The organism is Micromonospora sp. CPCC 206171, assembly GCF_036906755.1.
GTDB lineage: Bacteria > Actinomycetota > Actinomycetes > Mycobacteriales > Micromonosporaceae > Micromonospora > Micromonospora purpureochromogenes.
In genome coordinates this window covers 228914-286584 of sequence record NZ_JBAKHT010000003.1, presented here as the reverse complement: position 1 = coordinate 286584, position 57671 = coordinate 228914, and the positions used below count along the sequence as shown (strand labels likewise).

49 protein-coding genes (2 of these 49 running past the window's edge) are annotated in these 57671 nt (G+C 73.9%); 21 read left to right on the top strand and 28 right to left on the bottom strand.

The window, feature by feature from the left end; genetic code table 11:
- Both V6U89_RS06355 and V6U89_RS06350 read right to left on the bottom strand, forming a co-directional pair.
- Positions 1-512 carry the 5' portion of a hypothetical protein gene (locus V6U89_RS06355; protein WP_334569700.1) on the bottom strand. The gene continues 145 nt to the left of window position 1, outside the view, so the window shows 512 of its 657 coding nt (coding positions 1-512); the start codon lies at positions 510-512; its stop codon lies off the left edge, out of view.
- Positions 445-1077: an RNA polymerase sigma factor gene (locus V6U89_RS06350; protein ID WP_334569699.1), complete on the bottom strand. Its 633-nt coding sequence runs from the start codon at positions 1075-1077 to the stop codon at positions 445-447. The genes V6U89_RS06355 and V6U89_RS06350 overlap by 68 nt, the downstream gene beginning before the upstream one ends.
- A gap of 110 nt (positions 1078-1187) precedes the next feature.
- On the opposite strand from V6U89_RS06350, the gene V6U89_RS06345 reads away from it, so the two are divergent.
- Entirely contained in the window at positions 1188-2264 is a 1077-nt protein-coding gene (locus V6U89_RS06345; protein WP_334569698.1) for an adenosine deaminase, read from the top strand.
- Here the strand turns inward: V6U89_RS06345 and V6U89_RS06340 are convergent, their stop codons facing one another.
- Positions 2265-2867, bottom strand: coding sequence for a uridine kinase family protein (locus V6U89_RS06340; RefSeq protein WP_334569697.1), 603 nt, complete (start codon positions 2865-2867; stop codon positions 2265-2267).
- A 192-nt stretch (positions 2868-3059) separates the two neighbouring features.
- On the opposite strand from V6U89_RS06340, the gene V6U89_RS06335 reads away from it, so the two are divergent.
- The 4 genes from V6U89_RS06335 to V6U89_RS06320 all read left to right on the top strand — a co-directional run bounded on the left by V6U89_RS06335 (position 3060) and on the right by V6U89_RS06320 (position 8180).
- The gene (locus tag V6U89_RS06335) at positions 3060-6704 is read left to right on the top strand and encodes a sensor histidine kinase (RefSeq protein WP_334569695.1); all 3645 of its coding nucleotides are present in this window, start codon (positions 3060-3062) and stop codon (positions 6702-6704) included.
- On the top strand, positions 6701-7105 hold the full coding sequence (locus V6U89_RS06330) for a roadblock/LC7 domain-containing protein (RefSeq protein WP_013283992.1): 405 nt from the start codon (positions 6701-6703) through the stop codon (positions 7103-7105). The genes V6U89_RS06335 and V6U89_RS06330 overlap by 4 nt, the downstream gene beginning before the upstream one ends.
- Before the next feature lie 102 nt (positions 7106-7207).
- Entirely contained in the window at positions 7208-7585 is a 378-nt protein-coding gene (locus tag V6U89_RS06325) for a DUF742 domain-containing protein (RefSeq protein WP_088964879.1), read from the top strand.
- A 1-nt stretch (position 7586) separates the two neighbouring features.
- The gene (locus V6U89_RS06320; protein ID WP_088964027.1) at positions 7587-8180 is read left to right on the top strand and encodes a GTP-binding protein; all 594 of its coding nucleotides are present in this window, start codon (positions 7587-7589) and stop codon (positions 8178-8180) included.
- A 231-nt stretch (positions 8181-8411) separates the two neighbouring features.
- Here the strand turns inward: V6U89_RS06320 and V6U89_RS06315 are convergent, their stop codons facing one another.
- The 3 genes from V6U89_RS06315 to V6U89_RS06305 all read right to left on the bottom strand — a co-directional run bounded on the left by V6U89_RS06315 (position 8412) and on the right by V6U89_RS06305 (position 13351).
- Complete coding sequence (locus V6U89_RS06315; RefSeq protein WP_334569693.1) at positions 8412-9638, bottom strand: ABC transporter substrate-binding protein; 1227 nt, start codon at positions 9636-9638, stop codon at positions 8412-8414.
- 132 nt (positions 9639-9770) lie between these two features.
- A complete protein-coding gene (locus tag V6U89_RS06310) occupies positions 9771-12362 on the bottom strand; it encodes a transposase (RefSeq protein ID WP_334569692.1) in 2592 nt (863 codons plus the stop codon).
- Between the two features lie 41 nt (positions 12363-12403).
- Positions 12404-13351, bottom strand: a complete 948-nt coding sequence (locus tag V6U89_RS06305) for a DNA primase (protein WP_334569690.1) — start codon at positions 13349-13351, stop codon at positions 12404-12406.
- A 118-nt stretch (positions 13352-13469) separates the two neighbouring features.
- Here V6U89_RS06305 and V6U89_RS06300 point away from each other — a divergent pair, with 118 nt between their 5' ends.
- The gene (locus V6U89_RS06300) at positions 13470-13811 is read left to right on the top strand and encodes a PadR family transcriptional regulator (protein ID WP_334569689.1); all 342 of its coding nucleotides are present in this window, start codon (positions 13470-13472) and stop codon (positions 13809-13811) included.
- Between the two features lie 220 nt (positions 13812-14031).
- Here the strand turns inward: V6U89_RS06300 and V6U89_RS06295 are convergent, their stop codons facing one another.
- From V6U89_RS06295 to deoC, 10 genes are all read right to left on the bottom strand, one after another.
- The gene (locus V6U89_RS06295; protein ID WP_334569688.1) at positions 14032-14703 is read right to left on the bottom strand and encodes a permease prefix domain 1-containing protein; all 672 of its coding nucleotides are present in this window, start codon (positions 14701-14703) and stop codon (positions 14032-14034) included.
- A gap of 69 nt (positions 14704-14772) precedes the next feature.
- The gene (gene cydC, locus V6U89_RS06290) at positions 14773-16605 is read right to left on the bottom strand and encodes a thiol reductant ABC exporter subunit CydC (RefSeq protein ID WP_334569687.1); all 1833 of its coding nucleotides are present in this window, start codon (positions 16603-16605) and stop codon (positions 14773-14775) included.
- On the bottom strand, positions 16602-18281 hold the full coding sequence (gene cydD, locus V6U89_RS06285; RefSeq protein ID WP_334569685.1) for a thiol reductant ABC exporter subunit CydD: 1680 nt from the start codon (positions 18279-18281) through the stop codon (positions 16602-16604). The genes cydC and cydD overlap by 4 nt, the downstream gene beginning before the upstream one ends.
- Positions 18278-19285, bottom strand: a complete 1008-nt coding sequence (locus V6U89_RS06280; RefSeq protein ID WP_334569684.1) for a cytochrome d ubiquinol oxidase subunit II — start codon at positions 19283-19285, stop codon at positions 18278-18280. Before V6U89_RS06280 ends, cydD begins: the two co-directional genes overlap by 4 nt.
- Positions 19286-19295: 10 nt before the next feature.
- A complete protein-coding gene (locus V6U89_RS06275; RefSeq protein ID WP_334569683.1) occupies positions 19296-20546 on the bottom strand; it encodes a cytochrome ubiquinol oxidase subunit I in 1251 nt (416 codons plus the stop codon).
- Between the two features lie 161 nt (positions 20547-20707).
- Complete coding sequence (locus V6U89_RS06270; protein WP_334569682.1) at positions 20708-21613, bottom strand: M56 family metallopeptidase; 906 nt, start codon at positions 21611-21613, stop codon at positions 20708-20710.
- 10 nt (positions 21614-21623) lie between these two features.
- On the bottom strand, positions 21624-22055 hold the full coding sequence (locus V6U89_RS06265; protein WP_334569681.1) for a BlaI/MecI/CopY family transcriptional regulator: 432 nt from the start codon (positions 22053-22055) through the stop codon (positions 21624-21626).
- 171 nt (positions 22056-22226) lie between these two features.
- Positions 22227-23051 carry an aldehyde dehydrogenase family protein gene (locus V6U89_RS06260; protein ID WP_334569680.1) on the bottom strand — a complete coding sequence of 275 codons (825 nt, stop codon included), beginning with the start codon at positions 23049-23051 and terminating at the stop codon, positions 22227-22229.
- Positions 23044-24501, bottom strand: a complete 1458-nt coding sequence (locus tag V6U89_RS06255) for an aldehyde dehydrogenase family protein (protein WP_334569679.1) — start codon at positions 24499-24501, stop codon at positions 23044-23046. The genes V6U89_RS06260 and V6U89_RS06255 overlap by 8 nt, the downstream gene beginning before the upstream one ends.
- Before the next feature lie 5 nt (positions 24502-24506).
- Positions 24507-25466, bottom strand: a complete 960-nt coding sequence (deoC, locus tag V6U89_RS06250) for a deoxyribose-phosphate aldolase (RefSeq protein WP_334569677.1) — start codon at positions 25464-25466, stop codon at positions 24507-24509.
- Between the two features lie 135 nt (positions 25467-25601).
- Between deoC and upp the strand changes: the two genes are divergently transcribed.
- Entirely contained in the window at positions 25602-26234 is a 633-nt protein-coding gene (upp, locus tag V6U89_RS06245) for a uracil phosphoribosyltransferase (RefSeq protein WP_154939640.1), read from the top strand.
- A gap of 75 nt (positions 26235-26309) precedes the next feature.
- Complete coding sequence (locus tag V6U89_RS06240; RefSeq protein WP_334569675.1) at positions 26310-26987, top strand: GOLPH3/VPS74 family protein; 678 nt, start codon at positions 26310-26312, stop codon at positions 26985-26987.
- Between the two features lie 123 nt (positions 26988-27110).
- Here V6U89_RS06240 and V6U89_RS06235 read toward each other — a convergent pair whose 3' ends face one another.
- The gene (locus V6U89_RS06235) at positions 27111-28778 is read right to left on the bottom strand and encodes a phospho-sugar mutase (RefSeq protein WP_334569674.1); all 1668 of its coding nucleotides are present in this window, start codon (positions 28776-28778) and stop codon (positions 27111-27113) included.
- A gap of 49 nt (positions 28779-28827) precedes the next feature.
- Positions 28828-30900, bottom strand: coding sequence for a serine/threonine-protein kinase (locus V6U89_RS06230; RefSeq protein ID WP_334569673.1), 2073 nt, complete (start codon positions 30898-30900; stop codon positions 28828-28830).
- Between the two features lie 195 nt (positions 30901-31095).
- Between V6U89_RS06230 and V6U89_RS06225 the strand changes: the two genes are divergently transcribed.
- Together V6U89_RS06225 and V6U89_RS06220 are read left to right on the top strand one after the other, a co-directional pair.
- Positions 31096-32679: an acyl-CoA mutase large subunit family protein gene (locus tag V6U89_RS06225; RefSeq protein ID WP_334569671.1), complete on the top strand. Its 1584-nt coding sequence runs from the start codon at positions 31096-31098 to the stop codon at positions 32677-32679.
- Between the two features lie 617 nt (positions 32680-33296).
- Positions 33297-34556 carry an amidohydrolase gene (locus V6U89_RS06220; RefSeq protein ID WP_334569670.1) on the top strand — a complete coding sequence of 420 codons (1260 nt, stop codon included), beginning with the start codon at positions 33297-33299 and terminating at the stop codon, positions 34554-34556.
- Here V6U89_RS06220 and V6U89_RS06215 read toward each other — a convergent pair.
- Positions 34513-35472, bottom strand: a complete 960-nt coding sequence (locus V6U89_RS06215) for a DUF4349 domain-containing protein (protein WP_334569669.1) — start codon at positions 35470-35472, stop codon at positions 34513-34515. The genes V6U89_RS06220 and V6U89_RS06215 overlap by 44 nt on opposite strands.
- A gap of 120 nt (positions 35473-35592) precedes the next feature.
- Here V6U89_RS06215 and V6U89_RS06210 point away from each other — a divergent pair, with 120 nt between their 5' ends.
- From V6U89_RS06210 to V6U89_RS06195, 4 genes are all read left to right on the top strand, one after another.
- Complete coding sequence (locus V6U89_RS06210) at positions 35593-36222, top strand: MBL fold metallo-hydrolase (RefSeq protein WP_334569668.1); 630 nt, start codon at positions 35593-35595, stop codon at positions 36220-36222.
- A 4-nt stretch (positions 36223-36226) separates the two neighbouring features.
- Positions 36227-37168 carry a hypothetical protein gene (locus V6U89_RS06205; protein WP_334569667.1) on the top strand — a complete coding sequence of 314 codons (942 nt, stop codon included), beginning with the start codon at positions 36227-36229 and terminating at the stop codon, positions 37166-37168.
- 31 nt (positions 37169-37199) lie between these two features.
- Entirely contained in the window at positions 37200-37949 is a 750-nt protein-coding gene (locus V6U89_RS06200) for an SCO6745 family protein (RefSeq protein WP_334569837.1), read from the top strand.
- A 177-nt stretch (positions 37950-38126) separates the two neighbouring features.
- Positions 38127-39089 (top strand): GNAT family N-acetyltransferase, encoded by a 963-nt coding sequence (locus V6U89_RS06195; protein WP_334569666.1) that lies wholly within the window; start codon positions 38127-38129, stop codon positions 39087-39089.
- A 72-nt stretch (positions 39090-39161) separates the two neighbouring features.
- On the opposite strand, the gene V6U89_RS06190 is transcribed toward V6U89_RS06195, so the two are convergent.
- On the bottom strand, positions 39162-39617 hold the full coding sequence (locus V6U89_RS06190; RefSeq protein WP_154939618.1) for a gamma-glutamylcyclotransferase: 456 nt from the start codon (positions 39615-39617) through the stop codon (positions 39162-39164).
- A gap of 106 nt (positions 39618-39723) precedes the next feature.
- Here V6U89_RS06190 and V6U89_RS06185 point away from each other — a divergent pair, with 106 nt between their 5' ends.
- Complete coding sequence (locus V6U89_RS06185) at positions 39724-41127, top strand: NAD(P)H-quinone dehydrogenase (protein ID WP_334569665.1); 1404 nt, start codon at positions 39724-39726, stop codon at positions 41125-41127.
- Here V6U89_RS06185 and V6U89_RS06180 read toward each other — a convergent pair.
- Together V6U89_RS06180 and V6U89_RS06175 are read right to left on the bottom strand one after the other, a co-directional pair.
- Positions 41105-41767, bottom strand: coding sequence for a DUF998 domain-containing protein (locus tag V6U89_RS06180; protein WP_334569664.1), 663 nt, complete (start codon positions 41765-41767; stop codon positions 41105-41107). The two genes, V6U89_RS06185 and V6U89_RS06180, sit on opposite strands and share 23 nt — an antisense overlap.
- A gap of 478 nt (positions 41768-42245) precedes the next feature.
- Positions 42246-42851, bottom strand: a complete 606-nt coding sequence (locus V6U89_RS06175) for a DedA family protein (RefSeq protein ID WP_334569663.1) — start codon at positions 42849-42851, stop codon at positions 42246-42248.
- A 526-nt stretch (positions 42852-43377) separates the two neighbouring features.
- Between V6U89_RS06175 and thrS the strand changes: the two genes are divergently transcribed.
- Entirely contained in the window at positions 43378-44619 is a 1242-nt protein-coding gene (thrS, locus tag V6U89_RS06170; RefSeq protein ID WP_334569662.1) for a threonine--tRNA ligase, read from the top strand.
- A gap of 5 nt (positions 44620-44624) precedes the next feature.
- On the opposite strand, the gene V6U89_RS06165 is transcribed toward thrS, so the two are convergent.
- The 3 genes from V6U89_RS06165 to V6U89_RS06155 all read right to left on the bottom strand — a co-directional run bounded on the left by V6U89_RS06165 (position 44625) and on the right by V6U89_RS06155 (position 48942).
- A complete protein-coding gene (locus tag V6U89_RS06165; RefSeq protein WP_442933878.1) occupies positions 44625-46568 on the bottom strand; it encodes an ABC transporter ATP-binding protein in 1944 nt (647 codons plus the stop codon).
- Positions 46569-46693: 125 nt separating this feature from the next.
- Complete coding sequence (locus V6U89_RS06160) at positions 46694-48427, bottom strand: ABC transporter ATP-binding protein (protein ID WP_334569661.1); 1734 nt, start codon at positions 48425-48427, stop codon at positions 46694-46696.
- Positions 48421-48942 (bottom strand): MarR family winged helix-turn-helix transcriptional regulator, encoded by a 522-nt coding sequence (locus V6U89_RS06155; RefSeq protein ID WP_334569834.1) that lies wholly within the window; start codon positions 48940-48942, stop codon positions 48421-48423. Before V6U89_RS06155 ends, V6U89_RS06160 begins: the two co-directional genes overlap by 7 nt.
- A 91-nt stretch (positions 48943-49033) precedes the next feature.
- Between V6U89_RS06155 and V6U89_RS06150 the strand changes: the two genes are divergently transcribed.
- Positions 49034-49579, top strand: a complete 546-nt coding sequence (locus tag V6U89_RS06150; RefSeq protein ID WP_334569660.1) for a TetR/AcrR family transcriptional regulator — start codon at positions 49034-49036, stop codon at positions 49577-49579.
- Positions 49580-49693: 114 nt separating this feature from the next.
- On the opposite strand, the gene V6U89_RS06145 is transcribed toward V6U89_RS06150, so the two are convergent.
- Together V6U89_RS06145 and V6U89_RS06140 are read right to left on the bottom strand one after the other, a co-directional pair.
- Positions 49694-51133, bottom strand: coding sequence for a GuaB1 family IMP dehydrogenase-related protein (locus V6U89_RS06145; RefSeq protein ID WP_334569659.1), 1440 nt, complete (start codon positions 51131-51133; stop codon positions 49694-49696).
- A 190-nt stretch (positions 51134-51323) separates the two neighbouring features.
- Complete coding sequence (locus V6U89_RS06140) at positions 51324-53075, bottom strand: acetyl/propionyl/methylcrotonyl-CoA carboxylase subunit alpha (RefSeq protein ID WP_334569658.1); 1752 nt, start codon at positions 53073-53075, stop codon at positions 51324-51326.
- 148 nt (positions 53076-53223) lie between these two features.
- Between V6U89_RS06140 and V6U89_RS06135 the strand changes: the two genes are divergently transcribed.
- From V6U89_RS06135 to V6U89_RS06120, 4 genes are all read left to right on the top strand, one after another.
- On the top strand, positions 53224-53835 hold the full coding sequence (locus tag V6U89_RS06135; protein ID WP_334569833.1) for a PadR family transcriptional regulator: 612 nt from the start codon (positions 53224-53226) through the stop codon (positions 53833-53835).
- A 122-nt stretch (positions 53836-53957) separates the two neighbouring features.
- On the top strand, positions 53958-54917 hold the full coding sequence (locus tag V6U89_RS06130) for an ATP-binding cassette domain-containing protein (RefSeq protein ID WP_334569657.1): 960 nt from the start codon (positions 53958-53960) through the stop codon (positions 54915-54917).
- A gap of 23 nt (positions 54918-54940) precedes the next feature.
- Entirely contained in the window at positions 54941-55696 is a 756-nt protein-coding gene (locus V6U89_RS06125; protein ID WP_334569656.1) for an ABC transporter permease, read from the top strand.
- A gap of 58 nt (positions 55697-55754) precedes the next feature.
- Positions 55755-57095 (top strand): MFS transporter, encoded by a 1341-nt coding sequence (locus tag V6U89_RS06120; RefSeq protein ID WP_334569655.1) that lies wholly within the window; start codon positions 55755-55757, stop codon positions 57093-57095.
- Between the two features lie 136 nt (positions 57096-57231).
- On the opposite strand, the gene V6U89_RS06115 is transcribed toward V6U89_RS06120, so the two are convergent.
- Positions 57232-57671: the 3' portion of an O-methyltransferase gene (locus tag V6U89_RS06115; protein WP_334569654.1), read on the bottom strand. It continues 214 nt past the right edge of the window; the window shows 440 of its 654 coding nt (coding positions 215-654); the start codon falls outside the window, past its right edge; its stop codon occupies positions 57232-57234.

Here is a 57671-nt window from a genome sequence, read left to right as displayed (position 1 = left end):
AGCATCAGCCCCGCCGGGATCCGGTCCGGATGGATCACCAGCAGCCCGGCCTCGGGTCTGTTCAAGGTCACGGCGGCGTCCGGCCCGAGCATGACGGAGGGGTCCGATACCGATCGCACCTGGGCGCCCCGGTCCCCAGGCGGGCAGTCGGCCTCCGGCCGGGTCTTGACCAGCGTCGCCCGGGCGCCGATCCGGCGCAGCTCGTCGTTGACCCGGGCCGGGTCGGCGGCGTCGGCCACGGTCACCGTGACGGTGCCGTCGGAGGCCGACGCGCTCGCCGACGGCGGTGCCGCCGTCCCCTGGGGCGCCTGGGGTCGGCCGGCGACCACCGCCGCCGTCCCGGCCGCCGCCAGCGTGGCGAGCCCGACGGCGACGACGGCGAGGCGGCGCCGCGCCGGGGTCACCGGCCGCCGCCGCGCCGGGGCGATCTCGCGCAGCAGCGCGTCACGGCGTACCCGGACCCGCTCGGCGGGCAGGTGCGGCAGGTCCGGGCGGAGTGGACTGTGATCCATCGGGGCGGTCCTCCATCGCGAGATCGGCGAGTACACCGGTGCGCAGCTGACGGTGCGCCCGGGCCAGGCGGGACTTGACGGTGCCCAGGGGGATGCCGAGCGTGACGGCGGCTTCGGCCTGGGTCTGCCCGAGCCAGACGCAGGCCTCAACCACCTCCCGGTCCCGGCCGGCGAGCCCGGCGAGGTGGCGGTGCACGGCCGCGATCCGGCGCTCGGCGTCCACCCGCTCGACCACCGCGTCGGCGTGGTCGGCGGCGGGCTCGGGCGGCGGCACCCGGTCCAGCGCGGCCCGGTGCCGGCGCAGCGACCGGTGGTGGTTGCGGCTGACGCCCAGCGCGATGCCGTAGAGCCAGGGCAGGACGCTCGCGCCGTACGGCACCATCGCCCGTCTTCGCCGCCAGGCCTCCAGGAACACCACCGAGACCAGGTCCTCCGCGGCCGACCACGCCCCGGTACGCCGCAGGCAGTAGCCGAACACCGCGTCCGCGTGCCGCTCGAAGAGCGTGCCGAAGGCCGTGGTGTCACCGTCGAGGCTCCGGGCCCAGAGCTCTCGGTCGTCAGTCATGTCGCCCTCCCTGCCCCTGTCATGTCCGTACGGGGTGGTGCGGTTCACGGCGACGCGCCGGCCCGGCGGTCCCGTCCCGGGGCCGGTCGGGGGCTGACTAGGGTCTGAGCATGGTCGCAATCCGATACGAGGACATCGTCAAGGTCCCCAAGGCGCTGCTGCACGATCATCTCGACGGCGGCCTGCGGCCCGCGACGGTCGTCGAACTCGCCGCCGAGGTCGGTCACGAGCTGCCCACCACCGACGCGGAGGCGCTCGGCCGCTGGTTCGTGGACGCGGCGAACTCGGGTTCGCTGGAGCGCTACCTGGAGACCTTCGCGCACACCGTCGCCGTCATGCAGACCGCGCCGGCGCTGCGCCGGGTGGCCCGGGAGTGCGCGCTCGACCTGGCCGCCGACGGGGTGGTCTACGCCGAGGTGCGGTTCGCCCCGGAGCAGCACCTGGAGCAGCACCTCACCCTGGACGAGGTGGTCGAGGCCGTGGTGGCCGGCTTCGCCGAGGGCAGCGAGCAGGCCGCGGCGGCCGGCATGCCGATCCGGATCGGCACCCTGCTGACCGCGATGCGGCACGCCGCGCGCTCGCAGGAGATCGCCGAATTGGCGGTGCGGCACCGGGACACCGGGGTGGTCGGCTTCGACATCGCCGGCGCCGAGGCGGGTTTCCCGCCCACCCGCCACCTGGACGCCTTCGAATACCTGCAGCGGGAGAACTTCCACTTCACCATCCACGCCGGCGAGGCGTTCGGGCTGCCCTCGATCTGGCAGGCCATCCAGTGGTGCGGCGCGGACCGGCTCGGGCACGGGGTCCGGATCGTCGACGACATCACCCCCGGGCCGCCGCCGGTGCTCGGCCGGCTGGCCGCGTACGTGCGGGACAAGCGCATCCCGCTGGAGCTGTGCCCGTCGTCGAACGTGCAGACCGGCGCCGCCGCGTCGATCGCCGACCACCCGATCGGGCTGCTGCGCGACCTGCGGTTCCGGGTCACCGTCAACACCGACAACCGGCTGATGAGCGGCACCTCGATGTCCCGGGAAATGGCGCTGCTGGTGGACGCCTTCGGCTACGGCTGGAAGGAGCTCCAGTGGTTCACCATCAACGCCATGAAGAGCGCCTTCATCCCGTTCGACGAGCGGCTGCGGATCATCGACGAGGTGATCAAGCCGGCGTACGCGAAGCTGCCTGTGTGATCAGTGGTGCGGGTGGCTGGCGACCAGGCCGGCCACCCGCCGCAGCACGTCGCGCGCGCGGGCTTCCTCGGCGCCCAGCCCGGTCTGCCGGCGCAGCACCGCCGGCTCGGCGCGCAGCAGCGCCACCCCGCGCCGCAGCAGGACCTTCGGCGCCTTGCGCTGCTCGGCGAGATCCCGCGTCAGCCGGCGGACGAAGGTCGTGCCGCGCGGGCGCCGCAGCGCGTACGCCCCGGCCAGCAGCCCTCGACGGCGGCACTCCTCGACGATCTCGGCCGCGAAGATCCCTTCGGCGACGAAAAGTGGCGCTCCGGCCACCTCGAACGGCCGGGTGGCCACCCGCCGGTCGGCACCGATCGCATAAACCGGCACTTCGGCCTTGCCCTCCTGGGCCAGTCGGGCAATTGTTTCCACGGCCGTCCCGGCATCCCACGAGTCGGGCGAGTCCCAGTCCACCTGTCCGTTCTGGCGCGGCAACGTAGGGTCATCGCCGTCCTTGTAGAAGTCGTCCAGACAGAGCACCGGAAGTCCGGTTCGGTGGGCTATATACGACTTTCCGGAGCCGGAGGGGCCAGCGAGCAGGACAACGCGGTGACGGTATTCCATTACGTTCGGTAACTCCGGCCAGACGGATTGCTATCAAATTGCATCAACATCTCATCACACCTTCGGCGACCACCAACCTGGGCTTTCTCTTTCAGGGGCGGCGTGATGGAATCTCGGGGGTCCGACCCGCCGGGTCGGTCGCTGGGCGTTGCCCGTGGCAACGCGGGACGCTGCAATCGCGAGGGCGGTGACGTGAGCAAACGGCCGAAGACGGCGGGCTCCTTCCTGTCGCGTCTACGCCGGCCGGCCGGCCGGCTCCGCGACATGCCGATCTGGTCCAAGCTCGGTCTCATCATGATCGTGCCGACCATCGCCACGGTCGTCGTGGGTACCAGTGGTCTGGTCGACCACCTGCAGACGCTCAACAATGCCAACCGGGCCGGCGACCTGGCCAACCTGGTCGGGTACTCGGGTGACCTGGTCAACAGCCTCCAGGACGAGCGCACCTCCGCCGTCCTGCTGCTGGGCTCGCCCCAGGGCCAGGCCCGGGAGCAGTACCAGGAGGCGTACAACCGAATCAACCAGCGGGTCGACCAGGCCAAGGCGCCGTACTCGCAGCAACGGCTGGAGCTCGATGATCTCCCGGCCAGCCTCGAGACGCTGCTGGACCGGATCGACCAGGAGTTGAGCGACCTGCCCGGCACCCGGAGCCAGGTCTACAACGGCAAGCTCCGGCTCAGCGACGCGGTCGGGTCGTACCAGGGCCTGATCGAACAGCTGATCAGCGTCCGGGACTCGGCCACCCAGCTCGCCGGCGACAACGACCTGAGCGACCGGATGCGCGCCGCCGCCGCCGTCGCGCGGGCCAAGGAGTTCCTGTCGTTGCGCCGCGTGGCGGGGCACCGGGTCCTCCTGCAGAAGGCGTACATCGCGCCACTGCGCGACGACTTCATCGCCAACCAGAAGGGCGAGGAGCTGGCGCGGCAGACCTTCCAGTCGGTCGCCAACCAGTCCGAGCGCGAGCTGTTCAAGCAGACCGTCGCCGGCTCCGACCTGCGCCAGGCGGAGGCCTACAGCGGCTTCATCAAGTCCCGCGACACCGAGAGCATCGCCGGGGTCGAGTTCGGCACGGACCAGTGGGACGCGGCCATGGTCGCCAACGCCGCGCTGATCCGCAACGTCGAGGTCCAGCTCGACGGCAAGGTGGTCCGGCAGGCTGACGAGCTCCGCTCCGACGTGCAGCGCCAGGTCTTCCTGGAGACCGGCCTGCTGCTGAGCATGCTGCTGCTGGCGATTCTCTTCGCGTACCTGGTCGCCCGGTCGATGGCCCGCTCCCTGCGCGACCTGCGCCAGGGCGCCCTGTCCATCGCCCAGTACGGCCTGCCGCAGGCGGTGGCCCGACTGCGCGACCCGCAGCTCAGCGGCCAGCTCTCCCCGGCACAGCTGGCCAACCAGATCGCCGAGCCGCTGCCGGTGCGCAGCAAGGACGAGTTCGGTCAGGTGACCGAGGCGTTCAACGCGGTCCACCTGGAGGCGGTCCGCACCGCCGCCGAGCAGGCCGCGCTGCGCTCCTCCGTCGCGACGATGTTCGTCAACCTCGCCCGCCGTTCGCAGATCCTGGTCGACCGGCTGATCGGTCACCTGGACCGGCTGGAGCGCGGCGAGGAGGACCCGGACCGCCTGGCCGAGCTGTTCCAGCTCGACCACCTGGCCACCCGGATGCGCCGCAACGACGAGAACCTGCTGGTCCTCGCCGGTGCCGACTCCACCCGGGTGCAGCGCGAGCCGGCCGCCCTGATCGACGTGCTGCGCGCCGCGCAGTCCGAGGTCGAGCACTACACCCGGATCGAGTTCGGGATCATCGACCGGGACATCGAGGTCGCCGCCCACGCGGTCAACGACATGGTGCACCTCGTCGCCGAGCTGTTCGACAACGCGACCGCGTTCTCGCCGCCGGACTCGCAGGTCATGGTCGAGGCGCGCCGCATCGGCGACCGGGCCACCCTCTACGTCGAGGACCGCGGCATCGGCATCAGCCTGGAGCAGCTGGGCGACCTCAACGAGCGGCTCGCCACGCCGCCCCAGGTCGACGTCGCCGTCTCCCGGATGATGGGCCTGGTCGTGGTCGCCCGGCTGGCCTCGCGGCACGGCGTCAAGGTCGAGCTGCGTCCCGGCTCGGACCGGGGCACGGTGGCCGAGGTCACCATGCCCACCTCCGTGCTGGTTCCTCGGGCGCTCACCGGTCGTGGCCAGCCCACCCCGGCGCTGCCCGCGGCCACGCCCGGCCCGCAGCAGTTCGGTGCGGCCCCGGCCTTCGGCGCGCTGCCCGCGCTGGGCAACGGTCCGGCGCCGACGCCGCGTACCGGCGAGTCCGGCAACCAGGTCACCCTCGGCGGTCGGGCGTTCGACCCGGCCCCGCACAACGGCTCGCCGGCCAACGCCGGCGGGGGGCGCTCCATGCCGGCCTGGTCGGACCTGACCGGTGCCAGCGCGCTCAACGGCAACGACGGCTTCACGCCCCGCTCCACCAACGGGCAGCAGATCGACCCGCTGCCGCAGCGGCGGTCCGGCGACGTCGACCCGGTCACCGGCCAGCAGCCGGTGATCCCGCGGCAGCTGCCGAGCAGCCCGGAGGCCCGCCCCTACAGCGCGCCGCCGGTCCCGCCGGTGTCCGCGCCGCCGCTCCCGCCGGTCTCCGGCGCCCCGGTCTCCGGTCACCCGGTCTCGTCCTCGCCGTACTCGGGCCCGCCGGTGTCGGCCTCGCCGTACTCCGGTCACCCGGTGTCGGCCTCGCCGTACTCGGCGCCGCCGGCCTCGCCGTACTCCGCTCCGCCGGCCTCGCCGTACTCGGGGCACCCGGTCTCCGCCCAGCCGTACTCGGGTCAGCCCGTGTCGGCCGCCCCGGTCTCCGCCCAGCCGGCGTCCGCGCCGCCCCGGCAGAGCCCGCCGAGCCCGGCCGCCCCGCCGGCCTGGCCGCCGGTGCCGAATCAGGAGCAGGCCGCCCCGCCGGTGCCCGAGCGGCTCGCCGCCGCGCTGGACATGACCACGGAGCTGCCCCGGGTGGCGCGCCCCGAGCCGACCCAGCAGACCGCGCAGCCGTCCGCGCCGGCCACGCCGCCGGCCGTGCGGCAGCCGACCGCACAGCCCGCCGCGCCGCAGGTCCGCGCGGCGCAGCCAGCCCCGGTGAACCGGCCGCCGACTCCGCAGGAGACGGCGAACCGGCAGCGGTACGCGGACGAGACGATGGAGCTGCCGATCTTCCGGGAGCTCGAGTCGGCCTGGTTCCGTACCTCCCGCAAGCCGGGTCCGGAGGAGGCCGCCGCGGCCGGTGCGGCCGCCAGGCCGGCGGCCAACGGCGCCGCGACCCAGCAGATGCCCGCCGTCGACGCCGGTCGCTCCGTCCCGAACACCGCACCACGGACGACAGGTAACGCACCGATGGCAAACACTCCGATGGCCGGAGGGACGCCGCGCGACAACGGCTCGGCGACCAACGGTGGTGGCCGCCCCGGTCAGGCCGAGGCTCTGCCCAACCGCCGGCCCGCCGCACCGCAGTCGGCCGGCTGGCAGACCGCGGCCGACGACGGCTGGCGTGCCGCCGTGGCGGCCGCCGAGGTGCCGGTGGCGGCCACCACCGAGACCGGTCTGCCGAAGCGGACGCCGATGGCCCAGCTCGTCCCGGGCGCGGTGGAGAAGCCGACCATCTCGGCGCAGCGGCGTACGCCCGAGGCGGTGCGTGGTCTGCTGTCGGCCTACCACCGCGGCGTGCAGCGCGGGCGCAGCAACCCCTCGGACAGCAACCCCACCAGCTCGGAGGCGACTCCGGGAGGGCAGCAATCCTCGCAGTCTGGCTCCGGCCCGGCGGCCGGTAGCGGGCAGAAGGAGCAAGAAGGATGACAACTACGCAGGATCTCGGTTGGCTCCTCGCCAACTTCGCCGACCGGGTGCCCGGTGTCGCGCACGCGGTCGCCGTCTCCGCGGACGGCCTGCTCCTCGCGTCGTCACGGGACCTGCCGCGCGACCGGGCCGATCAGTTGGCCGCCATCGCCTCCGGTCTGGTCAGCCTCACCCAGGGCGCGGCCCGCTGCTTCGAGGGCGGCGCGGTGTTGCAGACCGTCGTCGAGATGGACAACGGCTTCCTGTTCCTGATGTCCATCTCCGACGGTTCCTCCTTCGCGGTGCTGGCCGCCCGCAGCTGTGACGTGGGCCAGGTCGGCTACGAGATGGCCCTGCTGGTCGATCGTGTGGGCGACGCGCTGACCCCGCAGCCCCGCACGGCCGTCGGGATGATGGGCTGACCGAGCTGACCACCGGGTCGGCACGGCAGCAACGACACGACAACAACGACGGGTTCCACCGGGCGAGAGCCGGTGCCGGGTACGAAGGAGGTGAGCGGCGACATGGCCGATCGTGACGAGCCAACCGGAGCGTTGGTCCGTCCATACGCCGTGACCCGTGGTCGTACCCGTCCCCGGCTCGACATCGCCATGGAGGCGCTCGTCGAGACGACGGTGCGCGGTCGCGCCGCTGCCAGTGGCAACGGCGGCCAGGGCCGCGAACACCAGTACATCGCCGCGCTGTGTGACGGACGCGTGCAGTCGTTGGCCGAGATCGCGGCGCGAATGCAGCTTCCGTTGGGTGTGGCCCGGGTGCTCATCGCCGACATGGCGACGGATGGCCTGGTCGCGGTCCACGAGCCGACCATCCTGGACGACTCCGACGACGCGGTGGGCACTGAACTGCTGGAGAGGGTGCTGAGTGGACTTCGCAGGCTCTGACATGTCGCACCGGCCGCCGGCCCCGAGCGGGCGCGTGACGTCGGCGAAGATCGTTATCGCCGGTGGATTCGGCGTCGGCAAGACGACCTTGGTCGGCTCGGTCTCGGAGATCACGCCGCTGACCACCGAGGCCATCATGACCTCCGCGGGCGTGGGCGTCGACGACACCCGGCAGGTGCCGGGCAAGACGACGACCACGGTGGCGATGGACTTCGGCCGGATCTCGATCGACCGGGACCTGATCCTGTACCTGTTCGGTACGCCGGGCCAGACGCGGTTCTGGTTCATGTGGGACGAGCTGGTACGCGGCGCGATCGGCGCCGTCGTCCTGGTCGACACCCGCCGGCTGGCCGACTGCTTCGCGGCGATCGACTTCTTCGAGCACCGGCGGCTGCCGTACCTGGTGGCCATCAACTGCTTCGACGGGATGCAGTACCACGACCCGCAGGATGTCCGGGACGCGCTGGCGATCTCGACGGACGTGCCGGTGGTGGCCTGCGACGCCCGGAACCGGGAGTCGACCAAGCACGTGCTGATCTCGCTGGTCGAGTACGTGCTGACCATGCGCCGCTCGCGCGCGGTCGCCCCGGCCTGACCGGCCTCGACGCGCCCGGTGGCGGCTTCGGCCGACGCCGGGCGCGTCTGCGCGTCCCCGTCCCGGGCGGGGGCTGGACGGGTAGGCCGGCACCGCCTGCTGACCCGGTCCCGGGTGGCGGCACCGACAGCCCGAAGCACCGTAGCCCGCAGGCACCGCGGCCCCGCGCGCCGGCGGTGCCGGTGCCGGGGCTGCGGATGGGAAGAGGGTCGGTAGAGGGCTCGGCCGAGGTCAGGAGACCCGGGCCCAGCTGCCCTGGGTGAGCTGGTAGACGCCCAACGAGTCGCGCTCCATCCCGCCGTGCCGGATCGGCGCGAAGGCGTACCACCCGGCCATGCCCTCGGTCACCTGCGTCTGCAGGTACGCCCGCAGTCGTCCACGGTCGACGCTGCTGGCCAGCCGGGCCGCGTCGGCGATGAGCTGCAGCGCGTCGGAGGCGTACGGGGCGAAGCCGCTGAACCCGCCGTACTCGTGGATGTACCGGAACACGAATTCGCGTCGGGCCAGGGCGGCGGTGCTGGTGCCCATCAGGGTGGAGTCCGTCAGGCAGGTCGGGTGCACCGCGTACGCCCCCTCCACGGCCGCCGCGTTGCTGCCCGCCACGGTCTCCTCGGCGACCGCGGCCGCGTCGAAGAAGAGCGGACCGCGCCAGCGGGCCCGGCGCAGGGCGCGAGCGGCACTGCCGCTGTCCGGAGCCGCCGCCCACACCACCACGCCGTCGGGGTCACCGGCCACCGCCGCGCGGGCGGCGCGGGCGACGTCGGCGGCGTCGCGCGGCAGGCGTACGGTGCGGTCCAGCTCGACCCCGGCGGCCCGGCACGCGGCCGCCACGGCCCGGACGCCGGAGTCGCCGTGCAGGCCGTCAGCGGCCAGCAGAGCGACCCGCTCCAGCCCTCGTGAGCTGATCAGCCGAGCCAGCCGGCGGGCGACGTCCACCGCGTCCGGCGTGAGCTTGTAGATGAACGTCCGCTGCGTCAGCGGCAGGACGATGCCGTCCCCGGGCGCCAGCGAGACGAAGGGAGTCTGCAGCCGCTGGGCCACCCCGGCGACCGCCATGGCCGTCTCGGTCAGCGTGGTGCCGAGCAGGGCGTGCACCCGGTCCTTGCGAATCAGGTCGGTGGCCTGCTGCGCGGCCAGCCGCGGATCGCTGCGGTTGTCCCGCACCAGCACCCGTACGCTCCGGCGCAGGTTGCCCACCTGCACCCGGTCGACGTTCAGGTCCTCCAGCGTGATCCGCAGGGCACGCTCCTGGGGGACGCCGAGGGCGGCGCCCCGGCCGGTGAGTTCCAGGCTGACCCCGATCAGCAGCTCCGGGCCGCCCGGCGAGGGACTGCCGCCCGGCTCCGCCTCGTCCTGCGGCTGCCCCTGCCCGCAGCCGCTCAGCAACAGACTGCTGGTCGTCGCGGTGAGTACTCCCCGTCGGGTGAGCACGGAGGAGCCGATTGCCGGTGTCGCCATTGGAGTCGCCTTCCCACCCCGGCGTCACCTGCCGCCGACGGTTCCGCCGGTATGCTTCCGGCCGCCCCGACCCGCCGTCAAATTATCCGGGTGTGGGCAGGAACATACAGGTGGAAGGCGCTTTTCCCGGGCTCAGGAACGGTAACCGGCCGACCGGAACTCGTACTCGCGGTCGTCGTCGCGCTCGGCCGGGTCGCGGCTGAAGTCCCAGCCGCCGGCCGACTCACGACCCGGTCGCCCGCCGACCGCGAACCCGCCGATCTCCTGCCCGCGACGCCAGCCGCGGAAGTAGCCGGTGGTGTTCTCGGCGAGGCTCGCCGCGTCCCGGACGATCCGCAGCGGACGCTCCTCGCGCAGCGGCGAACCGGGCACCAGGTTGGCCTGCGGGACCCGCTTGGGCAGGCCGGCGGAGGTCTCCGCGCCGACCGCCGGGCGAGCCGCCTGCTCGGCGGCCTGCCAACCGGTGTCGGCCGTGGTCGACCAGTCCAGCTCGGACTCCTCCTCGCTGTGGCCGACGAACCAGGCGGACCTGGCCTGCGCGAAGATCAGCAGGTCGCCGTCGCCCTCGTCGGAGATCGGCGGGGGCCGGTGCTCCATCGGCGCGGGCCGGTGCTCCATCGGCGCGGGGCGGCGCTCCGCCGGCTCGGGCCGGCGCTCCGGGGTCGGCCGGTCCGACCGCGAGGCACGCCCGAAACGGCTCGCCTCCTCGCGGTCGACCAACCGCAGCGGGGGCGTCTCCAGACGCGGGTCGCCGCCCGGGGCGTCGCGCAGGGCCCGGTCCGCCAGCGGCGGCGGCTCGACCAGCCGCAGCATCGGCGGCTCCGGCGGCAGGTCGTCGGCGAGCCACGGCGGGGTGATCCGACGCTCCGAGCCGGGGTCGGTCGGCGCGTCCACCTGCCGGCCCGCGCGCTCGCCGTACGGCGGCACGACCGGGTTGTTGGCGGAGCTGTCGGCCGGGTCCTCCGGGTTGTTGACCAGCGGCCAGTTCGCCCGGGAACCGGGCGGAGCGGACTCCGCGTCGGGGCGCGGGGTCGGCACCGGGATGCTCAGGTCGGTGGCGCTGAAGCCGCCGGTGGGTGCCGACAGCGCGCCGTTGGTCTTCGGGCGGGGCGGGATGACCGTGCGCTGCCGCTCGGCGCGGGCGCTGTTGATCGCCGCCGTGGTCAGGGTCGGTCGGAACGGCTCACCCGCCTCGGCGGGGGGCACGGTCCCGCGCTGCGCCGGGGCGATCGGCGTGATGCCGGGCGGCGGCGGGGGCGGCGCGGAGACCGGACGGTTGGTCGGGGGGTCCCGCCGGACCACCGGCATGGCGGGGTCGGTGCCCCGGCGCACGGCGGGCATGCCCGGGTCGGTGCCCCGGCGCACCAGCGGCATCCCCGGGTCGGTGCTCCGGCGTACCGCGGGCATGCTCGGGTCGGTGCCCCGGCGCACGGCGGGCATGCCCGGGTCGGTGCCCCGGCGTACCAGCGGCATGCCCGGGTCGGTGCTCCGGCGTACCGCGGGCATGCCCGGGTCGGTACGCGACGGCGGCGCCGAGGTCGGGGTGGCCGCGGCGGCGGCGGGGGTGACCGGCGAGGGCGCGACCGGTGGCGGCGTGACCGGGGCCGGTGCGACCGGCGGCGGACCGAGCGGCCGGGGCGTGGACGGCAGTGACCCGCCGGAGACCGGCTCGGGCCGGCTACGCCGGCCGGTGGGGGTGGGACGTTCGGGCTCGGCCGGCCGGACGGGACGCAGCCCCGTCGTGCCGCCGCCGAGGGCGGACAGCTCGCCGACCGGCTCGCCACGTCGGGCGGCGGCCCGCCGGCCGGATGCCGGAACAGGCGTGCTGACCCGGGCGCTGAGCGCGCCCACCAGGGCCTCGCAGCCGGCGTCGCAGGCCCGTACCGAGGCGACCGCCTGACGGACGGTCTCCGCGACGGCGGAGGTGAGCGCCCGGTTGACGGTGGCCCGGCGGGGGGTCTCGGAGATGGCCACCCGCAGGGCGGTGACGGCGGCGTCGATCTCGTCGGCGTCGGCCACGCCGTCGGCGGCCAGGTGCGCGGCCACCGCGTCGGCGGCGACCGAGACGTCGCGGCCGTGGGCGCCGAGCATGCCGGGTTCGGGGAGGGCGTCGAGCACCGCGAGCGACACCGGCTCGGCCGGGTCCGGGTACGCCCGGAGGGCGGCCGGGTAGAGCTCGCGCAGCACCTCGCGCAGCGCCACGGCGGCCGAGTGGCGACCGGTGGACAGGGCGGCGTGCGCCGCCAGGACCTGCTTGAAGCCGGCCAGGTCCCGGGGTGCCGGCAGGGTGACCGCGGAGAGCGCCCCGGCCTGCAGGGCACGGGCCAGGCCCACCGCCCGCCGCTCGGCCGGCGGCGACTGCATCTCCTCCAGCGAGTCGTCGTCGGCGAAACGCTCGGCGAAGTCGTCGACCGAGTCGTCGTCGGCGATCGCGAGTGGACGCCCGGCGGCGCTCAGCAGCGAGGTGACCGTGTGGTCGTCGCTGTCGGCCGCGATCGCCACGCCACTCGGCCCGCCCGACCGCTCCACGAGCAGCGCGACCAGCTGGGCGTAGCCCGTCGGGTCGTCACCGATCTCGCAGACATGCAGCAGCCGGCCTGCGTCGTCGACCACAGCGGACGTCAGCGACGATCCGGCCGATGCCGGTCGGTCGGCCGGATCCGCCGAGGCCAGACCGCAGTACACGCGCACGAGCGCCACGGCGTCGTCCTCCTCCCGGGACACAGGTCTTTTCTCTGCCAGAGACTGATGCTCCCCGCTCGGGGTCAGTCGCGCCAGTCCACGACAGCAGAGATCTTGCCGACAATGGTGCGCCAACCCAAGCTTGCGGTTTGTGCCCCGATTTTCTTGAGCCGCCGCCGGCCGAGGAATCCACCGATTCCGCCGTTGACAGTTGCCCTCAGCGCCTCGTCCAGGTCGTCCAGGCTGGAGCCGGCGGAGAGCATGTCGAGCACCGCCGGTAGCCGCAGCGCGTACGACAGGTCACGGGCCACCTCGCCGGCCTCGATCAGCAGCGTCGGGTCCCACGTGTCGTGCCCGCCGCGCAGGTTCTCCACTACCAGGTCCAGCTCGTACGTGTCCTCGTCGAGTGGCGCGATGTCGGCCGGTTCCACCCGTTCGGACAGTTCATTCCAGCTGTCCAGTTGGGACATGTCGTTGGGCGCGCCGGAACGGATGAAACTGACCAGCGCCTCGGGGGTCTTGAAGAGCAGCAGCCGCCCCTTGTGGGTGAGGAAGACCGGCACCTCCTCGTCGGCCGCCGCGTCCTGCTCGTCCTCCTCCGCCTCGGACTCCTCGTCCTCGGCGTCGGCCTTGCGCTTGCGACCCGCGGGCCGGCCGTCCTCCTCGTCCTCCTCGGCGGAGAGCGCGGCGAACTCCTCGTCGAGGATCACCACCTTCTCCTCCTCGGCGTCCTCGGCCTCCACGACCTGGCGGCGGGCGAGGAACGGGTCGTCCTCGTCGCGCTCGGCGACGTCGGTCGGGGTCAGCTCTCGGGCCGGCCGGTACGCCCGCAGCGTGAAACCGGTGCCGGCGGGGAGAGCGATCTCCACCGGGTCGATCCGCAGCTCGTCCCAGAGGGAACGGTCGGCCGAGCCGCGCTCCACCTCGGGCTCGACCGGCCCGTCGGTGGCGTCGAGCTCGGGCTCGTCGGCGTCGGGCCGTTGGGGCGACTGGCGGGCCACACTGACCTCCGGGTGCGTCGGGTTGCCCACTCGCCGACACTTCCGGTCGGCTAGTGACTCTGGGCACATACCCTAGTGGTCACCTCGCGGGGACCGGACCCCGCACCCCGCTGGCGATCCGCACGGCTGACAAGTAGCGTTACTACGTATGAGGGCTCAGGCGCTGCACGGACACCTCGACGCGCTGCTGCTCGCGGTGCTGGAGCAGGGCGCACTGCACGGCTACGCCATCATCGAGGCGCTGCGGGCCCGCAGCGACGGCAACCTCGATCTGCCCACCGGCACCATCTACCCGGCCCTGCGCCGGCTGGAGCGGGCCGGGCACGTGGCCAGCTCGTGGAGCACCGTCAGCGGTCGGGAGCGGCGCACGTACGAGCTGACCGACTCCGGCCGCCGGGCGCTGGCCGGCGAGCGGGCCGGCTGGCGCGAGTTCAGCGCGACGGTCGGCCGTTTCCTCGGCCCCGACACGCCCCCCAGCGCCCCCGCCTGACCGCACCGCCCCGGCTCGCCGACCCGCCGCACACCCGCAGCCTTCGGCCGTCATGATCGTCTGCACTTCTCCGGCTCGTCACGTCGGCTGGCCCGTCGGAGAACTGCAGACGATCATGGACCGGCTCCCGCCGCGCCGGCCCAGTGCCGTTCCGGAACCAGGCGGCCGCGTCGATTCAGCGTCGCGCCAGGCTGGGCAGGGCGCGCGTCGAGGCGGCGGGTCAGTGGGCGGCGCGCAGCCAGCAGCGGGCGGCCCGGGCCAGGGAGAAGTAGCCGGCGCCGACCAGCACCGCACCGATGATCATCGGGGGCCAGGTCAGGGCGGCGTCCCAGAGCTCCACCGACCAGGCGAACAGGGCGACCCCGACGACTGCGCCGAGCACCAGCGCACCGGTCAGGCCCCACCCCAGCAGCCGCCCGGCCACGGGCACGCCAGCCTTGCCGCGTCGCGCCGCGCGCACGCCGAGTGCCAGCCCGGCCAGGGCGAAGCCGGCCACCGCCAGCCAGATCCAGTTCACCGAGGCGGAGAGGAGCTGGTAGCCGGCGGGCGGTGGCGGGCCGCCGCTCCAGCTGGAACCCCGCCAGGTGAGGTCGCCGGCGACCAGTAGGACCAGGGCCACCGCGAAGGCCCGCATCGACAACCCGCGCAGCGCGGCCGCCGCCAACTCCGCCTGGTAGGCCGGCACGAGCTGCGCCGGCGTGCCGAACTCGGCCACCGCCCGCCGCTCGGCCTCCGCCGCCGACAGCCCACCCTCCCGGTACGCCTCGGCGGCGTCGTCCAGCGCGTCCCGCAGCTCGACCATCAGCTCCGCCTTGAGCCGGGCCGGCCCGCGCAGCCGGTCGTCCAGCTCGCGCAGCCGGTCCGCCACCCGTACGTCTTCGCAGCCCCGCATGGAGCCACCCTGTCACGGGGACGGGGCGGCCGCGTCGGGGAGATTCCCGGAACCGGGCCCGACAGCCGCTCAGGGGGCCAGGGCGAGGTACCCGCGCTCGGCCGCCGCCTGGAGCAGCCACTGGTCGCGGTACCAGCCGGGGGTGGCCATCAGCTCGGCGTGCCGGCCCCGTTGGACCACCCGTCCGGCGTCGAGCACCACGATCTCGTCCAGCCCGTCGAGGCCGCTGAGCCGGTGGCTGATCAGCAGCACCGTGTGCCCGGCCGGGGTGGCGGCCAGCGCGGAGGCGAGCACCGCGTCGGCGGCGGCCGGGTCGAGCCCTTCGGTGGGCTCGTCCAGCACCAGCACGCCCGGGGCGGCGAGCAGCGCCCGGGCCAGGGCGAGCCGCTGCCGCTGGCCGCCGGAGAGCTGGCCGCCCTCCTCGCCGACCACGGTGTCCCAGCCGTCCGGTTGCTCGCGTACCCAGTCGAGCAGGCCGGCGGCCCGGGTGGCGGCGGCCAACTCCTCCTCGCCGGCGGCGGGCCGGCCGAGCAGCAGGTTGTCCCGGACGGAGGCGTGGAAGACGTACGCCTCGGCGAGCAGCCCGCCGATGGCGCGGGGCAGCTCCTCGGCCGGGTACGCCGACAGGTCCACCCCGTCCAGGGTGACCCGGCCGGCGTCGGGGTGCACCGCGCCGGTGAGCACGGCGGCCAGCGTGCTCTTGCCGGCGCCGCTCGGACCGACCACGGCGACCCGGCGACCGGCCGGCAGATCCAGGTCGACGCCGTCCAGGGCCGGGGTGGTGCCCTCCCGGTAGCGCACGGTCACCCCGTCGAACCGCACGTCGTGCCCGGCCCGGGGGGCCACCGTCGCACCGCCGCCGGGAGCGGCCGGGGCCGGCGGGGTGTCGAGCAGCGTGGCGACCCGGTCGAGGCCGGCGCGCAGCTGGGTGCGTTGCCGGGCCGCGCCGACCAGGGCCAGCGCGATCTCCACCGCGGCCAGGGTGCCGACGGCCAGCACGCCGACCAGCACCCCGTCGACCCCGGCGCGCAGCGCGGTGAGTACCACGCCGGCGGCGGTCAGTCCGGCGACCAGCACCCCGACCGCGTCGACGGCGAACCCGGTCCGGGCGAGCCTGCGTTCGAGCCGGGCCAGCCGGTCGGCGCGGTCGGTGGCGGCCCGCAGCGCGTACCCGGTGGCACCGAAGGCGGCCAGGTCGGCGGCGCCGTGGGTGAGGTCGACGGCGTCGGTGGCGAGCGCCCCGCGCAGCGGCGCGACCTCGTCGGCGGCCCGCCGGGTCAGCGCGGTGGCCAGTACGGGCAGCGCGACCCCGGCGACCAGCAGGCCGACCGCGAGCACCCCGGCCGCGGGCAGCGAGATCAGCGCGGCCCCGCTGACGGCCAGCAGGCTCACCAGCGCGGCGGCGGCCCCGGGGACGAGCACCCGCAGCAGCAGGTCCTGGACGGCCTCCACGTCGGAGACGAGCCGGCTCAGCGCGTCCCCGGACCGCTGTCCGGCGGGCCCGCGACGGGCGGCGAGGGTGGCGAAGACCCGGGCCCGCACGTCGGTGATCATGCGCAGCACGGCGTCGTGGCCCGCGAGTCGTTCGGTGTAGCGGAACATGCCCCGGCTGATGGCGAGTGCCCGGACCGCGACGATGGCCACGGTGAGCCGGTCCAGCGGCGGCCGGCCGGCGGCGCTCATCAGCAGCCAGGTGGCGGTGGCCATCAGCGCCAGCCCGGCGAACTCCGTCGCCGCGGCGAGCAGCCCGGCGCCGACCAGCCGGCCCAGGTACGGCCGGGCCAGCCGCAGCACCCGGCGCTCCGCGCCGGCGCGCCCGGTGCCGGCGGGTGCCGGCAGCAGCTCCGCCGGGGTCGGGCCGCCGGTGTCGCGGCCCTCCGGGTGCACTCCTCCGGTGGTCATCTCCTCGCCTCCCCGGCGGGGATCGGGGTCAGCTCGGTGACCCGGCCGTCCTCGATCCGGAGGATCCGGTCGGCGTCCGCCAGCAGCGCGGGCCGGTGCGCGACCAGCAGCGCGGTACGCCCCGCGACCAGTCGCCGGGTGGCGGCCAGCACCACCGCCTCGCTGGCGCTGTCGAGCCGGGCGGTCGGCTCGTCGAGGAGCACCAGCGGGGCGTCCCGGAGGAAGGCCCGGGCCAGCGCGACCCGCTGCCGCTGCCCGCTGGACAGGCCGTGCCCGCGCTCGCCCAGCGTGGTGGCGAGCCCGTCGGGCAGGTCCGCGACCACGTCCTGGAGCGCGGCGTCGGCGACCGCCGTGGCGAGCGCCGCGTCCGGGGTGTCGGGGGCCCCGAGCCGGATGTTGTCGGCGAGCGAGGCGGCGAAGAGGTGCGCCCGCTGCGGCACCCAGGCGACCTGCCGGCGCCAGGCGTCCCGGTCGACCTCGGCCAGGTCGACGCCGTCGACGGTGACCCGGCCCGAGGTGGGGGTGACGAAGCCGAGCAGCAGGCAGAGCAGGGTGCTCTTGCCGGCGCCGCTCGGCCCGATCACCGCGATCCGCTCGCCGGGCCGGATGGTCAGGTTGACCTCGCGCAGCGCGGTGGTCCGCTCGTACGCCACGGTCACGTCGGTGAAGCGGATCTCGCCGTGGCCGTCCGGCGCCGGGGCCGGCTCGCCGGCCGGCGCGGCCTCGGCCGGTGCGGCGGAGACGGTCAGCGCCTCGTCCAGCGCGGTGAGCCCCTCCATGCTGGCGTGGAACTTGCTGCCGGCGGCCCGCAGCGGCAGGTACGCCTCCGGGGTGAGCAGCAGCACCAGCAGCGCGGTGGAGAGGGTGATCCCGCCGCTGAGCAGCCGGATGCCGACCGGCACCGCGACCAGCGCCACCGACAGGGTGGCGACCAGCTCCAGCACCAGCGCGGAGAGGAAGGCGATCCGCAGGGTCTTCATGGTGGCGACCCGGTGCCCGTCGGCCATCCGGCGCACCACGTCGGTCTGGGCCCGGGCCCGGCCGAAGGCGCGCAGCGTGGGGAGCCCGGCGACCATGTCGAGGAAGTGCCCGCCGAGCAGCGACAGCCGTCGCCACTGGCGTTCGGTGGCGGCCTGCGCCTGCCAGCCGAGCAGCGCGCCGAAGACCGGGATCAGCGGGATGGTCAGCGCGATGATCAGCGCCGAGCCCCAGTCGGCCAGGACCAGCCGGGTCAGCACGGCCAGCGGCACGGTCACGCTGAGCACGAGCTGCGGGAGGTAGCCGGTGAAGTAGGCGTCCAGCGCGTCCAGGCCCCGGCCGGTGAGGGTGGCGAGCTGACCGGCGCGCTGCCCGGCGACCCAGCCCGGCCCGTGCCGGCCGACGGCGGCGAGCAGGTCGGCGCGGAGCGTCGCCTTCACGGTGGCCGCCGCCCGCGCGGCGACGGTGCCCTGCGCCCAGGCGACCAGTGCGCGGGCGCCGACGGCGGCGACGAAACCGGCCAGCGCCACCGTGTCGAGCCGGCCGTCGATCGCGGTGGCCAGCAACGCGGCCAGCGCGGTGGCCTGCGCCACGACCAGCAGCGCGGTGAGCCCGCCCAGGACCGCGAGCACGGCGAGGTCGCGCCGGGCCGCGGGGACCCGACGCAGCAGACGCGGGTCGAAGGGACGGCGGTTCACCAGTACACCGGTGCCCTGCCGTCGGTCCGTCCCCGGAAAACCCACCAGCACATCGCCTGAAAGCCTAGTAGGGCCGGCAGGAGCGGCAGCGCCAGCCAGCCGAGCAGCCGCAACGTCGGGCCGCTGGCCGCCGCGTCGACGACGCCGAGCGAGGCGGCCGGGTCGACGGTGGAGACCAGCACCGCGGGCCACAGGGTCGCCCCGACCAGCGCCACCGGCAGCGCCAGCGCCACGCCGGTGGCGGCGAAGGCCACGCCGGGCCGCCCCCGGCGCAGCGCCGCCCGCGCCACCAGCAGCGCCGCGACCAGCGACAACGGCAGGAGTACGGCGAACAGCGGGCGCGCCGCGGCGGCGCGTACCCGGTCGGAGAGCAGGCCCAGGACGGTGGCCGCGGCGAGCGCGGCGAGCGCCACCGGGACCAGCCGGCGGGCCAACCGGCCGACCGCCGCGGCGTCGCCGGCCGGCAGCCGGAGGGTGAGGAACGTCGCACCGTGCACGGCGACCAGGGCGAGCATCGCGAGCGCGGCGGCGGCGGCGAACGGGGTGGCCAGGTGGGTCACCCCGGCGACGTGGCCGCCGGCGTGCCGGGGTACGCCCTGGAGCAGCCCGCCGAGCAGCGCGCCCCAGCCCAGCGCGGCGAGGGCGCTCCCGGCGACCACCACCCGGTCCCAGCGGGCGCGGGTCGCCTCGGCCGTGGGTCGGCTGCGCAACTGCACCCCGGCGGTCACCAGGATCACCCCGACCAGCGCCCCGACCACGGCCGGGTAGAAGCCGGAGAGCAGTTCGCCCTCCAGCGTCGGGAAGGCGCCGAAGAGGATGCCGACGGCGGCGACCAGCCACACCTCGTTGCCGAGGAAGAACGGGCCGAGCGCGGTGAGCGCCGCGCGCCGGCGGGCGGGGTCGGTGCCGCGGGCCAGCAGCAGCCCGACGCCGTAGTCGTAGCCGCCGAGGACCAGGTACGTGGCGAAGAAGAGCCCGAGCAGGGCGTACCAGGCGAGTTCCACGGTCGTCTCCTCAGGCGAAGGCGGGTTCGGGGCGGGCGTCGTCGTCGCGGGCGCCGGGCGGGCGGCCGAGCGCGGGGTCGGCGGCGCCCCGGGCGGCGTGCCGGGCGAGCAGCGTCCAGTTGGTGACGGCGAGGGCGCCGAGCAGCAGGCTGAAGCCGACCAGGGAGGCGAGCATCACCCCGGCGTCCACCCCGGAGACGGCCTGTCCGGTGGGGAGCAGCCCGTACGCCACCCAGGGCTGGCGACCGACCTCGCGGGCGATCCAGCCGAGGATCACCGCGACGAAGGGCAGCGGCAGGGCGAACAGGATCAGCCAGAGCGGGAAGCGCAGCCGGATGACCCAGTCCCGCCAGAGCAGCGGCAGCAGCAGCCAGACGCAGCCGAGCGTGAAGCCGATCAGGATCATGAAGCCGAGGCCCACGTTGGAGAGCACCGGCGGGCTGTAGCCGCCGGGGCCGAACCGGGCGGTCCACTCGGCGATCAGGGCGTCGGCCTCCGGTCCGCCGCCGAACTTGGTGGGCTGTACCTGGCCGACCGGCCCGAACTGGGCGAAACCGAAGCCCTGCACCAGGGTCACCGCGACGGCGGCGGTGACCAGCCCGATCCGCAGCGAGGTGCGGAACAGCGCGAAGTCAGGCGTACGGCGGATCAGGTGCCAGGCGCTGACGGCGGCCATCAGCACCCCGCCGGTGAGCAGCGCGGCGGCGATCACGTGCCCGAACGCCATGCCGAGGGTCGGGTTGGCCAGCAGTGCGGTGAAGTCGGTGAGGTGGGCGACGCCGTCGCGCAGCTCGTAGCCGACCGGGTTCTGCAACCAGGAGTTGGCCACCATGATCCAGAAAGCGGAGGCGTACGCGGTCAGTGCGACGCCCCAGAGCAGCGCGAGGTGCACCCCGCGGCGCAGCCGGTGCCAACCGAAGATCCACATGCCGAGGAACGTGGACTCCAGGAAGAACGCCAGCAGCGTCTCGATCGCCAGCGGCGCCCCGAAGACGTTGCCGACGTACCGCGACAGGCCGCTCCAGTTCAGCCCGAACTGGAACTCCATCACGATGCCGGTGGCGATGCCGAGCACGTAGTTGATCACGTAGAGCTGGCCCCAGAAGCGGGTCAGGCGCTCCCAGGCCGGGTTGCCGGTGAGGAACCAGGCGGTCTGCAGGCCCACCAGCAGGGTGACCAGGCCCAGAGTGACCACCACGAAGAGGAAGTGGATCGAGGTGGTGGTGGCGAACTGCAGGCGCGCGAGGAGCAGGGTGTCCATGACCGCTCTCCAGGGGTTGGCTCGCTTGTCGTAGCAACCCTACACGTAGTTTCCCTACGCATATCTACTACGCGATGTCGTAGGTGATGCTACGACAGTTCGTAGTAGATGGGTGCCGTGCAGGCAGGAGAGGTGGGACAGGGAGCGGTGCAGGGCCCGGGTCAGCTGAGGAAGAGGGAGACCGGCAGCGCGACCAGGGCGGTCGCCACCGCCAGCGCGGCGGCCCCGATCAGGCGGGGCGGGCGGTCGGCCACCATCAGCCGCTGCACCCTGGCGTCCAGGTCGCGGTCGCCCATGCCCAGCGCCCCGGCCGGGGTGATCCGGTCCCCGCAGGCCGCGAAACGGCGCAGCGCGCCCGCCAGCGGCGCCTCGGCGTGCAGCTCGCGGGCCTTGTCGTCGGCCCGCATCTCGACCAGCAGGGCGACCCGCTCGTGCGCGTCGCGTACCCAGCGGAACCAGGGCAGCGCGCGGCAGAGCGCGGTGAACGGCAGCAGCACCAGGTCGTGCCGCTCCTGCGCGTGCGTCCGCTCGTGGGTGAGCACCGCCGCCAGCTCGGCCCGGTCGAGCAGGCTCAGCGTGCCGGCGCTGACCACCACGCGGGGCTTCACCCCGGGCAGGCAGTACGCCGCCGCGCTCGGGTGGTCCAGCACCAGCGCGCCGGGCACGGTGGGGTCCCGGCGGGCGACCAGGGTGAGCAGGTCCCGGTGGCGGCGCTGGGCGCGGACGCTGGCGTGGATGCTGCGGACGGTCGTGGTGAGCAGGACGGCGCCGATGCCGAAGCCGACCCCGACCAGCCCGAGGTGCACGGCTCCCAGCCCGGCCGGGAGCGTGCCGTGGCTCAGGTCGGTGGCCAGGGCGAGCAGGGCGCTGCCGGTCGGCCGGTCGTACGGGGCCAGGCCGAGCGCCATCGGCAGGCCCATCGCGGAGAGGCCGAGCGCCAGCCCGACCGCCTGCCAGCAGACGATCGCGACCCGGGGGGCGCGCCACGTCCAGGTGGACCCGGCGAGGACCTGCGCGGTCAGGTAGCAGGCCAGCATCGACACGGCGAAGTGCACGGCGAAGGCCACGGCTGTCGCCCTACCTGTCCGTGGCCTCGTCGGCCAGCCTGGCCCGGCCGGCCCGCGGGTCCTCGACCCGGTCGGCCAGCCCGGCCTCGGCGCCCAGCGCCGCGCGGAGCACGTCCGCCTCCGTACCGGTGACCGAGCGCGCGAAGCGGACCAGCGCCGCGTCCCGGCTGCCGCCGAGGTCCAGCGCGTCGAGCATGAGCTGTGCGATGTGCGCCTCGCGGCTGGCCGCGGCCCGGTACCGCCAGGCCCGCCCCTCCCGCTCGCGCTGCACCATGCCCTTGCCGGCGAGCCGGTCCAGCACGGTCATCACCGTGGTGTACGCCAGCTCACGGCCGTCGAGAGCGTCGGCGACCTCGCGCACGGTCACTCCGTCCGACGCGGCGGGGACCGAGTCCCACAGCACGTCCATCACCGCACGTTCGAGATCACCAAGCCGAGTCACCCCGCAATCCTACCCCCCGTAGTAGACCCCTCCCAGGGCAGGAGTCGCGAGCTGACCATTCCCGCGGGCCCGGCAGGCCGAGGTGTTCGGGGGAGCCCCACCCGCGCAGGGATCAAGCCTGACCGCCCGGAGCGGGTGGGGCTCCCCCGAACACCCCACCCGGACCCGCGATCACACCCCCTTGGGGTGCCAGACCGTCTTGGTCTCCAGCAGCGTGGTCATCCGGGTGATGCCCGGGTCGGCGGTCCAGTCGTGGTCCGCCGGGGCGGGACGCAGCACCCGCTTGAGGTTCTGCGCCGCCTTGACCTCCAGCTCGGCCGCCAGCTCGGCGTCGGTCACACCGCTCAGGTCGAGGGCGTTGACGTCCATGTGCGCGGCCAGCGTCGGCACCGTCTCGGTGATCTTCCCGGTGAGCAGGTTGACCACCCCGCCGGGCAGGTCGGACGTGGCCAGCACCTCGGCCAGGGTCACCGCCGCGAGGGGCTGCGTCGGCGAGGTCGCCACCACCACCGTGTTGCCGGTGACGATCGCCGGGGCGATCACGCTGACCAGGCCGAGCAGCGCCGGCGTCTCGGGGGCCACCACGGCCACCACGCCGGTCGGCTCGGGCGCGGACAGGTTGAAGTACGGGCCGGCGACCGGGTTGGCCCCGCCGTACACCTGGGAGAGCTTGTCGGACCAGCCGGCGTACCAGACCCAGCGGTCGACCGCCGCGTCGACCTCGTCGCCCGGCACGCCCAGCGCGATGAACTGCTCGCGCCGGCCCTCCAGCATCTCGGCGACCCGGTAGAGGATCTGACCCCGGTTGTACGCGGTCGCCCCGGCCCACCCCTTCACGGCGGCGCGGGCGGCGAGCACCGCGTCCCGGGCGTCCTTCCGAGACGCCAATGACACGTTCGCGTCCTGCACGAGATACGACCGCCCCGACTCGCTGCGTGGGAACTTTCCGCCGATGAAGAGCTTGTACGTCTTGCGTACCGCGACCCGCTCAGACATTGAGGTAGCCCTCCAGCCCGTGCCGGCCGCCCTCGCGACCGTAGCCCGACTCCTTGTAGCCGCCGAATGGCGCGGTGGGGTCGAACTTGTTGAACGTGTTGGCCCAGACCACGCCGGCGCGGAGCCGGTCGGCCGTCCAGAGGATCCGGGAGCCCTTGTCGGTCCAGATCCCGGCCGACAGCCCGTACGGCGTGTTGTTGGCCTTCTCGACGGCCTCGGCCGGGGTGCGGAAGGTCAGCACGGACAGCACCGGCCCGAAGATCTCCTCGCGGGCGATCCGGTGCGCCTGGGTGACCCCGGTGAAGATGGTCGGCGCGAACCAGAAGCCCCGCTCGGGCAGCTCGCACGGCGGCGACCAGCGCTCGGCGCCCTCGGCCGACCCGGCGTCGGAGAGCTCGCGGATCCGCTCCAGCTGGGCGGCGGAGTTGATCGCGCCGATGTCGGTGTTCTTGTCCAGCGGGTCGCCGACGCGCAGCTGGGCCATCCGGCGCTTCAGCGACTCCAGCACCCGGTCGGCGACGTTCTCCTGCACGAGCAGCCGGGAACCGGCGCAGCAGACGTGCCCCTGGTTGAAGAAGATGCCGTTGACGATTCCCTCGACCGCCTGGTCGACCGGGGCGTCGTCGAAGACGATGTTGGCGGCCTTGCCGCCCAGCTCCAGGGTGAGCTTCTTGCGGGTGCCGGCGACCGAGCGGGCGATCGCCCGGCCGACCTCGGTCGAGCCGGTGAAGGCGACCTTGTCCACGCCGGGGTGCTCGACCAGCGCCCGGCCGGTCTCGCCGGCGCCGGTGACGATGTTGACCACGCCGGCCGGCAGCTCGGCCTGCTGGCAGATCTCGGCGAAGAGCAGCGCGGTCAGCGGGGTGGTCTCAGCCGGCTTGAGCACCACCGTGTTGCCCGCCGCAAGGGCGGGGGCGATCTTCCAGGCCAGCATCAGCAGCGGGAAGTTCCACGGGATGACCTGCGCCGCGACACCAAGAGGCTGCGGCTCCGGCCCGCCGTGCTGGCTCGTCGGCCGCCGGCCGAACCCGGCGTACTCCAGCTTGTCGGCCCAGCCGGCGTAGTAGAAGAAGTGCGCGGCGACCAGGGGCAGGTCGACGTCGCGGGACTCCTTGATCGGCTTGCCGTTGTCCAGCGACTCCAGCACGGCCAGCTCGCGGGAGCGCTCCTGGATGATCCGGGCGATCCGGAACAGGTACTTGGCCCGGTCCCGGCCCGGCATCGGGCCCCAGACCTTCTCGTACGCGGCCCGGGCGGCGCGGACCGCACGGTCCACGTCCTGGGCGCCGGCCTCGGCGACCTCGGCGAGGACCTCCTCGGAGGCCGGGTTGATCGACTTGAAGGTGCCCCCGTCGGTCGGGTCGACGAACTCGCCGTCGACGAAGAGCCCGTAGGAGGCTTTCAGGTCCACCACCGAGCGGGACTCGGGGGCGGGAGCGTATTCGAACATCACTCTCAGTCCAGGGTGAAGTAGTCGGGACCGGAGTAGACGCCGGTCGTCAGCTTGGTGCGCTGCATGAGCAGGTCGTTCAGCAGGCTGGAGGCGCCGAAGCGGAACCAGTCCGGGTCGAGCCAGTCCGCGCCGACGGTCTCGTTGACCATGACCAGGTACTTGATGGCGTCCTTGGTGGTCTTGATGCCGCCCGCCGGCTTCACGCCGACCTGCCGCCCGGTGGCGGCGCGGAAGTCGCGGACCGCCTCCAGCATCACCAGCGTCACCGGCAGGGTGGCCGCGATCGGGACCTTGCCGGTGGAGGTCTTGATGAAGTCGCCGCCGCCCAGCATGGCCAGCCAGGAGGCCCGCCGCACGTTGTCGTAGGTGGCCAGCTCGCCGGTCTCCAGGATGACCTTGAGGTGGGCGTCCCCGCAGGCTTCCTTGGTGGCCACGATCTCGTCGTAGACCTCCTTGTACCGCCCGGCCAGGAACGCGCCCCGGTTGATCACCATGTCGATCTCGTCGGCGCCGGCCGCGACGGCGGCCCGGGTGTCGGCCAGCTTGATCTCCAGCGGCGCCTGGCCGGAGGGGAAGGCGGTCGCCACGCTGGCCAGGTGCACGCCGGATCCCCGCAGCACCTCGGCCACGTACGGGACCATCGCCGGGTAGACGCAGACCGCGCCGACGTGCGGGCAGCTCGGATCGGCCGGGTCGGGGCGCAGCGCCTTGGCCGCGAGCGCCCGCACCTTGCCGGGGGTGTCCGCGCCTTCCAGGGTGGTCAGGTCGACCATCCGGATGGCCAGGTCGATCGCCTGGGCCTTGGCGGTGGTCTTGATGGAGCGGGTGCCGAGCTGTGCCGCCCGCTGCTCCGCGCCGACCTGGTCCACGCCGGGCAGGCCGTGCAGGAAGGTCCGCAGAGCGGTCTCGGATCGTCCCAGCTCGGAGAGGTCCGACCGGGCCGACGTCGCTGTCGCCGTCATGCCCCGAATACTACGCATCCTGGGGGGCAGTGATCATGGTCACGCCGGCTCCGCGGCTCCGCCGTACGTGAGCGGGGTCGCTGGTCACCCCGCACCCGCAGTGCGGGGGCGGGCGGACCGGTAGGTTGAGCGATCGTGGACGTACACGTCATTGACCACCCGCTCGCCCAGTCCCGGCTGACCGCCATGCGGGACGCCCGCACCGACTCGTCGTCGTTCCGGGCCGCGCTGCACGAACTCACCACCATGCTGGTGTACGAGGCCGCGCGCACCTTCCCGGTCGAGAAGTACCCGGTGCAGACCCCGGTCACCGGCACCGAGGGCACCCGGCTGGCCAACCCGCCGCTGCTGGTGCCGGTGCTGCGGGCCGGTCTGGGCATGGCCGACGCCGCGCTCGGGCTGCTGCCGGAGTCCTCGATGGGCTTCGTCGGCCTGGCCCGCGACGAGCAGACGTACGAGCCGCGCGCGTACATGGAGTCGCTGCCGCGCGACCTGACCGGCCTGCCGGTGCTGGTGCTCGACCCGATGCTGGCCACCGGCGGCTCGCTGGAGCACTGCTGCCGGCTGCTCGCCGACCGGGGCTGCACCGACATCACCGTGCTCTGCGTGCTCGCCGCGCCGGTCGGCATCGCCCGGCTGGAGCAGTCCGGCCTGCCGCTGCGCCTGGTCACCGCGTCGATCGACGAGGGGCTCAACGACAACATGTTCATCGTGCCGGGGCTCGGCGACGCCGGGGACCGGCAGTTCGGCGGCATGCCCCGGTTCTGAGCCGGTCACGGCCGGCGGGACGGATCTCGGCGGGTCGGCGCGCGGGCGAGCGCCCAACCGCTACCGTCTCGGGCCATGACTGGTGTTGCGCTCGCCGAAGAGCTGCTGCTGCTGGCGTACGACGACGAGACGGGCCGGGCAACCATGCCCCGGATCAGCCTCGACCTGGGGATGGCCGCCGCCGTCCTGGTCGAACTGGCCCTGGCCGGGCGGATCGCGTACGCCGACGGGTCCCTGACGGTGACCGACCCGACGCCGGTCGGCGAGCCGATCATCGACGGGGTGCTCGGCCGGATGGCGGCCGACACCCCGCACAGCCCGTCCTCCTGGGTGCAGCGGCTGCGGCACGGCCTGCGCGACCGGATCCTCGGTGACCTGGTCGCCCGGGGCGTGGTCCGGGACGTCGAGGAGACCGAGCTGGACTTCATCGTGGTGCACCGCTACCCGGTGGCGGACGCCTCGGTGGAGGACGACAGCCGGCAGCGGCTGGCCGAGGCGCTCGCCGGCGGGCAGGTTCCCGACGAGCGGACCGCCGCGCTGGCCACCCTGGTCGCGGTGCTGCGGATGGAGCCGGCGCTCGGCCTGAGCGGCGACGCCGCCGTCGACGCCCGCCGCCGCCTGGAGGAGATCGCCGGCGGCGCCGGCTTCTCCGGCAACGTCAGCCTCGACGACTCGGTCGTCCGCCCCTCCGTCGGCCTGGTGGTCGCCGCCCTCGCCCAGGCCGTCGACCAGGCCCTCGGCAAACGCCCCTGACCCCCCGCCCCGCCGGTTCCCGCCCCGCCGGTTCCCGCCCCGCCGCCGTTGATCATGAAGTTAGCGGTGCCGGAAAACGCTCTCCTCGCCGCCAACTTCATGATCGACACGTCGGTGCGGGGGTTAGAGGCCGAGGGCTGCTGCGATCTCGGTGCGGAGGGTGGTTACCGCCGTGTGGGCGCGGGTGCGGGCCGCGGGGACGTCGCCGTCGACGACCGCCTCCACCACCTCCAGGTACGCCTTGAGCTTCGGCTCGGTGCCGGAGGGGCGGATCACCACCCGGGCGGCGTCGGTCCGCAGGATCACCACGTCGGAGGCGGGGAGCAGGTCCTCCGCCTCGCTGACCGGCTGCCCGAGCAGGGTGGTCGGGGTTGCCGCCCGGATCCGGGCCATCGCGGTGGCGATCTCCCGCAGGTCGTCGACCCGGACCGAGAGCTGGTCGGTGTGGTGCACGCCGAACTCGGCGGCCAGCTCGTCCAGCCGGTCGGTCAGCGTCCGGCCCTGCGCCTTGAGACCGGCGGCCAGCTCGGCGACGGTCAGCGCGGCGGTGATGCCGTCCTTGTCGCGGACGTGCTCCGGGGCGACGCAGTAGCCCAGCGCCTCCTCGTACCCGAACACCAGCGGGTGCGCCCCGCCACCGGCCCGGACGATCCACTTGAACCCGGTCAGCGTCTCGTCGTACGGCAGGCCCCGCGCCCCGCACATCGCCCGCAGCAGCGAGGACGAGACGATCGTGGTGGCGTACAGGCCCTTGACGCCGCGCCGCATCAGGTGATCGGCGAGCAGGGCGCCCACCTCGTCGCCGCGCAGCATCCGCCAGCCCGTCCCACCGTCGCGGACCACCACCGCGCACCGGTCCGCGTCCGGGTCGTTGGCGATCGCGATGTCGGCGCCGGTCGAGTCGGCGAGCGCGACCAGCCGGTCCACCGCGCCCGGCTCCTCGGGGTTGGGGAAGTTCACGGTCGGGAAGGCCGGGTCCGGCTCGGCCTGCTCCGGCACCACTCCGGGCACCGGGAAGCCGGCGTGGGCGAAGGCGGCGGTCAGCACCGCCGCGCCGACCCCGTGCAGCGGCGTGTACGCCACGGCCAGGTCCCGCGGGCCGTCCGGCGAGACGACCTCGGCGGCCCGCTGGACGTACGACGCCACCAGGTCGTCGCCGAGCACCTGACCGGCCGGGCCGAGCGGCACCTCCGCCAGCGGGCCGACCGCCCGGATGGCGGATTCGATCCCCGCGTCGGCCGGCGGCACGATCTGCGCCCCCGCGCCGAGCGCCTGACCGAGCTGGGCGCCGAGGTAGACCTTGTAGCCGTTGTCCTGCGGCGGGTTGTGGCTGGCGGTGACCATCACCCCGGCGACCGCGTCGAGGTGCCGGACCGCGTACGCCAGCACCGGGGTGGGCAGCGGCCGGGGCAGCAGCAGCGCCGGCCGACCCGCGCCGGTGGCCACCTGGGCGGTGCGCTCGGCGAACTCCCGCGAACCGTGCCGGGCGTCGTACCCGATCACCAGCGGACCCTCGCCGCCCTGGGCGGTGAGCCAGCCGACCAGCCCGGCCGCGGCCTGGGTGACCACGGCGAGGTTCATGCCGTTGGGGCCGGCGCGCAGCGGGCCGCGCAGCCCGGCGGTGCCGAAGGTCAGCGGCCCGGCGAACCGGTCGGCCAGCTCCGGCGCGCTCGCCGGCAGCCGGTCGAGCACCGCGCGGAGCTCGTCCCGACTGGCCGGGTCGGGATCGTCGTCGAGCCAACGCCGGGCCCGGTCGCGAATGTCGTCAAGGTCAGTGGTTTCCGCCGCCATTGCCTATGGATAGCACGGCGGCGGATCACCACGGCCCGGTGGCCTCGACTCAGCCGGCCGCCGTGAGCTGGAACGACTTCACCATCTCGTCGAAGATCGGCTTGCTCTCGGCGAACTTGGCGTCGGTGGCGGAGAGGTAGAACGAGTAGACCTTGCCGTCGTGGACGACGCCCCGCCACACGCCGTGCCGCTTGGCCTCACCGTCGCCGCAGGTGTACTCCAGCTCGGCGGCCGGCTGCCCAGCCAGCTCCGGCTCGGTCATCGCGACCTGCTCGTACGGCTTCACGCAGGACTTGGAGCGGGTGCGCAGGCCGGTCTCGGCCACCTCCGCCCAGCGTGCCGGCGTGCCGTTCCACTTCTCCGCGAGGATCCGGACCTTCCGGCCGCTGTCCTGCGGGTCGACGTAGTCCACCCAGTCGCCGGCGCTCTTGCGCTCCCAACCCTTGGGCACCAGCACCCGAACGCCCTTGCCGCTGTGCTCCTGCATCTGCGGCAGCGACCCGGCCCCGGCGGGCGCGCTTGGCTGGACCTGCGCCGGCGTACGGGGCTCCTCGTCGCCGCCGCCGAACATCACGATCATGCCGATCAGCAGCACCACCGCCAGGCCGCCGGCCGCCGCGAGCTGGAGCTTGCGGGGCCAGCCGTGCACCGTGGCGACCAGCTTGCCGCCGGTGCCTCTGACCTTGTCGAGCCCGCCACCGCCGGTGGCCCCGGCCGGCGCGGTGGTCGGTGAGGTCCACGGCTGGCCGGTGCCCGGCACCGACCACTGGCCCCCGCCGTAGACCGGCTGGGTGGCCTCCGGCGCGCCGCCGTACACCGGCTGGGTCGCGTCGGGGTGGCCGCCGATGCGCTGGGTGGCGTCGGCGCGCCCGCCGCCGATCCGCTGGGTCGCGTCCGGGTGTCCGGTTCTGAACCGCTGGGTGGCCTCCGGCGCCCCGCCGTACATGGCGCCCGGCGGGCGGCCCGCCGAGGGCATCGCGCCGGTCGGGGTGTGCAGCGGGCCGGCCAGCGCGTCGGCGCTGGTGTCGTCGAGCCCGGCGGCGGACCCGGCCGGGCTCGGCCGCTCGCCCCGGCGCAGCGCGGCCAGCCGGTCGGTCAGCGACTCGCCGGGAGCCAGCATGGCCCGGCCGCCGATCTGTCCGCTGGGCTTCGGCTCGGGCTCGGCCGCCGGGGGCGGCGTCGACGGGCGCTGCACCGGGACCACCGCGTACGGGTCGGTGACCGAGTTGACCGCGGTGGCGGTGCTGGTCAGCGGCCCGGCGAGCAGCTCGCGGAGCATCGCCCGAGCGGTGTGCACGTCGAGGCGGCGGCCCGGGTCCTTCTCCAGCAGGCCCATCAGCACCCGGGTCAGCGGCCCGCTGCGCTGCGGCGTGGCGGGCGGGTCCTCGACCACGGCGTGCATGGTCTCGATCGGGTCGCCCTTGTCGAACGGCGGCCGGCCCTCCACGGCGGTGTAGAGGGTCACGCCGAGGGAGAACAGGTCGCTCGGCGGGCCGAACTCCTGGCCCATGGCCCGCTCGGGGGAGATGAAGTGCGGCGAGCCGAGCACCATCCCGGGGGTGGTGAGCTGGACGTCGGTGGGCATCCGGGCCACCCCGAAGTCGGTCAGCACGCAGCGGCCGTCGGTGCAGATCAGCACGTTGGCCGGCTTGACGTCGCGGTGCAGCACACCGTTGGCGTGCGCCACCTCCAGCGCGCCGAGCAGCGCGATGCCGATCTTGGCGACCGCGCGGGGGGCGACCGGCCCGTCCTCGATCACCATGTCGGCGAGGCTGCGCGCGTCCAGCAGCTCCATCACGATCCACGGCCGGCCACCCTCGGTGACCACGTCGTACACCTGGACCACGGCCGGGTGCTGGATGGCCGCGGCGGCGCGGGCCTCGCGCAGGGTGCGCTCGTACATCGAGTCCCGGTCGCTGGGGGCCAGCCCCGGGGGCAGGACGACCTCCTTGACCGCCACGTCGCGCCGCAGCAGCGTGTCGGTGGCACGCCAGACCGTGCCCATGCCGCCGTTGCCCACCGCGGACCGCAGCGAGTAGCGGCCACCGATGATCGTGCCGGGTGCCGCGCGTCCGTTGGGAGGACTGACCGGTCCGCCGCTCCACGTCGGGATCTGAGTCACAGAAAAGCCACCGGGGGATATCGAGGGGGCTGGGACACAACCCCCCTATCTTGCTGGTTCCGACGCCCGATGCGAAACCCGACGCGGCGCACCTTTGCTTACCGGACCGTACGTGCCCGAGTGCTCACCTGCCGTCGACCGGGGTGTGCGCTATCCCTCACCCATCGACACGCTCGCGCGTCCTACCATCCGGTGATGAGCGAACGGCGGTCCAGCGAGTCCGGTTTCCCCATCAAGGGCGTCTACACGGCGGCCGACCTCCCCGAGGAGCTGGAGACCCGGCTGGGCGGCCCGGGGGAGTATCCGTACACCCGTGGGGTCTACCCCACCATGTACACGTCCCGCCCGTGGACCATGCGGCAGTACGCCGGCTTCGGCACCGCCACCGAGTCCAACGCCCGCTACCACCAGCTGCTGCGGGCCGGCACGATGGGGCTGTCGGTCGCCTTCGACCTGCCCACCCAGATGGGCTACGACTCCGACGACCCGATCGCGCACGGCGAGGTCGGCAAGGTCGGGGTGGCCATCGACTCGATCGATGACATGCGGATGCTCTTCGACGGCATCCCGCTGGACAAGGTCTCCACCTCGATGACCATCAACGCGCCGGGCTCGGTGCTGCTGCTGCTCTACCAGCTCGTCGCCGAGGAGACCGGGGTCGCCGGCTCCGCCCTCAACGGCACCATCCAGAACGACATCCTCAAGGAGTACATCGCCCGGGGGACGTACATCTTCCCGCCGAAGCCCTCGCTGCGGCTGGTGGCCGACACGTTCGGCTACTGCCGCAAGGAGGTGCCGAAGTGGAACACCATCTCCATCTCCGGCTACCACATGGCCGAGGCCGGCGCGACGCCCGCGCAGGAGATCGCGTTCACCCTGGCCAACGGCGTCGAGTACGTCCGCGCCGCGCTGGAGGCCGGGCTGGCCGTGGACGACTTCGCGCCCCGGCTGTCGTTCTTCTTCGTCGCCCGCACGACGCTGCTGGAGGAGGTGGCGAAGTTCCGCGCCGCCCGGCGGATCTGGGCCCGGCTGATGCGCGACGACTTCGGCGCCAAGGACCCGAAGTCGATGATGCTGCGCTTCCACACCCAGACCGCCGGCGTGCAGCTCACCGCCCAGCAGCCCGAGGTCAACCTGGTCCGGGTCGCGGTGCAGGGGCTGGGCGCGGTGCTCGGCGGGACCCAGTCGCTGCACACCAACAGCTTCGACGAGGCGATCGCGCTGCCCACCGAGAAGGCGGCCCGGCTGGCGCTGCGTACCCAGCAGGTGCTGGCGTACGAGACGGACCTGACCGCCACCGTGGACCCGTTCGCCGGGTCGTACGTGGTGGAGGCGATGACCGCCGAGATCGAGGCGGCGGCGGTGGAGCTGATGGACCGGGTGGCCGACCACGGCTCGGCGGTGGACGCGATCGAGGCGGGTTTCCAGAAGCGCGAGATCGAGCAGTCCGCGTACCGGATCGCCCAGGAGATCGACTCGGGCGAGCGGGTGGTGGTCGGCCTCAACCGCTTCACCGTCGACGAGGAGGAGCCGTACGAGCCGCTGCGGGTGGACCCGACGATCGAGGCGGCCCAGGCGTCTCGGCTGGCGAAGCTGCGCGCCGAGCGGGACAACGGCGCGGTCGAGCGGGCCCTGGCGGAGCTGCGCGCCGCGGCCGAGGGCACCGAGAACGTGCTCTACCCGATGAAGGACGCGCTGCGGGCTCGGGCCACGGTCGGCGAGGTCTGCGGGACGCTGCGCCAGGTCTGGGGGAGGTACCAGCCCAGCGACCGCTTCTGACCAGCGTGTGAACGGCGGCCTCCGCCGGTGCCCCCGGGTGCCGGCCGGGGGCCGCCGTCGTCTGCGGTCGGGGTCGACAGGGGTCGTCAGGGGTGCCTCGCCGGAGCTACGGTCGGTGCAGGTACCCGGTGCGGCACGGAGTTCCTCGAGGCTCCCGTGGGCGCCCGGGCAGCGTGGCCTTCCGGGCGGGGCGTGTGCCGCGTGGGTTCCTGGGTAACCCGGACGGGTGAACGGGACGGACAGCGTGTCCGGCCGCGCGCAGGACGACCGTGTCACCGTCGGGAGTCGCCTGGTCGCCGGCTGTCGTCGGTTAATTGTCCGAGCGGCAGTTAATTGCGGCGACTAATGCGACAATTCGGAACGACGGCCCCGGATCGACGCCGATTTCGCGACCGCCCAATCGGTTACGCGTTGTAGGAGGTGTGGGGCAGATGACGGCGTTCGAACGCGATCTACCTGCTGTCCCGCAGATATTCGAGCCCTCTCACCAGGGCTTACGTGACGCTGTGCGGTCCGATCACTACCGTAACGAGGTTGCCCAGCGTCACCGTCGGAGGTCTAGGCTGTCTGCTGTCCTCCCCGACGATCCGTCCATTCCTAGTGATCGAGAATTCGACGTGACGAGTGCGTTGACACTGCCGAACGGCAGCCAGCTGGCGTCGTCCTGGCCGGAGGCGCCATCCGGGTCCCAGCCCCTGCCCCACGAGCTCGACCATCTGCTCGCCCTGCGGGTACCCGGCCTCATCGCCACCCGTCGCCACATCCACTCCCACCCGGAGCTTTCCGGCGAGGAGTTCGAGACGGCGGCGCTGATCGCGCGGGAGCTCTCCCTGGCCGGTCTGCACCCGCGGCTGCTGCCCAAGGGCAACGGCGTCATCTGCGACATCGACGGCCGCCCCGACGGGCCGGTCATCGCGCTGCGCGCCGACATCGACGCGCTGCCGCTGACCGATGTCAAGGACGTGTCGTACAGGTCCACGGTGGAGGGCGTCTGCCACGCCTGCGGCCACGACGTGCACACCACGGTGATGCTCGGCGTCGGCATGTTGCTGGCCCAGCTCGCCGACGCGGGCCAGCTCGACGGCCGGGTGCGGCTGATCTTCCAGCCCGCCGAGGAGATCCTGCCCTGCGGTTCGCTGGAGGTCATCGAGGCCGGCGGCCTGGAGGACGTGGTCCAGATCTTCGCCGTGCACTGCGACCCCAACCTGCCGGTGGGCAAGGTCGGCCTGCGGGTCGGCCCGATCACCGCCGCCGCCGACAACGTCACCGTGCGGCTCACCGGCCCGGGCGGGCACACCGCCCGGCCGCACCTGACGGTCGACCTGGTCGACGCGCTCGGCCGGCTGGTCACCGAGGTGCCGGCGTTGGTCAGTCGGCGGGTGCCGGCCAACAGCGGGCTGCTGCTGGTGTTCGGCCACGCCTCGGCCGGCACCCGGTACAACGTCATCCCGTCCGAGGCGTGCGCCTCGGGCACCCTGCGGGTGATGGACCGCGACACCTGGGAGCTGGCTCCCAAGATCGTCGCTCAGGTGGTCCGGGACGTCATCGCGCCCACCGGCGCCACGGTCGACCTGGAATACCTGCGCGGCCGTCCGCCGGTGAGCAACGACGCCCGCGCCATCGGGGTCCTCACCGCCGCCACCGCCGCGGCGCTCGGCCCCGAGGGGATCGCCGAGACGCCGCAGAGCATGGGCGGCGAGGACTTCTCCTGGTACCTGGAGTACGTCCCCGGCGCGTTGGCCCGCCTCGGCGTCGGCCGGTCCGGGCCCAACGTGGACCTGCACCGGGCGTCGTTCGACGTCGACGAGCGGGCCATCCCCGCCGGGGTGCGTCTCATGGTCCAGACCGCGCTGCGGGCACTGGCGGCGGTGCGGTAGGCACCGGCGGACGCGGCGCGCCGACCGGCGTGGTGGGCGGCGCCGGTGGCGCGGGCCGCCCGCGACGCCGCCGGCGCAGCACCGCCAGGAACACCACCAGGGGTACGCCGAACGCCAGCAGCCAGGGCAGCACCGCCCCGAGCACGGTCAGCAGGATGGTCATCGAGGCCACGAAGACCTTCCAGCCGCCGCGTAGCCCGACCATGAAGCCCGTCTCGGTCTCCTCCTCGGCCGTGGAGGCGTCCATCCCGACGAACGTCACCGTGATCGTGGAGAGCGCGGTCAGGTCGGCCAGCCGGCGCTTCTTCGCCTCCAGCGAGGCGAGGTCGGCCTCCCGCCGGGACACCTCGTCCTCCAGCGACACCAGCTCCGGGATCGAGGTGGCCCGGGACAGCAGCTTGCGGGCACTGTCCACCCGGGCCCGCTGGGTGGCGATCCGGGCGTCCAGGTCCACCGTCTCCTCGGTGACGTCCTGCGTCTTCACCTCCCGGCGCTGCTGCCGGCCGTACGTCGCCAGTTCATCGATGAGCGCGGTGAACTTCGCCGCCGGCACCCGCAGCTCCAGCTCGGCCTCGGCGTCGGCGGCCACGCTGCGCCGGTTGTCGCCGCCGACGAACCCGCCGGCCGCGACCACCGCGGCGACCGCGCGACGGGCGGCGCCCTCGACGTCGTCCACCTGCACCCGCATCGTTCCGGTGTAGATGATCGATCGCTGGTCCACCCGCAGGTCCGGCGCGCCCGCGCCGGCCTTGCCCGGCTGGGCCTCACCCGCCGGCGCTCCGCCGGCCGGGGCCTCGGCCGCCGAGTCACCGGCCGAGGTCGAGCGGTCCGCCGCTCCGCAACCGGCCAGCAGCAGCGCCGCCAGCCCCAGCGCCGCCAGGGCCCTGCCCGGGCGTCGGGTCGTCTGTCTGTCCATCCCCGCTCCGTCCTCTGACTACCCCGGTCCCGGGGCGATAGCTCGGACGCGACGCGACACCGCGCCGGTTCCGGCAGACTGCGCTGAGGACGTCACGATTCGATAATCGAGGAGTCACGTATGCAACTCACCAAGTACGCCCACTCCTGCCTCCGGCTGGAGCACGACGGGGGAGTGCTCGTCGTCGACCCCGGGGTGCTCAGCGAGCCGGCGGCGCTGGACGGGGTGGACGCGGTGCTGATCACCCACGAGCATCCGGACCACGTGGACGCCGAGGCGCTGACCCGGGCGCTGGAGCGCCGCCCGTTCACCGTCCACGGCCCGGCCTCGCTCGCCGGCGTCCTGGGTGACGCCGCGGCGGCGCTGACTGTGGTCGCCCCCGGGGAGACGTTCACCGCCGCCGGCGTGGCGGTCCGCGCCCACGGCGGCCGGCACGCCGTCATCCACCCCGACATCCCGGTCGTGGAGAACATCGGGTACCTGTTCAACGACGTCGTCTACCACCCGGGGGACGCGCTGTTCGTGCCGGACGACGTGCAGGTGGACACCCTCTTCGCGCCGATCCACGCGCCCTGGTCGAAGTTCTCCGAGGTGGTCGACTTCATCCGGGCGGTCGCGCCGCGCCGCGCGTACGCCCTGCACGACGGGCTGCTCAACGACAACGGGTTCGCCGTGCTCGACCGGCAGTACACGGCCCTGTCCGGGACGGACTACCGGCGGCTGGAACCGGGCACCCGGATCGACGCCTGAAGCCGTGCCCGCGCTCCCCTCCGACCTGGTCCAGCGGCTCTACCGCACGCCCCCGGACCGGTTCGTCGCCGCCCGGGACGCCGCCGTCGCCGAGGCCCGCCGGGCCGGGGACGCCGCCGGCGCCCGCCAGATCGCCCGGCTCAAGCGCCCCACCGTGGCGGCCTGGCTGGTCAACCTGCTCGCCCTCGAACGCCCCGAGCTGGTCGCCGACCTGGGCCAGCTCGCCGACGCGTTGCGCACCGCCCAGCGGGACCTGAAGGGGCCGAAGCTGCGCGAACTCTCCGCCCAGCGGCGCGCGGTCGTCGCCGCGCTGGTCGCCGAGGTGCGCCGGATCGCGGCCCGCACCCCGGACGCCCCGTCGGTCGGGAAGCTGCCGCTGGGCGAGGTGGAGGCCACCCTCAACGCGGCGCTCGCCGATGCCGAGGTGGCCGAGCAGGTCCGTGCCGGCACCCTGCTGCGGGCCGTCCACTACGCCGGCTTCGGCGAGGTGCCCCGGCCGCAGCTGCGGCTGGTCACCGGCGGGGCGGAGGAGCCGCCTCGGGCACCGGACCGGGCGGCGGAGCGGGCCGGGGAGCGTCGGGCGCGCGACGAGCGGGCGGCGGAGCGGGCCGCCCGGGCCGAGCGCGCGAACCGGCGCCGGGCGCTGGAACGGGAGCTGGCGTCGGCGCGTACCGAACAGGGGCGGGCGGAGAAGGAGCTGGACGGCGCGGCGGCGGCCGAGCGGGACGGCGGCGCCGCGCTCGAGGAGATCGAGGTCGAACTGGCCGAACTGGAGCGTCGTCGGGCCGCCGCCGAGCAGGAGCTGAGCCGGTCCAAACTGGCCCGCCGGGCCGCCGAACGGTCGCTCACCGCCGCGCGTCGCCGCACCGGTGAGGTGGAGGCGGCGATCGAGGCGCTGGACGCCGAAGAGGAGGATGTCGCCACCGGCGACGGCGAGGCACACTGAGCACGATGGATGCGTGCAGCGGGCGGTCGGGATGACGCCGGAACAGGTGGCAGCCGCCAGCAAGCCCGCCGTGCTCGAACTGGGCGAGCTGTTCAGCCGCTGCCCGGGGACGCTGCGCCGGGCGCGGCTGCTGGGCATCTCCGGCTGGGCCTTCTACATCACCGGGCGGGCCGGCGCGCTCGGCGACGTCCGCGCGGAGACCGTCGCCGCCGCGGTCGGCTTCATCGCCCCGGACGCGGTCGCCGACGGCTGGGACGCCGCCGCCCGGGTGGTCCGTCCGTTGGAGGTGGCCAACGCCAACCTCGCCGAGTGCTGCCGCTGGGGCGCCCAGCACCTGGACGACCTGCCCGGGATGCCCCGGCTGGCCGTGCTGCTGGAGCGGGTGGTCGCCGCCGCGGACGCCACCGGGATGCCGCTCTTCGCCGCCTGGCGGGCGATGCCGGTGCCGCAGCACGCCGCCGGCGCCCGCGCGGCGGTGGCGCTGCTGCTGCTCCGCGAGCACTTCACCGGGGCGTACCTGCTGGCGGTGCGGGCGGCCGGGATGACCCCGCTGGAGGCGGTGCTCGCCGGGCCGGAGGGCGAGGCCGGTGCGTCGGCCTGCGGCTGGTCGCCGCCGTACCCGCCGGTCGGTCCGCTGGTGCGGCGGCGGCTCTGGGCCGAGACGATGACCGACCGGTTGACCTCCACCGCCTTCCGCACCCTGCGCCCCGGGGAGGGCCCGGAGCTGGTGGAGCTGCTCACCGCCACCCGGGCCCTGCTGGCCGGCACCCCGGCGCGCTGACCGCCGCCGGTCTCTGGGCCTCGGACGGGCGGTCGACCCCGGGCCGGGGGTCGACTCCGTTTGCGGCGGGTGGGGGTGTCGTGCGAGTCGGACACCCCGACACGCCGCAAAGCGAGTGGATCACGGCGGTGAAAAAACCGGCGGCGTCGGACCCGCCCGCCCTGCCAGGATCGCGCCGTGACGCTTCCCGCCGGTTGGACCCCCCGCCGCCCCACCCTCGACGACGTTCCCGCCATCCTCGCCGTGGTGCACGCCGCCGACACCTTCGCCGTCGGTTACCCGGACTTCGACGCCGAGGACGTCCGGGCCGCGCTGACCGCCCCCTTCTTCGACCCCGCCCGCGACTCCTGGCTGGTCACCGACCCCGACGGGACGGTCGTCGCCTGGACGGCGGTGGACAACCCGACCGGGGTGGGCCGCGACTTCGTCGAGGTCTACGTCGACCCGGAGCGCGGCGCGGACCTGCGCGCCCCGCTGCTGGCCCGGATGCTCGACCGGGTCGCCGAGCGGGCCGCCGAGCGGGAGCTGCCCGCGCTGACCGTCCGGTCCACCGTCTTCCCGCCGGAGACCCGTTGGGCGGCGGAGCTGGCCGACGCCGGCTTCACCCGGATCAAGCGGTACGTGCGGATGACCCGCTCGCTGGCCGGGCTCCCCGCCGAGCCGCCGCCCCCGCCCGGGGTGACCGTCCGCCCGCTGCGCGCCGACGACGAGGCGGACCTGCGCCTCTTTCACCGGATCTTCGACACCGCCTTCCGGGACACCCCGGACTACGAGCCGGTCGGCTTCGACCGCTGGCGGGAGCAGATCCCGGCGTCCGGCAAGGTCTGGGACGAGTGGTTCGTGGCCGAGGTCCACGGCGAGCCGGCCGGCGCGCTGCAATCCTCCGACCAGGCACTGGATCAGGACATGGGCTGGGTCCGCACGCTGTCGGTGCTGCCCGCGTACCGGCGGCGCGGGGTGGGGGCGGCGCTGCTGTGGCGGGCCTTCACGGTCTACGCCTCCAAGGGCCGCGCCGCCGCCGGGCTCGGCGTGGACCTGACCAACCCGACCGCCCCGGTGACCCTCTACCGCTCGGTGGGGCTGGCCGAGGTGCGCTGGACCGACATGTACGAGCGGATCGTCCCCGCCGCCGGTGTGTGATGGGCTACGCCGCCCGGGGCCGGCGGTGACGGTCCGTGGCGTCGGGAGCAGACTGGAGGCGTGCGATACGCGCTACGCCGACGCGGTGCCGGTGGGGCGGGACCGCAGCTCGGTGACGTAGTCGTCCGGCGCGCCCGCCTTCTCGGCCGCGTTCGCGATCTCCGACAGGTACCAGGAGGTCGGCAGGCCGCCCTCGTACCCGTCGAAGACGTAGACCCACGCGGTGACGTCGCCGTCCAGGGTCGAGACGCGGACGTGCAGCTTGCGGTACGTGCCGGCGGTCACGCCCTCGATCTCGTCGAGCTGCGCGGCGTCGTACGGGTGGATGTCGTACAGCGCCACGAAGACCCGGTCGCCCGGGGACTCGACGACGGTGCTGACGGAGCCCTCCCAGCCGATCACGTCCTCGCCCGCGAAGGTCAGCCGCCAGCCCTCCAGCCAGCCGGTGCCCACCATCGGCGAATGCGGACAGTAGGCGCGCATCCGGGCGGGGTCCAGGTTTGAGCCGTAGGCGGCGTAGTGACGCACGGCGATGACGATAGCCCGGCGGGCGGGTGGGGGAGAATACGACGGTGCGTGTCGGACACGTTCGGGAGAAGAAAGTCACTGTGAACATCGACGAGGGGCGTGCGCTGTGAGCCGGATCGTGATCATCGGCGGGGGACCGGCCGGCTACGAGGCGGCGCTGGTCGCCGCGCAACTGGACGCCGACGTCACCGTCGTGGAGGCCGAGGGGGCCGGCGGCGCCTGCGTGCTCTCCGACTGTGTCCCGTCGAAGACGTTCATCGCCAGCTCCCAGGTGGTCACCGGCTACCGGGACACCGAGGAGTTCGGGGTGCACTCCGACGGGCTGGAGGCGGTCACCGTCGACGCCCGCGCGGTCCACGAGCGGGTCAAGCGGCTCGCCCTGGCCCAGTCCGACGACATCCACACCAAGCTGGTCAAGGCCGGGGTGACCTTCGTGGCCGGGACCGCCCGGCTGGGCGAGGACACGCTCGGTCACACCCACCGGGTGATCGTCACCCCGGCCGACGGCGGCGACGAGCAGTCGATCGCCGCGTCGACCGTCCTGGTCGCCACCGGCGCCACTCCGCGCCAGCTGCCCACCGCCGTGCCCGACGGCGAGCGGATCCTGACCTGGCGGCAGGTGTACGACCTGTCCGAGCTGCCCGAGCACCTGATCGTGGTCGGCTCCGGCGTCACCGGCGCCGAGTTCGCCAGCGCCTACCTGGCGATGGGCGTCCAGGTCACCCTCGTCTCCAGCCGGGACCGGGTGATGCCGCACGAGGACGCCGACGCGGCGATGGCCATCGAGCGGGTGTTCCGCAACCGGGGCATGAGCATCCTCAACAACTCCCGGGCGGACGCGGTCCGCCGCACCGACGACGGCGTCGAGGTGCAGCTCTCCGACGGCCGGCTCGTGTCCGGCTCGCACGCGCTGATCGCCGTCGGCTCGATCCCCAACACCGCCGACCTGGGGCTGGCGGAGTACGGCGTCGAGTTGGCCCGGGGCGGTTACGTCACCGTCGACCGGGTCTCGCGCACCAACGTCCCCGGCATCTACGCGGCCGGCGACTGCACGGGAGTGCTGCCGCTGGCCAGCGTCGCCGCGATGCAGGGTCGGATCGCGATGTGGCACGCGCTCGGCGAGGCGGTCCGGCCGCTGCGGCTGCGTACCGTGGCGGCGAACGTCTTCACCGACCCGGAGTTGGCCACGGTCGGCGTCTCCCAGGACGAGGTGGACGCCGGCAAGGTGCCCGCTCGCCAGGTGATGCTGCCGCTGTCGGGCAACGCCCGGGCGAAGATGGACGACCTGGCCGACGGCTTCGTGAAGCTGTTCTGCCGCCCGGCCAGCGGCCAGGTGGTCGGCGGCGTCGTGGTGGCGCCCAAGGCGAGCGAGCTGATCCTGCCGATCACCATGGCGGTGGAGAACAACCTCACCGTCAACGAGCTGGCCCAGACCATCACGATCTACCCGTCGCTGTCCGGGTCGATCACCGAGGCCGCCCGCCAGCTCATGCTCCACGAGCTGGAGTGAGTCCCGGGTCGCCGGGCCGGCCCGCCGGCCCGGCGCTCCCCGGTCCCCGGCCATCCCGGCGGACCAGGGCGGTGGCGACGACCGCGAGCAGCCCCACCTCGACCAGGATCAGCAGCCGCTCGGCGAGCCCGATCAGCAGCCGGTCGCCCGGATAGGCCGACCAGATCATGGCCCCGGCGAGCGCGAGGCTGACCAGTGCCAGGGCGCGCAGCCAGCGCGCGGTCCCGGGCAGCTCGTCCCGCCGGGCGAGCAGCCAGCCGCCCACCGGCAGCGCCACGAACGTCACCACGGACGCGTACCGGTGCAGGTAGGCGGCGGCGTCCATGGGCAGGCCGGGCTCGTTCGTGGGCACCACCGCGGCCAGCAGCAGCCCGCCGGCCGCGGCGGCGAGCGGCAGCTCGCCGACGGTCCGGGACCGGCGGACGCGACGCAGGGCGGGGACCAGCACGGCGGCGGCGACCGCGAGCGCCACCATCGCCACGTCGATCACGCCGCCCCGGTCGGACACGGCGAAGTCGCTGACGGTCAGCGACCAGGGGTTCAGGTCGTCGTTCACCTCCAGGTGGCCGATGACGGTGAGCAACGCCGCCAGGGCGATCGCGCCGAGGGCCACCAGGCCGAGGTTCCGGGTCGTGGGCATGCCGCAAGCCTGTCGCCGGAGCGACCCGAAACGGATCGGGGACGCCCACCGAGATCGCGGCCCGGGTCCACCCCTAGTGCGGTGCCGGTGGGCGACGGCCCGCCGGTGGGGAGGGCCACCCCACCGCTGAACGCTAGGGACTTGATGACACCAACGACTCACGCCGCGCGATCCGTTGACGTCATCAGATCGGTAGCGCCGGAAGGGGTGCCCTCGTCGTGCCGGGCGCCGGGTCGTGCCGGGCGTCGGGTCGGGACGGGCGTCGGGTCGTGCCGGGCGTCGGGTGGTGCCGGGCGCCGGGTCGTGCCGGGCATCGGGTCGGGACGGGCGTCGGGTCGTGCCGGGCATCGCGCCGTGACGGGCGCCGGTCGTGCCGGGAAGCGCGCCTTGACGGGCGCCGGGTCGTGCCGGGAAGCGCGCCTTGACGGACGCGCATGGTGACGGGCGCCGCGCCGTGACGGACGCCGAGGGGCGGGCGTCAGTCGACGGGTACCTCGCCGCGGGTGCGGGCACCGACCAGCGTCATCGCCCAACCCGCCGCCGCGAACCCGGCCGCCGCCGCGGCCGCGATCAGCGCCAGCCGCCAGGCCGACTCGGTCAGCGCCGTGCCGCCGAGGTGGCCGACCAGGCCGCCGTAGGCCGCCCAACCGGTCGCCGCGGCGCCCTCGTAGAAGAGGAAGAGCCGGTAGGGGTACCGGCTGCGGCCGGCGGAGAAGCAGGCCGCCATCCGGCCGCCGGGCACGAACCGGCACAGCAGGATGACCAGCGGACCTGGCTGGCGCAGCCCCTGGGTCACCCGGCCGGCCATCCGGCGGGCCCGGCTCGGCTCGGCGTGCCGGGGCGCGCGCCGGTCGGGGGCGCTGCGGCCGAGCAGGTAGCAGGCCAGGTCACCGGCGAAGACGCCGAGCGCGCCGACGCCGATGGTCACCGGCAGGCTGAGCCCGCCGTAGACGGTCAGCGCGCCGCTGGTGATCATTATGACCTGGGTCGGGATGACCGGTACGAACGCGTCGGCGATCAGCAGGCCGAGCAGCACGACGTACGCCCACGTCGGCGAGGCGACGTCAGTGAGAAGTTCGAGCACGACTGCCACCTCGCCGGTCAAGGCCGATCAGATTCCCCGAGCCTGACGGCGTGTCCGCCGTCACCGGGGACAGGCCCGGCCGGCGGTGACGGTGGACACGACAGGGCCACTTGGGTACAACGACGTAGTTCGGTCGGGGGTGACGGGCGGAACGGGTCGAATCCGGGCGGGATGCGGACGGCGGATCCCCGCTCCTCGGCGTACCGTTGTCGGCGCGCGGCCACACGCGCGTCGGGCCCCCCGTTCCTGACGAGCCGGCCGCCGCGGGTCGCCGGCAGGTCCCGTGCCGGCGGCCCGCCCCTTTTCTCGGTTCGCCCCGACGCCCATCCGGGCGGCCGGCGGCGCGCGCCGGAAATGTACTGGCACCGCCGCGCGCCGGGACCGTACCGTCGGAGCATGCGCAGCGCGGTGGTGACCACGACGCCGGGAAACCCCGGCGCGCCGCACTGACGTTCGACGTCGACGAGGCCCCGGGGCGATCCGCCCCGGGGCCTCGCGGCGTCCGTGGCGAGGCCGCTCCCGGGTCATGACCCGCGAGGAGAGCGACATGATCGACCACCGCAGGCTCGGCCGGGAGCTGGACCTGTTCGTCTCCGACCCGCTCGCCGGCGCCGGGCTGCCGATCTGGCTGCCGGCCGGTGCCGCCGCCCGGCACGCGGTCGAGGAGTACGTCCGCGAGCTGGAACGACGGGCCGGCTACCAGCACGTCTACTCGCCGCCGCTGGGCAGACGGGAGCTGTTCGCGCTCTCCGGGCACCTCGGCTACTTCGCCGACGACATGTTCCCGCCGCTGCCGCTCAGCGCCGACGACGAGTTCGTGCTGCGGCCGGCGCTCTGCCCGCACCACGCGCTGGTCTACCGGGCGCGCGGCCGCTCCTACCGGGAGCTGCCGCTGCGCATCGCCGAGCTGGGCGGGATGTACCGGGCGGAGCGGTCGGGCGTGCTGGGCGGCCTGTCCCGGGTCCGCGCCATCTCGCTCAACGACGCGCACAACTTCTGCGCCCTGGAGCAGGTCGCCGAGGAGGTGCGGGAGATCCTGCGGCTGATCCGCGAGGCGCACGCCGCGCTCGGCGTCCGCCCGGCCGGGTTCCGGCTGTCGCTGCGCGGGCCGGGGGAGAAGTACGTCGGCGACGACGCCCAGTGGGCGCGGGCCGAGGACCTGCTGCGCGCGGCGCTCGACGGGGTCGACTTCACCGAGGCCCCGGGCGAGGCCGCCTTCTACGGCCCGAAGATCGACATTCAGATCGTCGACGCCGCCGGCCGGGAGTCCACCCTCTCCACCGTCCAGCTCGACTTCGACAAGCCGGAGCGGTTCGACCTGTCGTACACCGACGCGTCCGGCGCCCGACGGCGGCCGGTGATGGTGCACCGCAGCCTGGTCGGCAGCATGGAACGGCTCTTCGCCTACCTGATCGAGGTGCACCAGGGCGCCTTCCCGCCCTGGTACGCCCCGGTGCAGCTGGTACTGCTGCCGGTCGACGCCGGGCAGGCGGGTGCGGCGGCCGAACTCGCCCGCCGGGCGGTCGCCGCCGGGCTGCGGGCCGAGGTCGACGCCAGCGGCTCGCTCGGTGCCCGGATCCGTGACGCCGCCCACCGCCGGGTGCCGTACGTCGGGGTGGTGGGCGCCCGGGAGGCGGCCGACGGGTCGGTCTCGCTGCGCCTGCGCGACGGCCGAGGGTTGGCCCCGATGCCCGTCGGGGACGCGCTGGGGCTGGTCGGGGCGGTGGTCGCCGCCCGCTCGCCCGACCTGCTGCCGGCCGCCGCCTGAGCCGGTCATGAGGAGAGCGCCCCCTGGACCGACGGGGTCCGGGGGGCCGTTCCCTTGTCCTCGTCGTCCACCAGCGCGCCGACGAACTGCGACCGGTACAGCCGGTGGTACGCCCCCTTCGCGGCCAGCAACTGCTCATGGGTGCCCTGCTCGACGATCCGGCCGTGCTCCATCATCAGGATCAGGTCGGCGTCGCGGATGGTGGAGAGCCGGTGCGCGATGACGAAGCTGGTCCGGTCCGAGCGGAGCGCCGCCATCGCCCGTTGGAGCAGCACCTCCGTGCGGGTGTCCACCGAGCTGGTGGCCTCGTCCAGGATCAGCAGCGACGGCTCGGCCAGGAACGCCCGGGCGATCGTGATCAGCTGCTTCTCGCCGGCGCTGACGTTGTTGCCCTCCTCGTCGATGACGGTGTCGTACCCGTTCGGGAGGCTGCGCACGAAGCGGTCCACGAAGGTCGCCCGGGCGGCGGCCAGGATCTCCTCCTCGGTCGCGTCCGGCCGGCCGTAGGCGATGTTGTCCCGGATGGTGCCGCCGAAGAGCCAGGTGTCCTGGAGCACCATGCCGATCCGGCTGCGCAGCTCGTCCCGCGGCATGGCGGTGATGTCCACCCCGTCAAGGGTGATCCAGCCCGCGTCCAGCTCGTAGAAGCGCATGATCAGATTGACCAGGGTGGTCTTGCCGGCACCGGTCGGGCCGACGATCGCCACGGTGTGACCCGGCTCGGCGACCAGCGACAGGTCGTCGATCAGCGGCTTTTCCGGGTCGTACCGGAAGGAGACGTGTGCGAACTCGACCCGGCCGGTGACCCGGGGCGGCGCGACCCTGTCCTGGCTCTGCTCCTCGGCGTCGAGCACCGCGAAGACCCGCTCGGCGGAGGCCACCCCGGACTGGAGCAGGTTGGCCATCGAGGCGACCTGGGTGAGCGGCTGGGTGAACTGCCGCGAGTACTGGATGAACGCCTGCACGTCGCCGAGGCTCATCGAGCCGGACGCCACCCGCAGCCCGCCGACCACGGCGATCGCGACGTAGCTGAGGTTCCCGACGAACATCATCGCCGGCATGATGATCCCGGAGATGAACTGAGCGCCGAAGCTGGCGCGGAACAGCTCCTCGTTCTTCGCGTGGAAGGCGGCTTCCACCTCGTGCTGCCGACCGAAGACCTTGACCAGCTCGTGGCCGGTGTACGCCTCCTCGATCTGACCGTTCAGCTCGCCGGTGTGCCGCCACTGGGCGATGAACTTCCGCTGTGACCGCTTGGCGATCCGCTGGGTCACGATCACCGACAGCGGCACCGCGACCAGCGCCACCAACGCCAGCAGCGGCGAGATCCAGAACATCATGGCCAGCACGCCGACGACGGTCAGCAGCGAGGTGAGCAGCTGGCTGAGCGTCTGCGAGAGGGTCTGCGAGATGTTGTCGATGTCGTTGGTGACCCGGCTGAGCAGTTCGCCCCGGGGCTGCCGGTCGAAGTAGGGCAGGGGCAGCCGGTGGAGCTTCTCCTCCACCTCGGCGCGCAGCCGCAGCACGGTCCGCTGCACCACCCCGTTGAGCAGCCACCCCTGCCACCAGATCAGCACACTGGCCGCCAGGTAGAGCGCCAGGGCCAGGACGAGCACCCGGCCGAGGGCGGTGAAGTCGATCCCCGCGCCCGGCACCACGTCCATCCGGGCGAGCATGTCGGCGAAGTTGTCGTTGCCGGCGGCCCGGGCCGCCGCCGCGGCCTGCTCCGTGCTGGTCCCATCGGGCAGTTGCCGACCGATCACCCCGTTGAAGATCAGGTCGGTGGCGTGGCCGAGGAGCTTCGGCCCGATGACGCTGAGCCCGATGCTCGCCACGGCGAGCGTGATCACCGCGGCCAGCTGGAGCCGGTGCGGCCGCAGCCGACCGAGCAGGCGCCGGGCCGACGGACCGAAGTTCATCGACTTCTCGGCCGGCATCGCGGCGCCCATCCACGGCGGGCCGCCGCGCTGGCCGCCGGGGGGCAGCCGCTTCGGCGTCCGTGCCTCCGGGACCTTCTGCTCAAGTACGGGCGCCCGGCCGTCACCGGCCGGCGTGGTCCGCTCGTCGGGCTCGCTCACGCCGGCACCTCCGCCGTCTGCTGGGACGCGACGATCTCGGCGTACGTCGGGCAGCTCACCAGCAGTTCCTCGTGTCGTCCCCTGCCGACGACGCCGCCGTCCTCGAGCACGATGATCTGGTCGGCGTCGACGATCGTGGAGACCCGCTGGGCCACGATCACCACGGCCGCGTCCGCGGTGACCGGCCGCAGCGCCGCCCGCAGCCGGGCGTCGGTGCCCAGGTCCAACGCCGAGAACGAGTCGTCGAAGAGGTAGATCTCCGGCTGGCGGACCAGTGCCCGGGCGATCGCCAGCCGCTGCCGCTGACCGCCGGAGACGTTCGTGCCGCCCTGGGCGATCGGGGCGTCCAGCCCGCCCGGCATCTCGGCCACGAAGTCCCGCGCCTGGGCGATCTCCAGCGCCTGCCACAGCTCCTCGTCGGTGGCGTCCGGGTTGCCGTACCGGAGGTTGCTGGCGATCGTTCCGCTGAACAGGTACGGCCGCTGCGGCACCAGCCCGATCCGGCGCCACACCTCGTTCGGTTCCAGCAGCCGTACGTCCACCCCGTCGACCAGCACCGCGCCGGCGGTCGGGTCGACCAGCCGGGGGATCAGGGTGAGCAGGGTGGTCTTGCCGGCGCCGGTGGACCCGATGATGGCGGTGGTCTGGCCCGGTCCGACCCGCAACGAGATGTCGTGCAGCACCGGAGCGCTCGCCCCGGGGTACTGGAAGGCGACGCGGCGAAGCTCCAGCTCGGCGCGCCTGGTCATCGCGATCAACGGATCGGCCGGCGGCACCACCGACGACTCGGTGTCCAGCACCTCGACGATCCGCTCGGCGCACACTGCCGCGCGCGGCACCATCATCAGCATGAAGGTGGCCATCATGACGGCCATCAGGATCTGCATCAGGTACTGCAGGAACGCGGTCAGCGCGCCGACCTGCATCTGGCCGGCGTCGACCCGCTGCGCGCCGAACCAGAGCACCGCGACGCTGGAGACGTTGAGCACCAGCATGATCACCGGGAAGATCAGGGCCATCAGTCGGCCGACCCGCAGCGCCGTCGCGGTGAGGTCGGCGTTGGCGACGCCGAACCGGTCCGTCTCGTACGGCTCGCGGACGAACGCCCGGATCACCCGGATGCCGGTGATCTGCTCGCGCAGCACCCGGTTGACCGTGTCGATCCGGGTCTGCATCTCCCGGAAGCCCGGCACCATCCGCCGGACGACCAGGCCCAGCGCGATCGCCAGCACCGGCACGCTGACCAGCATCAGCCAGGACAGTCCCAGGTCCTCCCGGAGCGCCATCACCACGCCGCCGACGCTCATGATCGGCGCGGCGACCAGCATGGTGCAGCTCATCAGCACGAGCATCTGCACCTGCTGCACGTCGTTGGTGTTGCGGGTGATCAGCGAGGGTGCGCCGAACCGGGCGACCTCCCGGGCCGAGAAGCGGTTGACCTGCGCGAAGACGGCGGCCCGGGCATCCCGGCCGAAGGCCATCGCGGTCCGCGCGCCGAGGTAGACGGCGGCCACCGAGCAGGCGATCTGGACCAGGCTGACCAGCAGCATCCACCCGCCGGTACGCATGATGTAGTCGGTGTCGCCCCGGGCCACGCCCTGGTCGATGATGTCGGCGTTGAGGCTCGGCAGGTAGAGCGAGGCCATCGTGCCGACGAACTGGAGCAGCACCACACCGGCCAGCGGCCGGCGGTACGGGCGCAGGTGATCGCGCAGTAGGCGGATCAGCACGGGCGACCTCCCGGTCTCGCCTCGTCGGGTTCCTGGTCTGCCGGGTTCAACCGGGTGTCCTCCCCGTCGGACATGGTCACAATCAACTCGGTCAGGAACTCGCGGATCACCGCCTTCTTCGCCGGGTCGGCGTCGACGGAGGTCAGCGGGGTGTCGCTGTGGATCAGATCGAAGAGGGCCTGCACGTGCTCGCGTCCCTTGTCGGTCAGGGCGAGCTGCACCGTACGGCGGTCGGTGCCGGCCCGGTGCCGCTCGACGAAGCCGTCGCGCTCCAGGGTGTCGACGATCCCGGTGAGGGTGGCGGGCCGGACGAAGCAGCGCTCGGCGACGTCCCGGTGGGTGGTTGCGCCGGTGTGGGACAGGGTGAACAGCACCCGCATCCCGGCGGGCGAGAGGCCGTGGTGTTCGGACAGATAGCGCCCCCAGCGCTGGTCGATCAGATGGCCGGCGACCGAGACCAGCCGCCCCATCGGCACGCTGCACAGCGCGTCCGGGAATCGGGCCAGGGGTTCCATGTGCACGGCGCTGACGTTAGCCCCCGGATCGTCAGGGGCCAAACTAATATCCGACACTGCATCTTGTCGTTGGCAAGTTATGCTGCCCGGCATGACGACGCGCGGCTACCACCACGGCGACCTGCGGCGGGCCCTGCTCGACGCGGCGGTCCAGGCGATCGAGGAGTCCGGCCCGGCCGCGCTGAGCCTGCGTGACCTCGCCCGCCGCGCCGGCGTGTCACACGCCGCCCCGGCCCACCACTTCGGCGACAAGGCCGGTCTGCTCACCGCGCTCGCCGTCGAGGGGTACGACCGTCTCGCCGACGAGCTGCGCGGGGCCGGCGACGACCTGGTGGAGGTCGGGGTGGCCTACGTCCGGTTCGCCGTCGACCACCGGGCCCACTTCGAGGTGATGTTCCAGCCGGACCTCTACCGGGGCGACGACGCCGAGGTGCGGGCCGCCCGGGACCGGATCCGGGCGGTGCTCCCCGGCGAGCTGGCCGCCCTGCCCGCCGCCGCGCCCGACCGGGACGCCCTGGCCGCCTGGTCGATCGGGCACGGGTTCGCCACCCTCTGGCTGGCCGGCGCCCTGCCGCCCGAGGCCGGCCGGGACCCGGAGCAGACCGCCCGCGCGGTCATCCGCCGCCTCTTCGAGTGACCGCGACCGCCGCCCGGGGTGAGCCACCCCGGCTGCGGCGAGTCGCGGTGTCCCACCAACCGGACATCGCGACTCGCCGCGAACGAGGTCGACCGCCCGCGTCGGGCGGGGTGGTCACCAGCTGGTGGGCAGCGGCATGCCCTCGGTGTAGCCGGCCGTGCTCTGCACGCCGACCAGCGCGCGCTCGTGGAACTCGTCCAGGTTGCGGGCGCCCGCGTAGGTGAAGGCGCTGCGCACCCCGGCGATGATCTCGTCGATCAGGTCCTCGACGCCGGGCCGGGTCGGGTCCAGGTACATCCGGGCCGAGGAGATGCCCTCCTCGAAGACCGCCTTGCGGGCCCGGTCGAAGGCGCTGTCCTCGGCGGTACGCGCGCTGACCGCCCGCGCCGAGGCCATGCCGAAGCTCTCCTTGTACCGCCGGCCGTCGGGCTCGGTGTAGAGGTCGCCGGGGGACTCGTAGGTGCCGGCGAACCACGATCCGATCATCACGTTGGAGGCCCCGGCGGCGAGCGCCAGCGCCACGTCGCGGGGGTGCCGCACGCCGCCGTCCGCCCAGACGTGCCGGCCCAGCGCCCGGGCCGCGGCCGCGCAGTCGAGCACGGCGGAGAACTGTGGCCGGCCCACGCCGGTCATCATCCGGGTGGTGCACATGGCACCCGGACCGACGCCGACCTTGACGATGTCGGCCCCCGCCTCCACCAGGTCGCGTACGCCCTCGGCGGTGACCACGTTGCCGGCCGCCACCGGCACGGCGGGGTCGAGCTTGCGTACCGCCCGCAGCGCGGAGATCATCCGCTCCTGGTGGCCGTGCGCGGTGTCCACCACCAGGGTGTCCACCCCGGCGGCCAGCAGCGCCTCGGCCTTGCCGGTCACGTCGCCGTTGATGCCGACGGCGGCGGCGACGCGCAGCCGGCCCCGGTCGTCAACGGCCGGCCGGTAGAGGGTGGCGCGCAGCGCGCCCTGCCGGGTCAGCACGCCGATCAGCCGGCCGTCGTCGTCCACCACCGGAGCCAGCCGGCGCCGCCCGGCCGAGAGCCGGTCGAAGCCGGTACGCGGGTCCGCGTCCGCCGGCACGGTGTGCAGCTCGGTCGACATGACGTGCCGCAGCTGGGCGAAGCGGTCCACGCCGACGGTGTCCGCCTCGGTGACCACGCCGAGCGGGCGGCCCGCCTCGTCGACCACGATCACCGCGCCGTGCGACCGCTTCGGCAGCAGGTGGATGGCGTCGCCGACGGTGTCGGTCGGGCCGAGCGTGATGGGCGTGTCGTGCACCAGGTGCCGCTGCTTGACCCAGGCGACGACGTTGGCCACCACCTCGATCGGGATGTCCTGCGGGATGACCGCGATCGCGCCGCGCCGGGCGACGGTCTCCGCCATCCGGCGGCCGGAGACCGCCGTCATGTTGGAGACCACCAGCGGGATGGTGGTGCCCGTGCCGTCGCCGGTGGCCAGGTCGACGTCGAGTCGCGAGCCCACCTCGGAGCGGGCCGGCGCCATGAAGACGTCGTTGTAGGTCAGGTCGTGCGCGGGGACCGCGCCATGAAGGAACCGCACCCGGCCATCATTCCTGCTCGCGGCCCTGTCCGCCGCCGCTGGTGTCCCAAACCACCCCCGCCGGGCCGCCGCGCGACCGGGCAGATGGCTGGTCAGCGATATGCCTGAGAGGCATGAATATGACTCCCAGGCATATCGCTCACAGTGGTGTTGCGCCCCGGCGCACCGGAGATGGGCCGTGCCGACCGGATCAGGCGATGGTGCAGATGGCCGCGCCGGCGGTGATCACCGCGCCGACCTCGGCCGACAGCCCGCTGACCGTACCGGCCTTGTGGGCGTGCAGCGGCTGCTCCATCTTCATCGCCTCCAGCACCACCACCAGGTCACCTTCGGCGACGGTGTCCCCGTCCGCCACGGCGATCTTGACGATGGTGCCCTGCATCGGGGAGGCGAGCGCGTCGCCGCTGACCGCCGCGCCGGCCTTGGCGCCGCCGCCCCGGCGGGCCGGCTTGCGAGCGGCGGGCGCGGCGCTGGTCGTACCCGCGCCGAGGCCGGCGGGGAGGCTGACCTCCAGCCGCTTGCCCGCCACCTCGACCACGACGGTCTCGCGACCGGCCGGCGCCTCGGCGGCGCCGGCGGCGGCGGTGAACGGCGGCACGGTGTTGTCGAACTCGGTCTCGATCCACCGGGTGTGCACGGTGAACGGCTCGGTGGTGAACGCCTCGTCCCGGACGACCAGCCGGTGGAACGGCAGCGCGGTGGCCATGCCCTCGACGACCATCTCGTCCAGTGCCCGGCGGGCCCGCTCGATCGCCTCGGCCCGGGTCTCGCCGCTGATGATGACCTTGGCGAGCAGCGAGTCGAAGTTGCCGCCGATCACGTCGCCGGCCGAGACGCCGGTGTCCACCCGCACGCCCGGCCCGGTGGGCAGGCGCAGGGCGGTGATGGTGCCCGGGGCGGGCAGGAAGTTGCGGCCCGGGTCCTCGCCGTTGATCCGGAACTCGATGGAGTGCCCGCGCGGGGTCGGGTCCTCGGAGAACCGCAGCTTCTCGCCGTCGGCGATCCGGAACTGCTCGCGGACCAGGTCGACGCCGGCGGTCTCCTCGGTGACCGGGTGCTCGACCTGGAGCCGGGTGTTGACCTCCAGGAAGGAGATGGTGCCGTCCGCGCCGACCAGGTATTCCACGGTGCCGGCGCCGTGGTAGCCGGCCTCCCGGCAGATCGCCTTGGCGCTCTCGTGGATCTGGGTGCGCTGCGCGGCGGTGAGGAACGGCGCCGGGGCCTCCTCGACCAGCTTCTGGTGCCGGCGCTGCAGCGAGCAGTCCCGGGTGCCGACCACGATCACGTTGCCGTGCTGGTCGGCGAGGACCTGCGCCTCGACGTGCCGGGGCTTGTCCAGGTACCGCTCGACGAAGCACTCGCCCCGGCCGAACGCGGCGACCGCCTCGCGGGTGGCCGACTCGAACAGGTGCGGGATCTCCTCCATGGTGCGGGCCACCTTGAGGCCGCGCCCACCGCCGCCGAAGGCCGCCTTGATGGCGACCGGCAGGCCGTGGTCGACGGCGAACGCCATCACCTCGTCGGCGTTGCCGACCGGGTCCGGGGTGCCGGGGACCAGGGGCGCGCCGGCGCGCTGGGCGATGTGCCGGGCGGTCACCTTGTCGCCGAGGTCGCGGATCGCCTGCGGGGTGGGACCGATCCAGGTCAGCCCGGCGTCGATGACGGCCTGGGCGAAGTCGGCGTTCTCGGAGAGGAAGCCGTAGCCGGGGTGCACGGCGTCGGCGCCGGACCGGCCGGCGACGTCGATCAGCTTGTCGATCCGCAGGTACGTCTCGGCCGCGGTGTCGCCGCCGAGGGCGTACGCCTCGTCCGCCAGCGTGGCGTGCAGGGCGTCCCGGTCCGAGTCCGCGTAGACGGCGACGCTGCCCAGGCCGGCGTCGCGGCAGGCGCGGATGACGCGGACGGCGATCTCGCCGCGGTTGGCGATGAGTACCTTGCGCACCTTGAAGGCTCCTCCCGGGAGGTCGTTGACCGGGAGTGTATCGGTCACTCTGATGGCCCTAACGATCGCTCAGTGTGGGATGGCGCACTGTTCCGGCCGCACCCTAGTCAAACTTGTTTATTACGCTTGTGCGGTGTCTGCGACTCGGATGATGATTCTCGGCCTGGTCCGGTGGATGCAACCGGTACACGGCTACGACGTGCGCCGCGAGCTGCTGAGCTGGAACGCCGATCGGTGGGCCAACGTGCAACCCGGATCGATCTACCACGCCCTGCGCAAGCTGACCGAGGAGGGGCTGCTGCGCGAGGTGGCGACCGAGCAGGTCGGCGCCCGCCCGGCCCGGACCACCTACGAGGTGACGCCGAAGGGGGAGGACGAGTTCGAGACGCTGCTGCGCGGCCTGTGGTGGCAGTTGCACGAGACGCCGGACCCGTTCGTCGCGGCGTTCTCGTTCCTGCCCGCGATGCCCCGCGAGGAGGCCGCCGCCGCGCTGCGGAACCGGGCGAACCTGCTGCGCGCCGGTGTCGAGTCGATGCGTGCCTCGTTGGACTCCGACTGGATGCGCAACACCAAGCCGGTGCACGTGGCCTGGATGTTCGAGCTCTGGGCGGCCCGCGCCGAGGCGGAGGTGGCCTGGTGCGACCGGATCGCCGAGCGGATCGAGTCCGGGGTGTCGTACCTGCCTGCTGGACTCGCCGGGGCGGAGGGCTGGCCGGGGTGGACCGACGGCGCGCCGTCCCGCGACGCGAACACGGAATAATCAACGTTGACCACAAGAGCTATATCGCGTTAGCCTTCTCGCGCACCACGGGGGAGCGCGCCTTCTGGCGGCCCCGGGGGACAGGCGGCCGGCGCGTCCGGCCCGGACGACCAGGAGCAGACATGATCGAGACCAGGGGGCTGCGGAAGTCCTTCCGCTCCCGCGCCGGTCGGGAGACGAAGACGGTCGACGCCGTACGGGGGGTGAACCTCAAGGTCGCCGAGGGCGAGATCTTCGGCTTCCTCGGCCCCAACGGCGCCGGCAAGACCACCACCCTGCGGATGCTCGCCACGCTCATCGAGCCCGACGGCGGCGAGGCCACCATCGCCGGCGCCGACCTGCGCAAGGACCCGGCCGAGGTGCGCCGCCGGATCGGCTACGTCGCCCAGGGCGGCAGCACCTGGGACGAGTCCACCGCCCGCGAGGAGCTGGTGCTGCACGCCCGCATGTACGGCATCGCCAAGGCCGAGGCGCACCGCCGCGCCGCCCGCGCCCTCGACGCCTTCCAGCTCACCGAGTACGCCGACCGCAAGTGCAAGACGTACTCCGGCGGTCAGCGGCGCCGGGTGGAGATCGCTCTCGGCATCATCCACGAGCCGAAGATCGTCTTCCTGGACGAGCCGACCACCGGCCTCGACCCGCAGAGCCGCGCACACATGTGGGACGAGATCCGCCGGCTGCGCACCGAGGGCATGACCGTCTTCATCACCACGCACTACCTCGACGAGGCGGACGCGCTCTGCGACCGGATCGCGATCATGGATCACGGCGAGGTGGTCGCCGAGGGGACCCCGGCCGAGCTGAAGCGGGAGATCTCCGGCGACGTGGTGCTGGTCGGCCTCGACGTGGCCAGCACGCCGCAGGCCGCGCAGGTGCTCGACGGCGAGGAGTTCGTCAACAAGCTGGAGACCGCCGACGAGGGCGGCCTGCGCCTCTACGTCGACGAGGGCGCCACCGCCATCCCGCAGATCCTCCGCCGGCTCGACAACGCCGGGCTCACGCTCTCGTCGATCGAGCTGCACCGCCCCAGCCTCGACGACGTCTTCCTCACCAAGACCGGCCGCTCGCTGCGCGAGTCCTGAGCATCCACCACAGGAGAATCGTCATGAAACTCGCCCGCGACACCTGGCTCATCTTCCAGCGCCAGATCCAGCTGCTGCTGCGCAACCCGGTCTGGGTCTTCGTCGGCGTCTTCCAGCCGGTGATGTACCTGCTGCTCTTCGCCCCTCTGCTCAAGCCGGCCCTGAACGCGCCCACCCAGGCCGCCGCCTACAAGATCTTCGTACCCGGCCTGCTGGTGCTGCTGGCCATCTTCGGCGGCCTGTTCCAGGGCTTCGGCCTGATCGCCGAGCTGCGCGCCGGGGTCATCGAACGCTCCCGGGTCACCCCGGTGAGCCGACTGGCTCTGCTGCTCGGCCGGTCCCTGCGGGACGTGGTCTCGCTGCTCGTGCAGGCGGTCATCATCACCCTGCTCGCGCTCCTGTTCGACCTGCGCGTCTTCATCGGCGACCTGCTGCTGGCGTACCTGATTCTCGCCCTGATCGCGCTGATGACCTCGGCCGTCTCGTACGGTGTCGCGCTCAAGGTCAAGAGCGAGGACGCGCTCGCCCCGCTGATGAACACCGTCGCCCAGCCGGTGCTGCTGCTCTCCGGCATCCTGCTGCCGCTCACCTTCGCCCCCGGCTGGCTCCAGGGCATCGCCGACTGGAACCCGTTCTCCTGGGCGGTCGACGGTACTCGGGCGCTCTTCGCCGGGGACCTGGGCAACGACAAGGTGTGGCAGGGGCTGACCATCACCGCGGTGCTCGCCGTCGCCGGCGTCATCTGGGCCGCCCGGCAGTTCGCCCGCAGCGTCCGCTGACGAGAGCTGCCTCTCACCAGCGGCGGGGCACCGGCCAGGCGCTTGTAGCGTAAGGCCGGTGCCCCGCCTCACCCATGACAGGACCACCTGGCTGACCTACGCCCAGCTGGGGTTGTGGGGCTTCTTCCTCTACGGGTTCGGCCCCGTCGTGCCGCTGCTCCGCGACGAGCAGGGCACCAGCGCCGCCGTCGCCGGCCTGCACAGCACCGCCATCGCCGTCGGCGCGCTGCTCGGCGGGGCGCTCTTCGCCCCGCTGGCCCGGCGGAGCGGCCGGGCCGGGGCGATCTGGGCCGGGCTCGCCGGGGTCGCCGCCGGCGTCACCGCGTTCGGCCTGCTCCGCCCGCTGCCCGCGACCCTCGCCGCGGTCGCCGCCGTGGCCACCGCCGGCATGATCGTGGTCAGCGGCGTCGCCGTCGTCCTCACCACCCGGCACGGCCCCGCCGCGCCGGCCGCGCTCACCGAGGCCAACGCCGTCTGCGCCGGCATGGGCATCCTCGCCCCGTTGGTCATCGGCGCCAGTGTCGACGCCGGCTTCGGCTGGCGACCCGTGATGGCCGTCGAGGTCGGGCTGATCGCGCTGGTCGCGCTCGCCGGCCGCCTCTCCCGGGTACGCCCGCCGCAGGCCGCCCCCGCTGCCGCGGCTGCCGCCGACCCCGTCGGCGTGACCGCCGAGGCGGCGGCGCCCGCCGGTGTGCGGCGGGCCGACGACGTCCCCGTCGGGGTGACCGCCTCGGCGGCACCCACCGGTGGGGCCCGGGCCGACGACGCCCCGGTACCGGTGAGCGGCCGTGCCGCGGCCGGGCGGCTGCCCCGGGCGTACTGGATCGCCTGGGTGCTGATGTCGGTGACCGGCTCGATCGAGGTCTGCCTGTCGCTCTGGACCGCCGACGTGCTCCGTTCGCACGCCGGGATGACCGCCGCCTCCGCCTCGGCCGCCGTCGCCGCGATCGTCTGCGGCATGTTCCTCGGCCGGCTGGCCGGCGGCCGGTTCGCGCTGCGCTGGCCGCCCGCCCCGCTGCTGCTCGGCGCGCTGACCGTCTCGCTGGCCGGGTTCGCCCTGTTCTGGCTCGCCCCCGTCGGCTGGCTCGCCGTCACCGGCCTGGTGGTGCTGGGACTCGGCAACGCGCTGCACTACCCCCTCGCGATCTCGATCGCGCTGGCCGTCGCCGGGCCGGCCGCCGACAAGGCGGCCGGCTGGTCCGCGTACTCGATGGGGGTGGGCTTCGGGATCGCGCCGGTGGCGCTCGGCGCGGTGGCCGACGGGGTCGGACCGCACCTGGCCTTCCTGCTGCTGCCCGCCTTCATCGCCGGCGCCCTGCTGCTGACCGTGCGACTCGGCCGCGCCCTACGCGCCGCGCCGACGGACGACGACCGCGCCCCAGCCCTGGTCGGCGCCTGACACTCCGCCCGGCAGCCACCCCACGCCCGCCCTCCGCGCGCGCCGCGCCCGCCCGGCGGCGCGGTTTGGTGCGGCGCGGTTTGCGGCGTGTTGCGGTGTCGGGGCGGCTCGAGACCCCAACACGCCGCAAACCGCGTCAGCGGACCCGGGCGAGGGTCACGCCGTCGGCGATGGGGAGCATGACCGCCTCAACGCGCACGTCGGCCAGTACCTCGTCGTTGAAGGCGGCGATCGCGCGGTCGTCGGCGTTCTGCGGGGCGAGCACCCGGCCCCCGCGCAGCGTGTTGTCCACCGCGATGACCGCACCCGGGCGCATCCGGGGCACCAGCTCGTCCCAGTAGACCGGGTAACCCGTCTTGTCCGCGTCGATGAAGGCGAAGTCGAGGTGCCGCTCCAGGGGCAGCTCACGCAGCGTCTCCCCGGCCGGGCCGATGCGCAGCTCGATCCGGTCGGCGACGCCCGCGCGCTCCCAGTACCGCCGGGCGATGCCGGTGTACTCCTCGGAGATGTCGAAGCAGGTCAGCCGGCCGTCCTCGGGCAGCCCCCGGGCGATCGCCAGCGAGGAGAGCCCGGTGA

Excerpts from the sequence above, each read along its gene's own strand:
- V6U89_RS06325 (WP_088964879.1), top strand. The coding sequence starts at position 7,208 with ATGGCCGATCGTGACGAGCCAACCGGAGCGTTGGTCCGTCCATACGCC.
- V6U89_RS06350 (WP_334569699.1), bottom strand. The coding sequence starts at position 1,077 with ATGACTGACGACCGAGAGCTCTGGGCCCGGAGCCTCGACGGTGACACC.
- V6U89_RS06200 (WP_334569837.1), top strand. The coding sequence starts at position 37,200 with ATGACGCCGGAACAGGTGGCAGCCGCCAGCAAGCCCGCCGTGCTCGAA.
- V6U89_RS06125 (WP_334569656.1), top strand. The coding sequence starts at position 54,941 with ATGAAACTCGCCCGCGACACCTGGCTCATCTTCCAGCGCCAGATCCAG.
- V6U89_RS06135 (WP_334569833.1), top strand. The coding sequence starts at position 53,224 with ATGATGATTCTCGGCCTGGTCCGGTGGATGCAACCGGTACACGGCTAC.
- deoC (WP_334569677.1), bottom strand. The coding sequence starts at position 25,466 with ATGACGGCGACAGCGACGTCGGCCCGGTCGGACCTCTCCGAGCTGGGA.
- V6U89_RS06150 (WP_334569660.1), top strand. The coding sequence starts at position 49,034 with ATGACGACGCGCGGCTACCACCACGGCGACCTGCGGCGGGCCCTGCTC.
- V6U89_RS06345 (WP_334569698.1), top strand. The coding sequence starts at position 1,188 with ATGGTCGCAATCCGATACGAGGACATCGTCAAGGTCCCCAAGGCGCTG.
- V6U89_RS06130 (WP_334569657.1), top strand. The coding sequence starts at position 53,958 with ATGATCGAGACCAGGGGGCTGCGGAAGTCCTTCCGCTCCCGCGCCGGT.
- V6U89_RS06275 (WP_334569683.1), bottom strand. The coding sequence starts at position 20,546 with ATGGACACCCTGCTCCTCGCGCGCCTGCAGTTCGCCACCACCACCTCG.
- V6U89_RS06210 (WP_334569668.1), top strand. The coding sequence starts at position 35,593 with ATGCAACTCACCAAGTACGCCCACTCCTGCCTCCGGCTGGAGCACGAC.
- V6U89_RS06295 (WP_334569688.1), bottom strand. The coding sequence starts at position 14,703 with ATGCGGGGCTGCGAAGACGTACGGGTGGCGGACCGGCTGCGCGAGCTG.
- V6U89_RS06330 (WP_013283992.1), top strand. The coding sequence starts at position 6,701 with ATGACAACTACGCAGGATCTCGGTTGGCTCCTCGCCAACTTCGCCGAC.
- cydC (WP_334569687.1), bottom strand. The coding sequence starts at position 16,605 with ATGACCACCGGAGGAGTGCACCCGGAGGGCCGCGACACCGGCGGCCCG.
- V6U89_RS06165 (WP_442933878.1), bottom strand. The coding sequence starts at position 46,568 with ATGGGCGCCGCGATGCCGGCCGAGAAGTCGATGAACTTCGGTCCGTCG.
- V6U89_RS06155 (WP_334569834.1), bottom strand. The coding sequence starts at position 48,942 with ATGGAACCCCTGGCCCGATTCCCGGACGCGCTGTGCAGCGTGCCGATG.
- thrS (WP_334569662.1), top strand. The coding sequence starts at position 43,378 with ATGACCCGCGAGGAGAGCGACATGATCGACCACCGCAGGCTCGGCCGG.
- V6U89_RS06215 (WP_334569669.1), bottom strand. The coding sequence starts at position 35,472 with ATGGACAGACAGACGACCCGACGCCCGGGCAGGGCCCTGGCGGCGCTG.
- V6U89_RS06255 (WP_334569679.1), bottom strand. The coding sequence starts at position 24,501 with ATGTTCGAATACGCTCCCGCCCCCGAGTCCCGCTCGGTGGTGGACCTG.
- V6U89_RS06320 (WP_088964027.1), top strand. The coding sequence starts at position 7,587 with ATGTCGCACCGGCCGCCGGCCCCGAGCGGGCGCGTGACGTCGGCGAAG.
- V6U89_RS06180 (WP_334569664.1), bottom strand. The coding sequence starts at position 41,767 with ATGCCCACGACCCGGAACCTCGGCCTGGTGGCCCTCGGCGCGATCGCC.
- V6U89_RS06260 (WP_334569680.1), bottom strand. The coding sequence starts at position 23,051 with ATGTCTGAGCGGGTCGCGGTACGCAAGACGTACAAGCTCTTCATCGGC.
- V6U89_RS06225 (WP_334569671.1), top strand. The coding sequence starts at position 31,096 with ATGAGCGAACGGCGGTCCAGCGAGTCCGGTTTCCCCATCAAGGGCGTC.
- V6U89_RS06235 (WP_334569674.1), bottom strand. The coding sequence starts at position 28,778 with ATGGCGGCGGAAACCACTGACCTTGACGACATTCGCGACCGGGCCCGG.
- V6U89_RS06240 (WP_334569675.1), top strand. The coding sequence starts at position 26,310 with ATGACTGGTGTTGCGCTCGCCGAAGAGCTGCTGCTGCTGGCGTACGAC.
- V6U89_RS06300 (WP_334569689.1), top strand. The coding sequence starts at position 13,470 with ATGAGGGCTCAGGCGCTGCACGGACACCTCGACGCGCTGCTGCTCGCG.
- V6U89_RS06340 (WP_334569697.1), bottom strand. The coding sequence starts at position 2,867 with ATGGAATACCGTCACCGCGTTGTCCTGCTCGCTGGCCCCTCCGGCTCC.
- V6U89_RS06315 (WP_334569693.1), bottom strand. The coding sequence starts at position 9,638 with ATGGCGACACCGGCAATCGGCTCCTCCGTGCTCACCCGACGGGGAGTA.